Origin of the sequence: Methylobacter sp. BBA5.1 (assembly GCF_000746145.1) — a bacterium.
Lineage (GTDB): Bacteria > Pseudomonadota > Gammaproteobacteria > Methylococcales > Methylomonadaceae > Methylobacter > Methylobacter marinus.
The window spans coordinates 1-57671 of record NZ_JQKS01000030.1 but is presented as its reverse complement, the minus strand read 5'-3'; the positions used below and the strand labels follow the sequence as shown (position 1 = coordinate 57671).

Here is a 57671-nt window from a genome sequence, read left to right as displayed (position 1 = left end):
GAAATCGTCTTCGCTCAGGGCCTGATGATTGTAGGCGCGGTCGCAGTATATCAGGCCGATCGGCTTGTCGCCGGCGCAGACCGGCATCAAGAAGCACGGGTTCTTGCCGACCAGTTTGGTGTCGCCGGCGGTAAACAAGGCAGCGTCCTGTTCCGGGTTCAGCCAGCAGCCGTCGTGATTGGAAAGGGTCTGGAAAAACAGGTTGGGCGGCGTCTTGGCGAGATTGAACACCAGCTTTTGCGTATAGCTGTCCTTGCGCCATCCCAGCGACACTTTCTCGCGCAGCGCCAGTTTGTCCGTGGTCAGCAGCGCGAAGAGAGTCCGGTCCATGCCGATGCCGCGCTGGATGCCTTCCAGCACGGTTTCCAGCAACAGGTTGATGTCGATCCGGCCGCTGAGTATCGAGGTGATATCCTGCAGAATCTGGAATTGCAATTGTTTCCTGTCGGTCATGGGCGCTGCCTCGGCCGTTTCGGGTTCGGATGGCTGTCCGGCTTCCTTGCGGATCAGGTCTGAGGCTTCATGGGCGCCGAAATGGCGGGCAATGCCGGCCGCGGCTTCGATGTTTTTTTGCAGGGCTTCCCTGACGGCTTGTTTCGGCTGCTTGGTGACGGCGGCGATTTTTTCCAGGCACGCGCCGTATTGCTTCGTGTCGGGGCCTTCCCGTAACGCCTCGACCACTTCATAGCCCAGGTGGACCAGGCCCACGCGCGGATTGACCGCGCCCTGGTTTTTCCTGATCGACTCTTCGATCAGGCCTCCCAGGTTCCAGGCTTTGCTCAGCGAACCGCCCAGATCCGCCAACGTGAAACCCAACACCTGCTTCTCCGCCGCCTGTTGGCTGGAGCCGTCTTTGACCAGTGCCTGGATCAGGTCGCCTTTGGCGCCGCAAAAACACCAAAAGGATATGTTGCCGATATTGTGCAGCAAGGCGGCAACGAACACTTCTTCCGGCGACCGGTCATGCGTGGCGATCGCGAGGGCTTTGGCATGCACGGCCGCGTGGATGGCCTGGGCGATTTCCTCGTTGGCCCGGCGTTGGTTGGTCGGCGACAGAATGGCTTCAAGAAAGGAGCAAGCCAGGGTGAGTTCGCGCAGCACTTCGGTGCCGAGCAGCACGATGGCCCGCGAGACGGTAGCCATTTTCTGCCGGGAGGCATTGTAATAAATGCTGTTGCTCAACTTTAGCAATTGAGTGGTGAGGTTCGGGTCCTGCAATATCACCGACGCCAGTTCCATCACGCCTTTTTTATCGTCGCCGATAATATTGTTGACGCTCCGCACGGTATTCGAAAAGATCGGCATGTCCCGATCACGCAGCATGGCCGTCCACTCTTCAAGCGATCGGGGTTCTGGTTTGATTTCGGTGACTGGCATGTTCATACTTAATTGTGTGACCAAATTCACAGAATTATTAAGGCAAGCCTGCGCTTGGGCAAGCTTTAATTTTAGCGGGACGGTTCGGTCGGCTCCGACTTCGAACGGATACGGTTGAAGCCGATTTTTTTAATCGGAGAAAAAATAAGTCGCGACGGTTGCCGAGCGAGGATTAAGACCATTGGGACGCACCCGGAGAAGTGGCGAAGCGGCCTAGCCAAGCGCAGGGTTGCCGGTTTAATGGATTTTCTGTCCGGCCAGCGCTTCTTTCGCAACCGAATTCAATACGGGTCGTAGGCCTGCTTTAGATCCTCTATGTCGATTTTATCCATCTGCAGCATTGCCTTTATGACTCTTTTCGATTTTACAGTATCGCTGTCATGCAGCATTTCTCTTAGAATCGAGGGGATGATTTGCCACGATACGCCGTATTTGTCTATAAGCCAGCCGCATTTTTGTTTTTCTCCCCCCTCCGAGAGTTTCTCCCATAATTCATCCACTTCTTCCTGGGTCTCGCAATTTACAAAGAACGACAGGGCCGGCGGCAAGGCCAGTTGCGGATCGCTGTTCAAGGCAATAAATTCCTGGCCCTCAAGCTGGAATATCGCGGACAGTACCATGCCGTTCTGTTCACTCCCTTCTTCGACATAACGGGTAATACTGCCGACTTTTGAATGTTTGAAAATAGAGGTATAAAAATTCATTGCCTCTTCGGCTTCGCCATTGAACCACAAGAATGGAGTGATTTTTTGCATCGTGTTTTACTCCTAACATGACAGTGGTGCCGATTCTTTCCCGTCTTGTTTTTAACAAGCCGGCGCTTAAGATCAACAGCGCGCTCCGGCCGGGCTAGCGGTTCAATAAAAAATCATTAACGCCAAAGCGCTTGGCGGGCTCCGCGCGGCATGGCGCTTGCTCGGCGCCTTGAACAAGGTCGGCTGACAACGGGCGCTTTCAAACCTGGGAACTACACATATGTCAGACTATTTACAGCGGCTACATTATTCACTTTCCCGGCATGATTGCTATTCGTATCGTCACTGATATCAGGGCCGTCCAGCGGGAATACAGGGTTGTTCTACACGGGTTTATAAAAGGTAATTGCATGCAAATAACCGAGCTTCAAACACCTCGAACTATCCTCAGGCCTTTTTCGGCAGGCCATGCAATGGAGACCTTTGCCTGGTTCGGCGACCCTGAGGTAATGAAATTCACGCCTTTCGGGCCTGATGAATCAGTTACCGCCACCCTTGACAGAATACGGCGCTATCTTGAGCATCAGGCGCAATACGGCTTTGCGAAATGGATGATTCTTGAGCGCGGCACCGGCAAGCCCATCGGCGATTCAGGCCTCATGTATTGTTCCGAGTGCCGGCGCTTTGAACTGGGATACCGGCTGTTGCCGGATTACTGGAACAAGGGACTGGCCACCGAAGCGGCATCAGCCTGGCTGCAACATGGCGTTCATGAGCTTGGCTTAACAGACTTGATGGCTTTCACGCACCCCGACAATGTCGCATCAGTCCGGGTGTTGGAAAAAATCGGCTTCAGATTCTCCCACCGGGCGGTTCTCATGGGGATGCCGAGCAAAATATTTACGCTTCCGGACAGCTCATATTGAGGCTGTCAAACGGCATTTAAAGGTAGAGTTTGAGTTTATTGCCAACCGCAAAAAACTAGCGTATAAGTTGCGCCGATCGGGAATGACAGCTGGCAAAAAAATTTATAAAACGGTCAGCGCCAAGGTTCGAATCCTGCCTATTCAGCCGCGCCACTGCAAAACCTCCGCCTGGAAAAGATCCGTACCCCGGAAAATGCTGGATTTCAATGGGCTGCAGCTTCATCGGCCTTGGTTGAATTTTCCGATCGGATCATTTCACATACACACAAGGAACGCTTTATGAAAACAACATCTGTATCCTTCATTGTCGCCGGCATGCTCATGTCCGCGGCATCGGTATCGGCCCCGGTCGATACGCGCACGCCGGTCGTCGTGTTCCCGGCCTTCCACCTGACCATGCTCGACGTGAAAGTCCATAAGCAGACGGCAGTCCCCGACTGTCCCGCATCCGGCAGTTTCGAGGACTGGTTCCTCAATCCCAACCCCGGCACCGAATTCAGCCAGGTCTGCCGGGACAGACTGCTGACGCTGGTGGTCGATCCGGACAAGAGTTTGCCGATGGTGTCGCGCTTCTCCAACCAGCCGGGCGTCAAGGTCAAGATAAAACACTATGGCGATACCGAGAGCGCACCTTTCTACGAGCCCCTGTACGCGTTTCTGGAATCGCACGGCTATGCGCGCAACCACAATATCCGCGTGGCCGGCTATGATTCCAGGCTGACGCCGGATATCGGCAGTTTCCTGGAGAAAACCAAGGAACTGATCGAGGAAACCTACCATCAGAACCACAACACGCCTGTGCATCTGGTCGGGCACTCCAACGGCCCCCTGTACATACAGTACCTGCTCACGCACACGACCCAGGAATGGAAGAACCGGTTCATCCACGGCTTCACGCCGCTGGCCGGCAACTGGCCCGGACAGGGGCTCCTGTATTCCGTGTATTTTACCGGCCTGAACATCATTGACTTCACCTTCCCCACGGACCCCGCGAATGCGGCCAGCAGCGCCGCCATGTACCAGACCCATCCGTCCAGTTACATGAGTTCCGCCGATCCGGCGGTGTTCGGTGATCAGGAAACCGTGTTGCAGATCGGGGATATATCGTACACGCCGGAGGATCACCAGCAACTGTTCGAGGATGCCAATCTGCCCTTATCGCAAGAACTGGCCGCCGCCTACATCGGCTTGGTCAAGTTCAATGAGCCGCAGAACTTCCCGAACGTCGATGTCTATGCCGAAAAAGGTTCCGGACTCGATACGCTGGTGGGACTGGGGCTCCCGGACCTGTCGGTCGGGCAGGTGGTTGATTTCGATACCGCGCCCCTGTTCATTCGTGACGGGGACGGCAATCAGGAAGACCTTACCAATGATGCGATCCAAGTCTGGCAGAACATGCCCTGCTACCATTTTGAGCTGAGTGACAATGCGGGCGTGGATCATTTTGCGCTGGCCAGTGACGCGGCTGTTCTGAACCGCTTGCTGACTCATCTCCAGCAGCCGAAGTCGGTTTGTCCGGCATCTTAAACCGCCTCCGGTCTTATCAGGCTCGCGGCCTGGTCGAGAGCGGCCAGGCCGCTTAACATCATGTGTAGACGCGCGCTCAATAACCATTCTGTCAGGCGAAATCCGGATCCAGCACGATACGGTAACGCGCCTTGCCTGCCGCCAGATGCTCAAGCGCCTCGTTGACCTGGCTCATCGGAAAATGCTCGACCTGCGGAGCGATGCCATGGCGCGCGGCAAACTCCAGCATCGTCGCTATTTTCATGGGGTCGCCGTTCGGCGAGCCTGAGACGCTTTTTTGCCCGAAAATCAGATCGATGGCCGGAATCGGCATCGGTTCGAGCACGGCGCCCACGATATGCAGACGACCGTTAGGCTTCAGCGTTTTCAACAGCGCCGCCCAGTCCAGCGGCGCATTGACGGTCACGATCAGCATATCCAGCGACCCCGCGATGTTCCGCATGGCCTCGCTGTCGCGGCTCGAGACCACGTGATGAGCGCCGAAACCGCGCGCCTCCTCGGCCTTGGATGCGTGCGACGTGAATGCCGTCACTTCGCAGCCCCAGGCATTGGCAAATCCGAGGCCCATATGGCCCAGACCGCCGATGCCGATAACGCCGACGCGGTCGGTGGGCTTGACGCCGAAGGTCAACAGCGGCGAGAACACCGTGATGCCGCCGCACAGCAGCGGTCCGGCGGATGACAAATCGAGCGTATCCGGCAGCGGAATGGTCCAGGCCCAGTGCGCCCGGACCCGGTCGGCAAAACCGCCCTGGTGCCCGACGATGGTCGGCATGGCCTCGGCACACAGATTGTGGTTGCCGGTCATGCATTCATGGCAATGCATGCAGCTGCCGGCGTTCCAGCCGACCCCGACCCGCTGTCCGATATGCAGGCCCTTGGCGTGATCGCCCAGGGCCACGACTTTCCCGGCCACCTCATGCCCCGGAATGACCGGATACTGGGACATGCCCCATTCGTCATTGATGATCGACAGGTCGGAATGGCAGAGGCCGCAATATTCGACGGCGATTTCCACCTCTTCCGGACCGAGCGGCCCCGGTTCATAGCTGAATGGTTCGAGTTTCTGCCTGGGACCGTGCGTGGCCCAGCCGTGGATTTCAGTCATGAGATATTCCTCCGGGTCAGTGATAACAGCCAATACCGGTTGGTTTCGGGCCTTTTCCGGCCGGCCGGCGCGTTTTTACATGCTTCGAGGCGGATTCGGGCGCGTCCATGAGTCTTGCTCCCGAGTTCTCAGGTGTAACTATGACGGAGACAGACAGGAAATGTTTCCGAAATAAACCCGCCGCCCGAACGGCAAGTCCGCCGTTTTTCACGCCATAAGCCAATGCCAGCAAGCCCGCGGGAATGGCGAAAACCCAAACGGCATAGGCCAGGTTCAGGGTATTGCGGCCGTCAACCCAGCCGCGCAGCAGCGGCATCAGCAGCGTGACGGTCAGATACAGCAATGCCGCAATAACCATGGATGCGTACCAATCGCAGTGCCGGTCCAGGCTCAGCTGCAGGCAGATACTCAGGAAATAGCTCAGAATGCCGATAAGGCGATGGCTGTCTTCCGCCGACAGACTGAGCGCATCGGACAGCGCGTCACCGGCATAAACGCTGAACACAATCCGCAGGCTGTTGGCGCACAAGGTGGTCAGCCAGGCCGCCATAAGCGCCGAAACGATGCGGCCCAGCGGGTGGAGCCGGTCCGGCAGCAACCATAAGTAACCGAGCAGCGAGATAATGAAAAAATTGCCTCCCGCACACGCCTTGACGATGCGGATATGATGCTCCCTGTCCAGCCATTCGCCGTTAGCCAAAGGTTCAAAGGACAGCGGGCTGAGCAGTTCCAGCAACAGGACCAGGGGATATAACAGCCATTGCAGTTCATCGGCGTTGGCCACGCTGTAATAGTGTTTTATGCCGATGACCATCAGGGCGGTCAATCCTCCATTGACCGCCGCACGGTTGGATATTTTCAACTGGCCGTTAAACATGATCTTGGCCCTTGCGCAGGCGCTTGGCGGCGATTAACGCCATGAGCATGGCCATCAGCCAGTAGAATTCCGGTTCCGGCATGGGCCGCGCGGCCAGCGCGTATTCGGAAACGCCTTGCGGCAGCGGCAAAGGCTGATGCACGTCTTCGGCCTGTCTGGCCGCATTGGCGACCACTTCATCCACGGCAATGAAAGCGGTGTAGGGCGTCAGCAAAGAATAATCCAGGCCCAGCTTGATGATTTCGTCGCGATTCAAGGCCATATCGTTGCCCGCCCTATCCGCCAGGCGCATCAGCCGGTTTCTTGCCCACAGCACGGGCAGCAGCCCGGCGCGGCTGTCATGGCTTGCCTCCGCCAGCGGCATGGCGACGTGATACGTACCGTTCGCGCTTTGGCCCTGCAATTCAATGGCGGCCTGATCGCTTGTTGCGCGGTATTTGCCGAAAATCACGATGGGCCGCTCGGCCAGCATCAGCGGGATGTGCTTGGGTTCCAGGTCATAAAGCTCGACATCCTTGCCGGTCACGGCGATGTTGCTCAGCAACGGCGCTTCGATAATGCGGCGAAAGCGTGTGCTGACCGCGTCCACTTCCTGTTCGCCGGTGACGATGAACGGCTCGCCGGCGCCGGCTTTGGCCATGGATTCGATCAGATGCCGGTTCACCGAACTGCCGATGCCGAAGGCAAACAGATTGCTGTTGTTGAGATGGTCGGCGATCAGCGTGTAAGCCTCGCGCTCGGCATTCACATAGCCGTCGGTGATCACGACCAGACTGCGCGCCACATCGGCTTTACGCGGCATGGCATAAGCCTGGGTCAGGGCGTTGATCAGTTCCGTGCCGCCTCCGCCGTTATAGCCCGACATCATGGCGAGCGCCTGCCGGATATGTTCGGGGGTTGCCGTTAAAGGCTCCGGCGACAAGACGCTGGCATCGCCGGCAAAAAACAGGATATTGAAGGATTCGGTCGGCTTCAGCGCGCTCAGCAATCGGGTCATTAGCTGTTTGGCGGTATCGAGCGGAAAACCGAACATCGACCCGGACACGTCCACCACGAACAGGTATTCACGGTTCATGATCTGTTCGGATTGCACGCGGGCGGGCGGTTCGGCCATCATCAGAAAATAGTTGTCCGCGCCCTGGCTGTAGGTCATCAGGCCGGAGACGATCTGCTCGTCCTGCAGGCGAAAGCGCAGAATGAAATCCCGGTTGCCCGGCTGCGTTTCGGAACCGGCCAGACTGACCGTCGCCGACTTGTCGCTTTGCCAGCGGGTTTCGATTTTATGCTGAACCGATTGCAGGTCCTTGATGGCGATCGGGCTGTCGATGGCCAGATTGATGCGGGTTTCGGTCGCCGCCGGGTTACGGCCATTGGCATCCTTGGCGTAAGGGTTGGCGATCCAGGCGGCATCGCGCGCCGTCTGCAACGGATCGCTGCCATAGCGCGGCCCGACCACGGTCGGATACACCAGCTCGTAAACGCCTTGTTCGGGAATCAGCAGCTCGCTGTAGGTGAGCGTCAGTTCCACGTCGTCGCCCGGCATGATATTAGCGACATCCATCATGAACACGTTCGGGCGCTGCTGGGTCATTAGCGCGGCGCGCTTGCCCTCCTGCCGCGCCTGGGCGAACAACTGTTTGGCCTGCTGCTTTTCCTCGATTTTGGCCTTGACGATACGTTCGCCGATTTTCATGGTCAGGCCGTGCACGGCGGCATGCGTGGAACCCGGAAACACGTAGCGGGCATTGATCGCGCGCTGGCCGTCATTGCGGTAATGCTGGCTGACGGTCACCTCGGCAATCGGGCCATTGATGCGGATATCGGCATGGCTGGCCTTTAACGGCAGCACATCGGTAGCGGGGTCACCGTCCGGTATCCATAGTCTGGGCGCCAGGCTTTCGGCGCAGTCGTCGCAAATCGTCTCCGCCTGGCTGCCGGCGGCGATGCAGAACAGCAGGATGATAATTGATAAGTGTTTGAACATGGTCTTTCCTCGTCATCTGTGGTTTAAGATGAAACGAGTATAAAAACCGAATGCGGGGCTTTTATGCGATGAACATGTGTTTTTGATGGGGAATGTGTGTGCGGGTTAACACCGTTCCCGATGTAGGGGCGAATTCACTTGTGCCCTTTAGGGTATTCGCCCAAGGCGACTAAAGTCGCCTCTACAAATGCTGCCGGGCGCATACGATGAAATCATGGAACAGCGAATGAGTGTAGCGGCGTTCGGTGTTGCTGACCTGGGCCGCTAGAGACGATTCTACGAGCAAGGACCGGGCTGGACTATCGGTGCGGCAGAAGGCCAGGTCATATTCCTTCGATAAAGGGAGGCGCTTCTCTTTTAGCGAGTTGTCAACTACACTTGACTCATACTCAGAGTGAACCGAACGGTATCGAAGGCGGAAGCTTATCGATGGTCGAGGGCTGCTGTCCACTGAGGTCTGGCAGGCGACCGCCTGTTGAGCTACAGGCACTTGGAAGTGCGGCGGCGGAATATGGAAAAAAATCTGTCCTGCGGGAAAGGCTATTGCAATATCAGCAAATAGGGCGGCCAAGATAAGGAAAATGGGTAGCATCCCCTTTTTCATCGGTGACATTGTGTCACCCAGCGCTAATACAATTTCAGCAACGGACTACAAGCTTTTTTATCGCGAATGCAAGGAGATACACCTGACTAAAACCAGCTAATTGCAGTGGACAAGCCGACTGCGTCCAACGCAAATATTATTCTAACAATGCCAACCAAATAAGGACTTCCATGGCCAATAGTATTGTATATCAAATGATCAATGAATTTGCCGCCCGCAAGGGTGTAGGCGCATTTCCTCGTTGCGAACGAGAAAGAATCGTGGACCAATTGCGTGATCGCGTAGCCAAGCCATCAAAAATATATCAAGGAAGGAGCAGTTTATGTGGTCCGGCTTCATTTCTGTATGCCATTGCAACGGATAAGCCGCACGTTTATGTGAAATACATCATTGATTTATACGAACAAGGCGAAGCAGCCATCGGCAATTTAAGAATAAAACCAGGCGCGGCTTGCAAAAACTACGACGTTCCTAAAGCTCTCATACAAGAAATAGACTGGATAGGGCTTGCGAGCCTCAGAGACTCGACAAATTCCATTTTCGACTATCAAACAGTGGATGACCAGTTCGCCGGGATAACTTTACCAGACCATTTGCAGGAATGGTTTATAAAGAGCGGGTACACCCAGGTCTATAACAGAACCAATTTAATCTTCGACAAGAACCTGTATACACTTCATTCAAGCGCACCAGAAACGGCAAAGCGGATACGTCATTTGTCTATTGATCGGCGCCAACTTACTTTCGGGCTATCCTAAAGGCAAAGTGCCCGCCGACCATTGGGTCGTACTAAATTCTGATATTCAGATCGATGGCTGTCCCGCAATCAGTTGGTTGCCACTAGGCGCCAAAGTGGATGATGACGAGACCGTGTATGACAAAAAAATCGATTTCAAAGTGTACACTTGGGGTCAAGCCGATTATCCAGTCAATAAGAAAAGGAAAGACGTCACCGTGGGCGAGTTCCTGGACTATTTTTATGGTTACGTATCGGCAAAGCTCAGCTAAGGACGGATTTATGAAAAGACTGGTTATGCTGATTTTGCTGAATTTCATGGTTGCGTGCACGCTCAGGTCGGCATCAGATGCAAAGCCGAAATTGCTCGATGTTGTTTTTTCCAAGGCGTTTCCGAGTGCCTCGTTTAACAAGGTAGAGTTTTCAAAAGACGGAAAGTCCATACTGGCTGTACCTTATTCTGGCGCGGTTTATGTGGTTGACAGCGAAGATTTCTCAATGAAAACTCTGGAGCTAGAAGGAACCTTGGCAGAGGCAGGATTTATTCCCAATGGAAATGAAGTCTTCACAGCCGATCTTTATGGATTTGCACAAATATGGGATTCAAATTTAAAGAAACGTTTCAGTTACAAGTTTCCAGAAAGTGGGAAGCTGGCTAGCGTCAGCGAGGGTTCGAAATACATAGCGTATGGCGGTTATTTGTACGACACATCCGCCAATAAGCTCCTGGCAGAGCCGGTTGACCATGTTGATCAGAGCGCACTGCAATTTCACGGTAGCGACTATGTATTGTCCGCAGGGTATTGGGATCAATTCGTGATCATAAGAAATCTGACTGACGATACCCGTACGCTTTGGAGAACCGATGACAGGATAACCGCAGCAGTTGCCGTTGATGATTTTATCGTGGCAGGCACTGACGATGGTAACTGTTATGTTTGGACCATGCCGGGAGACAAACCTGTGCGCACAATTACAGGTTGGGGGAGAATTTACTTAATGGCTAAACACCCTAATGAGCCCATATTTGCAATCAGCCGGGAAGACAGCGCAACCGTCTACTCGCTCAGACCCTTTAAGAGATTGCTTGATATAGATGCGAGCGACTTGATACAGTCCCTCACCCTCTCAGAGAATGGCATCATTGCCCTCGGAGAAAGCAATGGAACCATTCAGATGTGGGATATCAACAAGAAAGCGCTGATTGGAACGTACAGAGTTGATAACGACCCCATTTACGGTCTAGCCATCGATCCCAAGACATCCAACTTAGCCGCTGGCACTTATTTCGGCAAATTATTATTGTTGAAAGCGAACAGGGAAAGCCATGGGGGGACTCCTTAAACTGAATATTTCATCAAGAAGACCAAAAGTAAGCGCCTCTAGGCGACACGGAGTACATGAAGTTTTTTAAATTCAGTTCTTTACACGGTGTTTCAATAAAATCATGACGTTGCAAGGAGAAAAATGGCAACCCCTGTTTTTCTTCGTGAACTCTGTGGTTTCATGAAATATCCGGGTTAACGTTATAGTTATGCGAATAATAAGTAAGAGGTAGTCATGAAGTTTATAAGTATTTTGCTGGGTATCTGGTTGTTAAGTGCATGTGCCGCTACTGATATGACAGCACGTTTAGCGCGAGGAAAGGGAGGAATTCCTACTACCCAATTTTCCGATGCAAAAACGATAGAAGAAATAAGAGCTCTTAAACCACAAGCGCGAATACCATTAAAAATTGCAGTAATGCCATCGAACAGGTGGGAGGCGCTTTCTCAAGAAGAACGGGATGTAATCGAAAAATGGAGCGATGATCTAAAGAAGCTTGGTTTTGTTAAAAGCATCGAAATCGTTCCAAAATCAATTGCGCCAACTTGCGGATATCAAGATGATAGTAACTGTTTCCTTCAGGGTTCTAGAACGGCGGGGGCTCGTTTAGGCGCCGATGCAATTTTGTTCCTAAATGACAGCACAGTAACTGATACATATATGAATCCACTAAGTATTTTAAATCTCACAATAGTTGGTATGTGGATTGTTCCAGCACATCATAGAGACTCATATTCCATCTATGAAGCGTCACTTTTTGATATAGATAATGGATATCTTTATGCTGTGGTTGAAGGAGGTGGTGAGCACAAGGTCCTTAGGCCATATATGTATGACGAGTACCGTGTTGGCGAGAAAGAAGCTCGAATAAAAGCTTTAAACGCAGTCGGTAGTAAGTTATACGCGCTGGCTAAAGAGCAAATGGCGACGCTGAATTCGCTTAACAAAAGCAATTAACTCGGACAATTTTCCGCGGTGTTCTGTTCAAGTCCTGCATATCGCTACGCTAGCAGGACCGTAGGTGCGATTACGCTGCGCTAATCGCACCTACGGTCCTAATATATATTTACTTCAGAATGAATGAGCGCGGCGGCGCTTAAACATGGATGCCTAGCGACAGTTTTCAGACCTTCATTTGCCATTGACAGGCAGTCAAGAAACCGCAGTCGCGGCTGAAGAATTTGATAAAACGATTAAATTCAATAGCCTAACGTTGAGCAAAAATCCGGGCGTTGATGCAATTTTTAAGGCTCACTGCGCTCAAAAAAGCATAACCAATTCTGCGCTTCTTACTTCAACAAGTCCGGAGAATCCACCGTGAAAACATTGACTAAATTGGTTTTGGGCATGATGGGACAATTGCGCCCCGGTCCCGTTCGGGGGAAATCGACAGAATCGATCGCGCTGCCCCCGCCTCAGAAAACGGGAGGACTTCCGCTGATGGAGACACTGCTCAATCGCTGTTCGTCGCGCGAATTTGCGCCTGATGCTTTGCCCTTGCAGCTACTTTCCGACTTGCTTTGGGCGGCTTATGGCGTTAACAGACCCGATGGCGGGCGTACCGCGCCTTCGGCCTTGAATGCGCAAGAGATAGATGTTTATGTGGCACTTCCTGAAGGCGCTTATTGGTATGACGTTCACAGGCAAGCGCTCGACCTTATGGTGAAACAGGATCTGAGGCGAATAACGGGTTATCAGGACTTTGTCGATGAAGCGCCGTTGGATTTGGTTTATGTGGCCGATCACAGGCGCATGGCGATGGTACCGGTCACTCAACGTGAATCCTACGCTTCCGCGGCGGCGGGCGCCATTGCACAGAATGTCTATTTGTTTTCCGCGAGCGCCGGTCTGTCTACGGTCATTCGCGCCTGGATCGACCGTGCCGCCATTGCCGACGCGCTGGAATTGTCTCATGATCAACAAGTGTTGTTGTCGCAGACAGTCGGTTTTCCCAAGCGTGGCGCCAGGGATTAAAGCGTAGCAAGTTATATTTGCGGTTCTGCCGCAAAATTGACAAGCTTCCAATTTTTTCATACTTTCATTCAGTCAAAAAGGCTATTTATGCTTCTGGCGGGAGCGAAGTGACTCCCTTTCAATCGTTATTCGTAGTTCCTTAGGAAAAATCTACAGGTATGTATGTGCCGCTTTATTTTTTGAGGATACTCTATGAACCAACAAACGCCTGCCCGTCGAAGATTCATCAAGCAAGTAATTTTGGGCGCCAGTGCTCTGGCGCTTCCACCACTCAATGTCCTTGCCCGGCCTGCCAGGGAGCGCCTGGGCGTCGCCCTGGTGGGACTGGGCCACTACAGCACCCACCTTCTGGCCCCGGCCCTGCAGCGCACGAAGTACTGTTATCTTGCCGGCATTGTCACCGGGACACCGGCCAAAGCCGAGCAGTGGAAACGGCGCTATGGCATTCCTGACCGGAATATTTATGACTATCAATCGATGGATAAGATCGCCGACAACCCGGATATCGATGTCGTCTATATCGTGCTGCCCAATGCCATGCATGCGGAGTACGTCATCCGCGCCGCCAACGCCGGAAAGCATGTCTGGTGTGAAAAGCCCATGGCCATGACAGTCAAGGAGTGCGAAGCGATGCTCAAGGCCTGCCGGGATAACAAGGTCAAGCTGGCGATCGGCTATCGCATGCAGCATGAGCCCAATACCCAGGCCGTGATCCGCTTCGGCAAAGAGCGAGCCTATGGACCGGTAAAATCGATATCGGCCGCCGCCGGATTCTACTACAATCGAACCGACCACTGGCGGCAGAAAAAGAGCATGGGTGGCGGCGCTATGTATGACATGGGCGTTTATTCGCTGCAGGCCGCGCGCTATTGCAGCGGTAAAGAGCCGATCGCGGTGACCGCCCGACAGTCGACGAACCGCCCGGAAGTTTTCAAGGATGTGGACGAAACGATGACCTTCGATCTCGAGTTTCCAAGCGGCATCAAGGCGCATTGCAAGACCAGCTTCGCTACGAGTATGAATTCCCTGCACGTGGACTGCGAAAAAGGCTGGTATCAGCTGGAGCCCTTCCAGAAGTACAGCGGTATCCGTGGATCAACCAGCGATGGCAAAACATTGGACGCCTTCCTGGACAGCCAGCAAGCCAGGCAAATGGATGACGATGCTTTCGCTATTTTACACAATCAATCTTTGCTGGTGTCCGGCGAGGAAGGACTGCGCGATATTCGGGTTGTGGAGGCGATATTCTCATCGGCGAAAACCGGTCGGAGAATAGTGATCTAAAAAGCGATGGAATATCAGAAACCTATCGACACGCCAGCCACAGTAGACAAGCTGACTTGACGAACATGCGGAGAAAACTGTTTTGAAGCGGGACGGGGATTGTGGTCCCCGTCCCTAATGTTTCTGCAATGTTTGAGCTCAGAAGCTATGCTTAACCAACGCCAAACTTTATGGACGGGGCAATATGCCCCGTCCAGCCGCAGGTAGATCATTAATATAGCGGGACCTTACGGTTTCAAGGCTCTGGCAAGGGCGGCGGTCAAGCCCTGATCCATTTTTGTAGGGGCGAACCTATGTGTTCGCCCTTGCCCGACGGTTCCCCCTCGGCCAATGGTTTCCCGGTAACCTGTCGTGCACCGGGCACAGGGCGGACACGCAGGTCCGCCCCTACGGTTCATCCCGGAATTGGAAATGGACCTTGCGGTTGTTTCGGCAATCCCGTAAGGGCGAGCGGCCCCACAATGATATTAACGGCAGAGGCTTATCCTCTGTGCGGAAACCTGAGCCGCGCCTCCGTGCCGTTGTCATGCGAGACCATCTCCACTCGGCCTTGATGCAGTTCCATCACTTCCTTCACAAAGTTCAGGCCCAGCCCCGAACTGCGCCCGCGATTGCCGGGGCGCGGCAGGGAATAAAAACGCTCGAAAATACGTTCCCTGGCATAGTCCGGTATGCCCGTGCCATGGTCGCGAATGGACACCACCAGCCAGTCCTCGTCGGCGTAGCCGCTGATACGGATGTGCCCGGCATCGGGCGAGAAATCGATGGCGTTGTCGATAATATTGAACAAGGCCTGACGGATCAAAAAGCGCTCGCCCGGCACGCTGAACGCTATAGGATGCTCGATGTTCAGACCGATCGCGCGCCGCTCCAGCGTACCCTGCAGGGAAGCGCCGATTTCAGCTAGCAGTTCGGTAAGCGGAACCGTTTGCGTCTCGATCGAGCCTTGCCGGTTTTCCAGCGCCGCCAGTTCCAGCAGGCGCTGAATGAGGTTGAGCGCCCGGTCGTTTTCGGACTGGATGTTTTGAATGAACCGCTGGCGCTGGGCGGCCGGCATCTCCTCCAGCAGCAACTCCGCCGACGCCTTGATGGAAGTCAGCGGGCTTTTCAGTTCATGCGCCAGGGTCTGCGTGTACTTTTCGATGTAGTGCTTGCCGTCGAGAGCCTTGCGCATGGCGTCGATGGCGTTGACGACCGTACCGATTTCATTGCGGCCCAAGTCGGGCGCGCCGACCGGTTCGCCCGCGGCGATGCGTTCGGCGAACCGGGCCGCCTGGTAAAGCGGCCGGCTGACCCAGAGATAAAGCATGGTGGCGATGACGATTACCAGCACGGTGACGCCGAGGACCGTCCATAGCAGATCCTGACGGGCGGCCATAATGAAATGCGAGACGGTGACCTTGGGCTTGCCGACGCTGAGCACGCCGACGAGGTCATTGCCGCGGTAAATCGGTGCGGCGATATAAGCGATGGAATTGCTCTCGCGCTGTTCGATTCCGCGCATGCGCCGGTCGTTCGGCGACGAGCGGGCGCCGTATTGGCCTTGCAAGGTTCTGGACACATCGCGCCAGGCGGCGAAATCCTTGCCGACGTCGAGCTGGTAGGAATCGAACAGCACCTTGCCGGCCCGGTCGGTAATGTAGACGCGGATATCGACGGCGTTTTTTATCAGGCCGTAAATGTCGGCGTTGACCTGCCGCGCATAAACACGGGTCAGGGCTTCTTGCAGCCTGTCAAAGCGCGGCGGGGCCTGATCGAATTCCTGGCTGGCGATTTCGGCCAGAATGTTGGCCATATCCACCAGCGGCTCTTCGAACGATTGATAATAGCGCGGCCGCAGTTCCAGGCTGAGCCAGCGCTCCAGCACGAAAAAACCGCTGCCCAGCGTGACCAGGAATATCAGCAGGATGCGGGTCCTGACCGTCATGCCGGCGGATTCAGGGCGTAACCGATGCCGCGCAAGGTGCGGATGGCGTCTTCCTGGGGACGGACGGCGTGCAGTTTGGCGCGCAGGGTCTTGATATGCGTATCGATGGCGCGGTCCAGGCGGTGCTCCGGCGCGTCCCAGCACTGCGCGAGCAACTCTTCCCGGGTAAAGACCCGCTGTGGCTGGCTGACGAACGTATGCAGCAGCCGGTATTCCTGCAGCGTCAGATCAAGGGGCAGGCCGTAATAACGGATTTCATATTGTTCGGGAAAAATCCGGAAACGCTCGGGGGCGGCAAGCGATGGCGGCGCCTCCGGTTTCGGCTGGCTGCGGCGCAATACGGCCCTGACCCGGGCATTGAGTTCGCGCGGGCTGAACGGCTTGCCGATATAGTCGTCGGCGCCCAGTTCCAGGCCGACGACGCGGTCGATTTCCTCGGTGCGCGCGGTCAGGAAAATCACCGGCGGCGGTGCGGCCAGCCGGGCTTGCAACGATCTCAGGACATCGAAGCCGTTCATGTCCGGCAGGCCGATGTCCAGGATGATTAATTGCGGCCGCAATGCTAAGGCCTGCTCCAGGCCGTCGGCGCCGGTGGCGCTCCAATGCGTTTTAAAGCCATCGGTATTCAACGCATAACAAATCGTTTCCGCGATGGCGGGTTCGTTTTCAATGATCAGTACCGCGGACATAGTATCGGGCCAGTAGGGGCGAAAGCTGGAGAAGGTCGATTATAACCAAATTTAATGATGAATTTCCCATTCGCTACGGCGCCGGCTTGGCATGGTCTTAGAAAAAGGGAGTGAGCTTGCAAAACCATATAAAGCGCGTAACCCGGATGAAACCTGCGAAGCCCTGGATTCCGCAGGTTTCATCCGGGCGATTTCTCTGAGCCTCCCTGTCCCTTGATTCAATAAGACGCCAGTTCCTGCTCCAGATCCTTGACCAGCGTGGCGACCAGGGACCTTAAGGAGCCGGTCTCCAGAAAAAGCCGTCGCTGACGAAGATAGCTGGGGTGTCTGACGAGATGACTGTCCAGCTGCTGTAAATACTCCGCGGTTCCCAGTTCACGCGCGGTTGGGGCCAATTTCTGCAGCGTTTCCTGAATCACGGCCTTGATAGGGCGATTGCGGCCCTGGTCATCGAAGATATAGTCGGCCTCCAGCCCCTGGTAGGAGGCGTTGAAACTGTTCATTTTTTCCATCCACCAGGGGCGGGGTTGCAGATGATCGCCTGCTTTCTGCTCGTGACAGCGGAGGAGATAGACGATCAGGGTGTAGGTCAGCGCCGCCATCAGGATATTCTCGCGGACGGTGGGCAATGCATCCATCACCCGGACTTCAAGGGTGCCGAAACCGGGGGAAGGGCGTAAATCCCAGTGCAGATCGCGGCATATGGCGCTCAGCCCGGCCGTGCGTGTGTTTTTGAAGAATTCGGCAAAATCGTGCCAGGCACTGAAACTGGGCGGCACGCCGTAATCTCTGAAAATCGCCAAGAACCGCTGACGAAAGGAGGCAAAGTTGGTGTCCTCCCCCTCCCAAAAAGGCGAACTGGCCGATAATGCCAGCAGGATGGGCAAATAGGGCTTGAGCAACGTCATAACGGCCAGCGCCGCATCCCCGGAAGGCATGCCGACATGGACATGCAGGGCGAAGGTTTTCAGCCGGCGCGCCAGATAGGCCATTTTTTGCTCGATGGCGAGGTAGCGCGGCAGCGGGGTGATGCCGGCCGGATGCCGGCAGAAAGGATGGGCGCCGGCGGTACAAAGGATAATACCTGAAGATTCGCAACGGCCCTTCAGCGTCTTGACCAGCGAGATCACATCCGCTTCCAGTTCACGGATGTTTGCGCAGACCTTCGAGTTGATCTCAACGGAACATTGGGTCAATTCCGGCTTGATTTCCGGCGTTTCGGGATAATTGTCCAGCAGGGGCGATATGCCATCGGTCAAATCCAGGGTAACGGGATCCAGTAGCTGAAACTCGATTTCGATGCCCAGCGTGGTTTCCGGGCATGCCTTGAATTCGATATAGGGATGAGCCTCGGGCTCAGGCTTCCTGGGCAGCATAGGTGTTGATCGCTTCTCTTGCGACCTCGTTGAAGAAGGCCGCTCCGACTTTCAAGGCCTCTTCAGCAAAATCGAAGGCCGGGCTGTGCAGGGGAATGTTCTCCCAGCCTTCGCGCCGGGCGCCGAACCGGACATAACAGCCCGGGATCCGTTCGAGATAATAGGCGAAATCCTCGGCGCCCATGCTGGGATAATCGAGGGGGACCAGTCCCTGCTGGCCGACCACTTTTAGCGCCGCGGCTCTGGCGATCTCCGCCTCCTGTTTGGTATTGACCACGGGCGGATAGCCTTCCGTGACTTCCACATCGACGACGGCGTTATGCAAGACCCCGGTCGCTTTCGCCATGCGTTTGAGACCTTCGATGATGTGTTTTCTCACCGGGCGTTCGGTGGTGCGAATGGTGCCCTGCAGCACGGCATGCTCGGCAATGACGTTAGGCGCCGTGCCGGCCTGTACCTGGCCGATGGTCACCACCGACGGATGAAACGGGTTGATTTCCCGCGATACCAGGGTCTGTACCGCCATGATCAGCAGGCCGGCGACGACCACGGCATCGACAGCCTCATGGGGCCGTGCGCCGTGCCCTCCGCGCCCCCGTACCCGGATGACAAACTTATCGGACTGGGCGGTGATGACGCCTGGGGCGACCATGATTTCCCCCACTCGGAACTGACGCATCACATGGCCGCCGAAGATCGCCTTGACGCGGTTCAGGGCTCCGGACTGGATGATCACTCGGGCGCCGGCCCCGCGCTCTTCGGCCGGCTGGAAAATCAGCACCACATTGCCGGGCGGCGGATTTTCCTTGAGCATGGCGGCCGCTCCCAGAAGCATGGCCATGTGGCCATCGTGGCCGCAGGCGTGCATTTTGCCCGGATTGACAGAGGCGAAAGACAGTCCGGTCGTCTCGTCGCCGGGAAGGCCGTCCATATCGGCCCGCAACGCGATCGTCGGGCCATCGTCCCGACCGCTGATCCTGCCGACAACGCCGCCGCCTACGCCGCCGTATTCGAAAGGAATATCCAATCGTTGCAATTCCTCCATGATGACCAACGCGGTCTGCTCTTCCTCAAACGCCAGTTCCGGATAGCGGTGGAAGGTTCTGCGCAGTTCCACCATCCGGGGAAATATCCATTCAGTCAATGCTTGCACGCTCATAACCTCTCCCACTGCTTTTCTGCTCGAAAACGAAGTTGTTATGACATCTGATTCGATTTGCCGCGTAAGATTCCGCTAATGTTTATGAGGTTGGTCAATTGTGGAGATAAGGTTGCGGCCGGGGTGAATGCCCTGTCGGTCAATGTGCAGACCGCTCACTGACCGACAGGGCGCCAGAGGTGACCATAAACCCGGTAGGGTACGCAGTGCGTACCTTTGGGGATGGCATTCACCGGGACCGCTGGAAAAGGTACGCACTGCGTACCCTACTGTATCTTTCAGGCAGGCTTGTCAATAACAAAACTCAATTTTCACAACAGCCGTTGCTTTCATGTAACGGCTGATTGCTCTAATTCAAGGAGGCTGTATGATTCGCGGAATAGGCTTTCACTCTGACCCCAATTATTCACGCCCAAAACCCGGTATTGGTTTCCATGGAGGACCATTGGAAACAGGAACGCTCGCTATTTCGTCGGTTACGCGGTTTAGTGCGAATGAATTCGCACCTACACCGGAAATTCATCCGCGCACTTGAGGAAGTTATTTTATGCGCATTCCTAAGTACTAGCCCCTCGTTCAGCATCCGTCGAATCTCTTCCAATAATTCTCCTTCGATATGCCGCTTGAATAACTCCCGATATCTGGCTTGCCCCTGACCCGCAAAGAAAGCCATCTGGCTATCAAAAAGAGTAGCAAGTACCGAGTCTCAGTTATAGGTGTTTGACACGAGTTTTTTTGCTGGGCTTTTCCTATACCCTTTGCTGAGCGCAGCTTCAGAATTAACGGCTTCGTCAATCAGTAACAGACGCTTGCCCGGCCGCCCATGCGAAAGCCAGTCCTGCCACGAGGTTCGAAATGAAGCGGTTAACGCGGAACAGGATTCAGGACAACGCATTGGTCCTTATATCAGATACAAACACTTCCCTGGAGGTCGCATCATGTCTGATCACAAAAATGAGAAAACCCGAAACGGGATAACCCGTCGCGACTTTTTGGCCACGAGCGCCGCCGCGGCAACCCTGGGAGCCTTGGGCTTATCGGACCCGGCCAGCGGCGGACCGGAACTTCAAGCCGCGTCGGGGAGAAAGTCAAAAGGCCCCCGCTGGCTGAAGGGCCGCCGGCCGAATTTCCTGATTCTCATGTGCGACGAGATGCGCTATCCGCCGCCTTATGAAACCGAATTTGCCAAGGAATTTCGGCAAACCTACCTGAAAACACAGAATGCGCTGAGGATGCAGGGCATGGAATTCCATCGGCATTATGCCGCCTCGGTCGCCTGTGTCCCCAGCCGGGCTTCCCTGTATACCGGCCATTATCCATCCCTGCATGGCGTCACCCAGACCACCGGGGCGGCCAAGGAAGCGTCCGATCCGGATGTATTCTGGCTGGATCCCAATAGCGTTCCCACGATTGGCGATTACTTCCGGGCCGGCGGCTACCAGACTTACTGGAAAGGCAAGTGGCATGCCTCCGATGCCGATTTAATTCTCCCCGGTACTAACGATCCGATCGCCAGTTATGATTCAAGCGGCCAGCCCGTGCCGGCCCAGGAGGCGCTTTACCTTGAAGCGGACCGGCTTGAGCCGTTCGGTTTTTCGGGCTGGATCGGCCCCGAGCCTCATGGAAGAGCACCGCTCAACAGTGCATCCTCGGCTAAAGACGCCCAGGGCCGGGATATCGGATTTGCCAATCAGGCGGAACAACTCATTCAGCAGCTTCATCACAGCCACAGCCAACAACCGTGGCTCATCGTCAGTTCTTTTCTCAATCCCCACGATATTACGCTTTGGGGATTGGCGGCAGAGCTTTCCGGAAGCTTCGATTTCACGATTGAAGATATCGTACCGGAGTTTCTGCTGCAGCCCGCTCCCTCGGGGCCGACCCAAGCGGAGAATCTGGCCGGGAACAACAAGCCCGGTTGTCAATCCAGTTACAAAGACGCCTATCACAGTGTTTTTCAGCCTATCCTTTTCGAAGAGGAATATGTCCGGTTCTATTACCAGCTGCATAAAAACGTCGACGAACAAATGATGAGGGTCTACCAATCCCTGCTCAACTCCCGCTTTAGCCGCGACACCATCGTCATCTTCACCTCCGATCACGGCGATCTCCTCGGTTCGCACGGCGGCTTGCACCAGAAATGGTATACCGCCTATGAAGAAGTCGTCCATGTCCCGCTGATCATTTCCAATCCCTACTTGTTTCCGCGGCCGCAATCGGTGGATACCCTGACCAGTCATGTCGATTTGTTGCCTACGCTGCTGGGGCTGGCCGGTCTCGACCAGGAGACGCTTCGCGAGCAACTCGCCCGGAACCATACCGACGCCCAACCCTTGGTGGGCCGCGACCTGTCGCCGCTGGTGCTCAGTGAGGTGAGTTCTGATGCCATGGAAGAGGCGCCGGTTTATTTCATGACCGATGACGATCCCAGCCGGGGCCTCGATCAGGACAACTGGACCGGAATTCCCTATAACTCAGTCATCCAGCCCAACCATATCGAGACCGTGATCGCGCGGCTTTCGGACGGGAAACTCTGGAAATACTCGCGTTATTTCGATAATCCCCAATTCTGGAGCGATCCGGAGACACCCCCCAGTGATACGGTCGTGATTCCGCCCAAAGAGCCGTTGCCTGCCGCCGAAGGCACTTACACATTCGAATATACCGTGACCGTAAAGGAGGCTCCGGCGCCTGATGAGTTCGAGATGTACAATTTGACGGATGATCCCCTGGAGCAGAGCAATCTCTATGGGAACTTCAGCTATCAAGCCCAACAGCAAGAGCTGGCGGCATTACTGGTTCAGCAGTGCGAGCAAAAACGGTTGATACCCAATACCAGCAATGGCACCGTACCGAGTCAACCGGCGTGCTGACCAGAATATATTTCACCACGAAGGCCAAAGGCGCCACTAGAGCAATCAGCCGTTACTTGAAAGCAACGGCTGTTGTGAAAATTGAGTTTTGTTATTGACAGGCCTGCCTGAAAAATACAGTAGGGTACGAGGCTGTGAAAGAATTAGTGAAAAACGTCATAAAAAGCCTTATTCACCACGAAGATCACGAAGGACACGAAGAAAAAATTAAGTTAATCAAAAGCTTAAAACTTCGTGCTCTTCGTGTCCTTCGTGGTTAAATCCCTTAAATTGAATACTTTCACTGTCTCTCCTGCGTGGGAACCCATACCGGTGCTCATTCCAGCTGCTGTCTGCATTCCCATTTATGCCCTTCAGGGTACGCAGGAGCGTGGGAATGAGGAAATGCCCTGTCGGTCAGTGAATGGCTTGTTTTCATGGCGACCCATGCCTGAAGGTGGTGTTTCCGGCTAATAAATAAACGCTATGGAATTCTATTCTAATAAAACGGGTTAAGTTGCTTGGTGTTAATCATACAAGTCGTTCATGCCCTTCGAGGCTGTATGAACTTTCCGGGTTAAGGCTATTTTCGCCCATTCCCCCACGCTTCCTCCCAGGACTCCGGCTTCCCGGGCTCAAAACAACAGAGCGTCCAGGCATAGGCAATGCCCTCGGCAAGCACCTCTTTAACACCGGCGCTACTTCTCCACCAATGCGAAAAATCATAGGTCGATGGCGGCGCCGCAATTGTGCCGACTTCCACATGCTTCCCGAACGCCAATTGATAGAGATTGCGTGAGCGCCGGGTATGGGGGCCGCTGCTGAACAGGTCGAAAGCGGTAACTTTGCGTCCCTGAGACTCAAGCAGCTGCCTGACAGAAACGCTGCTTCGATAAGTCCGGTCCTGAGCCGATGCCGGCGCGGGAGCGACAATAATCTGCGCGTCGGCAATGCCTAATTGCTTCAATTCATAAGCGGCGCGTTCAGCGTAAGTGCTAAATCCGGACCGGCAGAAGTTGCCCTCAATCGGCCCGCCGCTGACGACAATGGCTTCATAGCCGCCCTGTTGAAAAGTGTCCGCCGCCATGCGTAAAGACGGCAGTGAAACCCAGCCCTCGACAACCAGTAAACCATGCCGGACAGGACTATTGACAGCTAAAAAATTGGGCAGTGCGTAAACAACGGCCGACAGGCTTCCGCAGCCGATTAAAGTAAAAAACAGTATCCCGGCAACAGTGGGAACCGGGATCATTCTGAGATGAAATAAATGGAAGGAAATTAAGGGCATGGGTTTATCAGGACTGTAGCGATCCGTTCAAACGTGCTGTTGCTCTGTCCTTTGCCGGCGACCTTTGGGCGCGGTTTTGGCGCATCAGGCGGAAGTCTCCAAATCCACGTAGGATTCCGGCCTGAATCGCGGCGTGCAGATCGCAAGAAAGACGAGACTGGTAGTGCCGGTGTTTTTGATCCGTTGAGAACGGCCTGCGGGAATAGACACGACATCAGCGGGGCCAACCGGCACGTACGGGGCGCCATCTATTTCCACTTCTCCCTCGCCTTCAAGGATGACATAGCGTTCGACCGTACCGCGGACGGCATGCAGGCAGGTCGTAATGCCGGGCTCGACGCGAGCCCGGGCAATTGAGCAGGCTTCATCATCGGGCGTATTGAGCATCTCGACAATGAAACATTTCTCGTCGGTATAGAACTCGGTTTCGGGCTTGAAGCGCCATACCGTTTCCATGGTCAACTCCTTGCATTCAATAAAAAAACAGGCCTTGCCTTTGATATTCAGGCATTGCCGTGGCGTTTGAAACCCGATTCAACCGATAGGATAAACAAGGCCCCTGTCGGGCTATTCGCGATTATTCTGCATAACGTTGTCATGATGATTGGGGTCATGCCGATTTTGTCCTTTGGTATTTTCACAGCCCCAAAGTATTACCAGTATAAAAAGCATCAGTGTTGATCGTTTCATCACCCGCTCCTTAATCAAATGGTGGCTCGGGCGAATAACATAGCAGAATCCGATGCAGCTAACTACCTCCATTTTGCTAACTGATGTTACGCGGATAATTGACTCAGGCGCCACTGTGGGAGCGATGCCTTTATGCCCTTTGGGTATACATCGCGACTGCCGGGCGTAAGATCAGGTGCTAATATTAAGAACCGTGCCCGCGCTCAGCCTCAGTATGGGTTCCCACGGAGGACCGTGGGAACCAGGGCAAAGGGAGTCTGTATCGTGCGGATGCATTGTAGGGGCGGACCTACGTGTCCGCCCTGTTTCGGGTGCACAACAGGCTATCGGGGAACCACAGACCAAAGGCGAACCATTGGGCAAGGGCGAACACACAGGTTCGCCCCTACATGTCTGTTCATTTTACGGTATCAGGGTATCAATCCGTAGTAATTGCCAGATTAGGCTGAGCTATTTGCTTAGGTTAGCGCGTTCCTGTTCGATCAGCTGGTTCATGATTTCGATCATCTTTTCATGAGAGCCGGCTAAAGGGCCGTTGGTTTTGTATTTGCCGTTGATGATGACGGCTGGCACACCGGTGACGCCGTATCGGGCCGCTATCGCGCCGGCCTGGCGCATTTTCGTGTCGACCAGGAAGGAATTGTAGGCGGCGCGGAACTGTTCTTCGTCGACGCCGTGCTCGGCAAAGAATTTGGCCAGTTGGTCTTCGTCTTCAAGTTTCTGTTTTTTGACCTGAATGGCGTCAAAAAAATCGGCATGCACCTTGTCGACCACGCCCAGCGCCTCGGCCGTGAAATAGGCCTTGGCGTGTTTGCCCCAGAGGCTGCTGAACACGGCCGGCTGGCGGATGAATTCAACATAGTCGGGCAGGTTTTGTTCCCATTTTCTCAGCAGCGGCTCAAAGTCATAGCAATGCGGACAGCCGTACCAGAAGAACTCGATAACTTCGACTTTGGCGGGATTGTTGGTCGGTTGGGCCTGCGACAGGGTTTCATAACCGACTGGCTCGGCTTTCAGCAGCATGGACCATGAAAACAACAGGATCAAAAGACCGGTTGGGATGATTTTTTTTAACATGATTTAGAGTTCTCCATAAGAATGTAATCCGGACAAAAACATATTGACGCCAAGGAACGCGAACAACGTGACGAAAAAGCCGATGATAGCCCACCAGGCCATCGGTTTGCCATTCCAGCCTTTGGTCAGGCGCATGTGCAGCCAGGCCGCGTAGTTCAGCCAGACGATCAGGGCCCAGGTTTCCTTGGGGTCCCATGACCAGTAGCCGCCCCAGGCCTCCGCCGCCCATAGGGCTCCGAGTATAGTGGCCAGCGTGAAAAAAGCAAAGCCGAGGGCGATGGCTTTGTACATGACGTCTTCCAGCAACGGCAGCGCCGGCAGGCGCGTGGCCGCCAGGCCGTTCGGGTTTCGGGCTTCGGCCCCGGCTTTCAGGATGAACACGACGCCGATCATGGCGGCCAGCGAGAACGAGCCGTAGCCGATGAAATTGGCGGGCACGTGGATTTTCATCCAGTAGCTGTTCAGCGCCGGCACCAGCGGCTGGATTTCATGGGCCTGCTTGTCGAAGGTGTACCACAGCAGAAAGCCTACCGCGGCGCTGATGACCAGCAGCACGAAGCCGCCCAGGGAGCGCGTTTTGTAGCGCTGCTCGTAATACAGGTACAGCAGCGCCGTGATCAGCGAGAACAGGATGAACACTTCATACAGGTTGCTGACCGGGATATGGCCGATATCGGCGCCCATCAGGTACGATTCGCGCCAGCGCACCATCAGGCCGGCCATGCCCATCGCCGTGGCCGACCAGGTCAGGCAGCCCGCCACCTTGCCGGAGAATGCGTTGCCGGAAAACAAATGGCCGAAATAGGTGACGGTTGCCATCACGTACAGCGCGCTCATCCACATGATGGCCGACTGGCTGGCCAGCAGGTATTTGAGGAAGAAATTGCTGTCGGCCGCCGACAGGTCCGCTCCGTAAAGCGCAATGGCGAACAGGCTGAGGCCGGCGATGGCCAAAGTAAAGGTTCGCAATGACGGCCAGAACCAGCCCAGCCAGACCGTCAACAGGCCGCTGCCGAGCAGGATGGCGATTTCGAATCCATCCATCAGGTGCCGGTACTGGCTGAAGGCGAACACGGTGCCGGCCATGATCAGCAGCGCCCAGGCCCAGTCAAAGCGCGAGCGCTGTGTTAAAAAGCCGTCTGATTTGAAGTCTTGATCTAAAAGATTTTCCATAGCGGTATGCAGAGATTGGTTACAGATGAGATCCGGCGGGATCAGGTTAGCTTTTGGGTCAGGTCTTGCCTGATCAGTTCAAATTCCCTGTCGAAGTCATAACGGTTGCGCAGGGCGCTGCCGGCCAGGGTCAGCGACGATTTTTCGCCGTCCGGCCTGATGATCACCCAGAGCCGGCGCTGCGGCAGGTAGAACATGAAAAATACGCCGACGGAGAGCAGCAGACAGCCCGGAAATACCAGCCACTGGCCCGGCGAGCGCGTGACTTGCAGGCCGGTCGCCTCGATGTGCTTGAAGCTGTTCAGCGACACCAGAAACGGCGAGCCGTACTGATGGCTGACATTGAGGGCATTGACGGCATTCTCAAAGAAGCGCATGTCGAAATCGCTGACCGGCTGGTCGATATCGACGCCCTCCTGTTCCAGTATCGTCAGATACATATTTCTCAGGAACTGGTGCAGGACCGTGGCATACAGTTCGGCGACCTGTCGGCGCTGCTCTTCCGGCACCGATTTTTCAATCTGGGCCGAGATGCGCTCGTTGCCCCCGTCGATGAACTGCCGGCTGAGCGTGATCATGAAGTCGGCGACTTTTTGCTGTTCGGCGGCCGGCAGGCTTTGGCTGTTTTCGGTGGCCCGGGCCGTGGCCAGGGCCACCTGGTTGAGCCGGTCCGGATTGTGCAGCGCCGCCAGAAAATTCAGGAACCGGTCCGGGCGCTGTTCCGTGTCGGCCGGAATGAACCAGTATTGAAACGGTTCTGCCGGCGAGCGGCGCATGCCGCTGAGGTAGAAGGATTCGCCGTCCTGTTGCACGGGCTGCATGTAGTTGATGTATTCCTGCGCCGTGCCGTCGGCCTTGCGCAGCTTGAACTGGAAGCTGGGCCCGATATTGTGGAATTTCTTGACGCCGGTCGGGTCCGGATTGACGTTGAACGGGCGGAAGTCGACGATTTCCAGCGACAGCTCGCCGGACGCGGTTTTGATCGGATGCGCTTGCTTGACCGTCGCTTCGATTTCCCGCGCCTGGCCGCCCGTGCCGGTCAGCGGGTGCAGGGCCAGCTTCAGCTGCGAGCCGCCGTCGCCGAAGCTGTTCTGGTAAATCGTGTAGCCCTTGTAGCTGAATGGATGATTGACCGAAATGGTTTGTCTGACCGGCGCGCCTGAGTCCTCGTCGATAATGACCAGATCGCTCTCGAACGACTTGGGCTGGCCGCTTTCGTAATGCTCAATGCGGAAATCGTCGACGCGGATGGTAAACGGCAGTTTTTGCACCAGGTAGCCGTCCTTGAAGTCGATGAAGGCGATATTGGCGGCCTTGCCCTCGGTAATGTCGATATTGGCGCGGAAGGACAGGTTGTCGGCCGGCAGCGTGCTTTGCTCAGGCACTTCGCTGGCCGGAATCCGGCGCGTCTCGACAGCGATATCGCCGCGCATCTGGGCGATTTTCAACGGCACGTTGCCGTCCAGGAGCCCGCCGATGCAGATGATGACGATCGCGACATGCGTGAAAATATAGCCGAGACGGCTGCCGGCGCCTTTTTTGGCCGCGATCAGCTGGCCGTCCTGGGTGTCGAGCCGCTTGATCTTATAGTGTTTGTGTTTGAGCAGGGCGCCGACATAATCGCTGCTGGACCGGAGCGGTTGGGCGCTTTGCCATTGGGCATGATGGGCCAGGCGCTGCAGGGCGGTCCGGTGCGCATGCTCATGGAAATTGCGCATGTCCCTGAGCATGTGCGGGGTGTTGCGGTACACGCAGACGCTGGTCGACACCACCAGAAACGTCAGAATCGTTAAAAACCAGCTGGACGAGTAGACATCATACAGGTCCAGGGCCTTGAAGATCTCGAACCAGAACGGGCCAAATTTCAGCACATAATCGACGTAGGGCTGGTTCTGCTTCAGGACCGTGCCGATCACGGCGGCGATGGCCACGGCAACCAGCAGCGTGATGGCCAGGTTCATGGAGCCGAGAAAGCGGAAAAGAGTACGGGGCAGGGACGCGTTAACGGAAGACATTGATTTATAGGTTAACTATGACTATCCCGTTCTGAGGGATGTCGGGTAAATACTGAAAGATTCAAGCATTACAGGGTATTCATTGCTGGCCTGCTGCTTCGATAAAGCCCGGCGGCCGTTTCGGGTCGAATACCCTAAAGGGCACAAGTACCCATAGGGCATAAATGAATTCGACCCGGCTGCGATGATTTGATGAATATGAGAGTTGACTGCGTAATATCGGCTATTTCATCATCGAAATGCGATAGGAAACGGCTTTGATTTCATCATCGGTCATTTTCTTGGCGATCATGTGCATCATGTTTTCCGGATTATTGCTGCGGGCGCCGGCTTTAAAATCTTTCAGCGCCTTGATCAGGTAATCGGCATGCTGGGCCTTCAAGGCCGGAAATGCCGCCGGCTTGTTGCCTTCGCCGAAAGGGCCGTGGCAGGCGATACAGGCCGATACTTTCCGTTTCAGGTCGCCGTTGCGGTAAAGATCGCTGCCCTGGGCGATCAGAGTTTGCACGGGGTCTTCCTTGTTTTCGGTTTCCGAGACCGGTTGCTCCTCTTCATCGTCATCGTCCAGAACCGGCAGTTGGTTGGCCGAAACGCGTTTGGAGGCATAGTAGGCGGCAATGTCGGCGATGTCTTCATCGCTCAGGGGCATCGCCATCGGCGACATGACCGGGTCATTGCGCGTGCCGTCCCTGAAGTCCTTCAGCTGTCTTTCCAGATAAGAGGCATGTTGCTGTGCAAGCTTGGGGAATGTTGATACCATGCTGTTGCCGTCCTCTCCATGGCAGCCGGCACAGGCAGCCGCTTTTTCCTGTCCTGCCTTGATAGAGCCTTGGGCATGTGCGATATGTGTGGCGCCACCCGTAAACGCCAGAGCCATTGAAAGTGCCAGCAATTTTTTCTTCATCAGGTTCCCCTTCGAAATAAAGTCATCATTTATGGTAGCCTTTATAGTTATTGGTCGGCTACTTAACAGTCGAATTCTACTCTAATTAACAAGCTTAAGCGAGGCAACGATGAATCCCATCTATCACCAGGCAAAATTTATCAACAGTTCGCCGCACATGCGCAATGCGCCGGCCGACCAGGGCCTGGAAGTCGCCTTTGCGGGGCGCTCCAACGCGGGGAAATCGAGTGCGATCAATACCCTGACGCGGCAAAACGCGCTGGCGAGGATCAGTAAAACGCCGGGCAGGACGCAGATGCTCAATTTTTTTGAAATCAACGCCGGGCTGCGTTTCGTCGATTTGCCCGGTTACGGGTATGCCAAAGTGCCGGTGGACGTGAAGAAAAAGTGGCATGAGCTGATGGAGCATTATCTGATGCACCGCAAGTCGCTGTGCGGCATCATTCTGGTCATGGACGTGCGCCATCCCTTGACCGAGTTCGACCGGCAGATGATCGCCTGGTGCGAGCATGCCGGCCTGCCGTTGCATATCCTGCTGACCAAAGCCGACAAGCTGACTTACGGGGCCGCCAAAAATACGCTGTTGCAGGTCAAGAGAGAACTGAACGATGCCGGCTGTCCGCTGACGATCCAGCTTTTTTCGTCATTGAAGAAAACCGGTATCGATGAAGTGCATGAGGCATTGGATAATTTGTTCAGCCGCGCCGAACCCGATCAAAGCGGGATTTCGATCCCTTCCTGAGCCAACAGCAACTCGAAGCCGAGTGCCGGATATTTTTTCAGCAGGGCTTCATAAATAGCATCGAGCTCGGCATCGCTGCGGGTCGGTTCATGATGCGTAAGAAACAGTTTTTTCACCTGGGCATCGGCGGCCAGTTTGATGGCCGAATCATAAGTGCCATGCCCCCAGCCTTGCTTGGTCGCGTATTCTTCGCCGGTGTACGACGAGTCGACGATCAGCGCGTCCACATCCCGCATGGCGAGCGTGACTTCCTCGCGCTTGGCTTCAATAAACGACTGGAATTCCGGATATTCTTCATCGCATGCGCTGTAAATATTGACTTGCGGCTCGTAATCGCCGGTGAAAAACAGCGATTGCCCGTCGCAGTCAACCCGATAGCCGAAATTCAATACGGGATGGTTGAGCACAATCGGGGTGATCTTGGCGCGGCCGATGCAAGTCGGCTCGCCGGGCTTGATCGTGAAGTATTCAATGCCGGCATTCAGCTGGGCTTCGCGAATCGGAAAGAAACTGTATTGCAACTGCACGGAAAGGGCGCGGTGAATGCTCTCATTGGTGACCGGGTCCAGTCCGCCGTAGATGTTGATCTGGTTGTTCTTGATGAACATGGGCGTGAAGAACGGCAGGCCCTGGATGTGGTCCCAATGCGTATGGGTGATAAAGATATGCGCGGTAATGGGCATTTCCCGGTGCAGCGCCTGGGCCAGCGCGTGGATGCCGGTGCCGGCGTCGAGGATGATCAAATCATTGTCATCGGTTCTGATCTCTATGCAGGTCGTGTTGCCGCCGTATTTGACCGTATCGGGCCCCGGTGTCGGTATGGATCCTCTGACGCCCCAGAATTTAAATTTCATGGCTGTTTTTTAAAGGGCGATCAAGGAGCGGGCTTCTGTTCTTATCAGTTCCAGATCCCCTAAGGCATCAATCAGCGCAGTGAACGGCATCCCGAAACGCGTGTCGATGAAGTCGGGGAAAGGTTCGATTACGGCATTGCCGCCATCGCCCGACTGCATGTGTTTGCTGATTTGATTGGCGGCGAAAAGGCAGTCCCGCATCGGATTGTCGCTGTCGCCTGTGTCATGGTGATTGGCGATGGCATCGACCAGCAGTGCGGAAAGCTCCCATTTTTCCGCCAGTATTTTGCCTGCCTGGGCATGATCGAAACCGATGAATTCCAGTTCGGCCAGGTTCAGCGGCATATTCCGCTGCTTGCTTTTTTCCAGGACGGCTTTGAATTCGGCCGGCATAAATTCGGCCAATACGACTTTGCCGAAATCATGCAGCAGCCCGGCCACGAAACAGTCGCTGCATTCGGACAGCGGCAGACCCAGGCGCGCCGCCAGCATGCGGCTGACGGCCGCGGTCGTCAGCGAGTGCAGCAGGAAGTCATCGGTATTGAAGCCAGCCCGGTTCTTGTTATTGAGCATGCCCATCGCGGCGACGCCCAGCGCCAGGTTCTTTATCGTATTCAGGCCGAGATGCACGACCGCGCGTTGTATCGAACTGATTTTTTTCGGCAGACCGTAGAAGGACGAATTGATGGCCTTCAGGATTTTAATCGTCATAATCGGGTCGCATTCGATGACGCGCACGATTTCCTTGGCCGGTGCATTGAGATCGAAAGTGAGTTGAAGCACTCTCTGTACGCTTTTAGGAAAAGCGGGCATTTTTTCAACGAAAGCAATGAGTTTATCGTTTTCCGGTTGTGCCATTAAAAGATACGCTAAACAATATTTAATATTGAAATAGCATAACAGAGAAAATCGATTGTGGAATAGCGGTAAAAAGAAAGCCCCGAATACATGTGAATATATCGGGGCTTGAAAAGAAAATCAGCCAATAAATTAAGGGGGGAATTGACTGACTTGACGCCGTTTTAAGGCGTACGTCCATATGACGCAGATCAATTTAAAAAGTTCCGGCCAAATTTTAATTAATTAATGATATTGCGCGCGGGCGGTTTTTTACCATGTTTACCGTCAGCCGCGGCATTTGAATTCCTGGTCTGACGCGAGGCAATGGCCGATGCGGATAGTGCGAATACCCTCAAGGGGCACAAGTGAATTCGCACCTACAATTTAGCCGGCAAAGCATCTTTAATGCGCCTCATCCCAGTCCGGTAGGGTACGCATCGCGTACCTTTTGAGATGGCATTCACCGGAATCGCTGGCAAAGGTACGCGATGCGTACCCTACTGTATTTTTCAGGCAGGCTTGTCAATAACAAAACTCAATTTTCACAACAGTCGTTGCTTTCAAGTAATGGCTGACTGCCCCAGCCATCAAGGCATCTTTAATGCGCCTCATCCCAGTTGTTGCCGGTCCCGATATCGACGACCAGCGGCACGTTCAGATCAGCGGCCGAGCACATCTGTTTTCTGATCTCGGCCGTGCAGCTGTCCAGCTGGTCTTCGGCGATTTCAAATACCAGTTCGTCGTGCACCTGCATGACCATTTTGGCGTCGGGCTGTTTTTGTTGCAGCCAGCGATCGGTGAAGATCATCGCGCGTTTGATGATATCGGCGGCCGTGCCCTGCATCGGCGCGTTGATGGCCGTGCGTTCGGCATACTGGCGGCGCGCGGCGTTGCGCGATTTGATCTCGGGCAGATACAGGCGCCGGCCGAACAGGGTTTCCACGTAGCCCTGCTCACGCGCCAGGGCGCGGGTGTTGTCCATGTAATCCTTGACGCCCGGATAGCGGGCAAAATACAGGTCGATATAGGACTGCGCCTGGTTGCGCGACAAGCCGAGCTGCTGCGCCAGGCCGAACGAGGACATGCCGTAAATGAGTCCGAAATTGATCGCTTTGGCCGAGCGGCGCAGGTCGGGGGTGACCTGGTCGGGCGCCACGCCGAACACTTCGGCGGCCGTCGCGCGGTGCACGTCCTCGCCGGCGCTGAAGGCTTTCAGCAGGCCGGCGTCATTGGACAGGTGCGCCATGATACGCAGTTCGATCTGCGAGTAATCGGCCGCGACGATTTTATAGCCTGCGGGCGCGATAAACGCCTGGCGGATCTTGCGGCCTTCCTCGCTGCGGATCGGGATGTTCTGCAGGTTAGGATCCGTCGACGACAGGCGGCCAGTCGCGGTCACGGCCTGATGATAGGACGTATGGACGCGGCCGGTCTGGTCGTCGACCTGTTGCGGCAGTTTGTCGGTATAGGTCGACTTGAGTTTGCTCAGGCTGCGATATTCGAGAATTAGCTGGGGCAGCGGATAGGTCAGGGCCAGTTCCTGCAGCACCGATTCTTCGGTGGACGGCTGGCCTTTCGGCGTTTTCTTCAGTACGGGCAGCTTCTGCTGGTCATAGAGGATGTTCTGGATCTGCTGCGGCGAGCCGAGATTGAACGCACGTCCTGCCAGGTCATGGGCGCGCTGCTCCAGCGCGGCCATGTGACCGGCCAGTTCCAGGCTGTGCTGCGCCAGCATGGCGGTGTCGATCAGCACGCCGTTGCGTTCGATGCGCGCCAGCACGCTGATCAGCGGGATTTCGATTTCCGAGTACAGCTTCATCAGGGCTTGGTGCGGGGCCAGCTTCGCCATGAGCACCTGATGCAGTTTCAGCGTGATGTCGGCATCCTCGGCCGCATAAGGCGCGGCCTGTTCCAGCGGCACTTCCTGAAACGGGATCTGTTTCGCGCCCTTGCCGGCCACATCCTCGTAATGAATCGTGTCAATGCCCAGATATTCCTTGGCCAGGTCGTCCATGTTGTGTTTCGTGGCCGTGCTGTTCAGCACATATGACTCCAGCATCGTGTCGTGGGCGATGCCGCGCAGCGTGATGCCGTGGTTGGCCAGCACGTGTGCGTCATACTTCAGGTTCTGGCCCAGTTTGGCTTTATCCGGGTTCTCCAGCAGCGGGCGCAGGCGTTCCAGGACGGCGGCCCTGTCCAGCTGATCGGGGGCGCCGGGATAGTCGTGCGCCAGCGGCACGTAAGCGGCCTGACCCGGCGTGACGGCAAAGGAGACGCCGACGATCCGGGCCTTGCTGTAGTTCAGGTCGGTGGTTTCCGTGTCGAAGGCGAACAGCGGCGCCTGCTCGATCTGTTCCAGCCAGTGCTTGAACCGGTCCTCGGTAAGAACGGTTTCATAAACCGCGTCCGGGGCGGCCGGTTTCTGCTCCGGAACGGCGGGCATCTCGCTCTGGCTGTCGAGCAGTTTCAGCCACGATAAAAAGCCCAGCTCGGTCAGCAGCGTTTTCAGCTCGGCTTCGTCCACGGGCCGGCGTTTCAGGTCTTCCAGGCCGTAAGGCAGGTCCAGGTCGCATTTGATGGTCGTCAGCTGCTTCGATAGCGGCAGCTGGGCCAGGCTGGCGCGCAGGTTGTCGCCGATTTTGCCTTTGATCTGGTCGGCGCAGGCGATCAGGTTTTCCAGCGTTTCATATTGCTCCAGCCATTTGGCCGCCGTTTTGGGGCCGACCTTGGGCACGCCGGGAATGTTGTCGACGGTGTCTCCGATCAGGGCCAGGTAATCGACGATCTGTTCGGGCCTTACGCCGAATTTGTCGATGACGCCCTGAATGTCAAGCTTTACATTGGACATGGTGTTGTCCAGTGTGATGTGTTCGGTGACCAGCTGGGCCATATCCTTGTCGCCGGTCGAAATCACCACGTGAAATCCCTGTCCCTCGGCCAGTTGCGCAAGGCAGCCCATGATGTCGTCGGCTTCCACGCCGTTTTCGATGATCAATGGCAGGCCCATCGCCCGGATCAGATGATGCAGCGGTTCGATCTGCACGCGCAGGTCATCGGGCATGGCCGGCCTGTGCGCCTTGTATTGGTCATAGAGGTCATTGCGGAAGGTCTTGCCGGGCGCATCGAAAATGACGGTGATGTAATCGCTTTGATAATCGGCGATCAGCTTGCGCAGCATGTTCGAAACGCCGAGGATGGCATTGGTCGGCTCGCCTTTCGGATTGGTCAGCGGCGGGATGGCGTGGTAGGCGCGGAACAGGAACGAGGAGCCGTCGACGAGGATCAGGCGTTTTTGTGTGTCTTGGGGCATAGGTGCAGGTATTAAGTTTAAGAATACAATGCCGCGTGGGGCGCGGTTATTCGCCCCATGCGGCTACATTAGGTTTTACGCTTCACATCGACTATGTTAGGCAATTGATTGATTTTAGTCAGCACCTGGCTTAATTGATCGGTGTTTTCAATTTGAATGGTCAGGTTGAGATCCGCCGAGAAATCCGGGTGGGTGTTCAATAGCGCATTGGAAATATGAATTTTGGCCTGGGCCAGCACCTGCGACACGTCGTTTAACAGATTCTGCGCGCTAAAGGCATGGATAACAATCGGCACGGCGTGACTGGATTTTTGCGAGCTCCAGCTCACTTCGATCAGCTGGGACCGTTTTTCTGGACTTAAATGCTCGATATTCTCGCAATTTTTGCGATGCACGGTGATGCCTTTATTGTGCGAGATATAACCGATAATATCGTCGCCGTGAACCGGCTGGCAGCATTGCGCGAGCGTGGTCTGCACGTTATCGATACCGGCCACGGAAACGGCGGATTTGGCCGGCGATTTCTGTTGCCTGGCCTTGGCGGGCGGCGCTTCCAGTTCCGGGATCTTGAAAAATGCCGCCAGTTGGCGCGGGTTGATATCGCTGCGGCCGATCGCCTCGAGCAGCTTGTCGGTGTCGGGCTGCTTGAAATGCCTGGCCAGTTCTTCCAGATTGGCCATTTTCAGCCCCAGCTGCTGGTATTTTTTGTCCAGAATGGCTTTGCCGGTGGCGATGTTCTGCGCCTGCTGCTGGCTTTTAAACCAGCTTTTGACCCGGCTGATGGCACGCGATGATTTTAAATAGCCCAGGTTATGGTCTATCCAGTTGGGATTGGGGCCGCCTTCCTTGGCGGTCAGGATTTCCACCTGTTCGCCCGATCTCAGCGTATAGGTCAGCGGCACGATGCGGCCGTTGACTTTCGCGCCGCGGCAGCGATGACCTATTTCGCTGTGGATCGCATAGGCAAAATCCAGCGGCGTGGCGCCTTTGACCAGATCGATCAATTTGCCGGCCGGCGTCAGCACGTAGACGCGATCGCCGAACAGATCGTTGCGGAAGTTTTCGACCAGCGCCTCGTCGTTGTCTTTTTCTTCCAGCAGCTTACGCAGGGAGGCGATGCTTTTTTCAATGGCGGCATCGTGCCCGCCGCCTTCTTTGTAGGACCAGTGCGCGGCGACCCCGAGTTCGGCAAAGTTATGCATTTCACGCGTGCGGATCTGGACTTCGATGCGATTGCCGTTCGTATCGAGAATGACCGTGTGCAGGGATTGGTAGCCGTTTTCCTTGGGGTTGGTGATGTAATCGTCGAACTCCTTCGGGATCGTCTGCCAATGGCTGTGCACAAGGCCCAGAACGGTATAGCAATTGGACAGATTGTCGACGATCACGCGCACCGCCAGCAGGTCGTAAAGTTCCTCTATGTCCAGTTGCTTGCGCTGCATCTTTTTCCAGATGCTGTAAATATGCTTGGGGCGGCCGTAGATGTCAGCGTAAATACCGGCATCGGCCAGTGATTTTTGCAGCTGGGCGATAAAGCTGTTGATGCAGGTTTCCCGATGCACGCGCTTGCTGGCCAGGGAGGTGGCGATGCGGCGATAGATCTGCGGCTCCAGATAGCGGAACGCCATGTCTTCGAGTTCCCACTTTAACTGGTGGATGCCGAGGCGGTTGGCTAGCGGCGCATAAATATCCAGCGTCTCCCGGGAAATAAAATGCCGGACTTCATAGGATTCCCGAGACAGGTTGCGCAAGCGCTGGACGCGGTAAGCCAGTTTGATCAGCACGGCGCGCACGTCCTGGGTCATGGACAAGAGCATGCGGCGCAGGGTTTCGGCTTGGTTCGGCTGGCGGGCCATTTCCGGCGTGTAAACGGTCAGGGTATTGAGCCAGTTGACATCCTTGACCAGTGCCCCCACTGTGTCGCCGAACTGTTCGGAAATGTTGGGCCGGGGATTTAGATTCGCCAGGCGGGGATCGCTGAGTATCGCCGCCAGGATAGTTTTCAGGTCGATATTAAACGACATCAAAATACCGGCGACATCGACGCCCTTGGGGCGGTAATAGTGAGGATCATCAGGAATTTGCGCGACGATGGCCAGCGCCTGGTCAATCCGCGCCCTGTCCGGAGCGGAAAAACCGGTAAACAGCGGTTTGTTGGAATCGTTGTGTTTTTGCATCTAATGATTGTAAACGATTAGCAGAACTTGGCAATTATGATAGGTCAAGACGGGCAATGTAAGTTCTTTGGGACTGAATTGAAAATTTGTGACGTTATGAATAACGATTAAACCATAAAATCATTAAACTATCGTGTTCATATCGGTAATAGTACTCATTGATTTTGAGTCTGCAGTCGGGAAATAATTCCTTGACTCTAAGTCGGCAGGTAAATCAGTTTTTAATAAGCAAGGACAAAAAAACCATGAAAATTACTATATTCGGCAGCGGTTATGTGGGATTGGTGACAGGAACGTGTCTGGCGGAAGTCGGTAATGACGTTCTCTGTATGGATGTAGATGTAACAAAAATAGATAAACTCAAACAGGGCATCATTCCGATCTATGAACCGGGACTGGAAGCGATGGTTAGGGAGAATCAGGCCGAGGGACGGCTGAGATTTACCGCTGATGTCAAGGAAGCCGTGGATCACGGCCTGTTCCAATTCATCGCCGTCGGAACGCCGCCCGATGAAGACGGATCGGCCGATCTGCAATACGTGCTGGCGGTAGCGCGCAGCATTGCCGAGCACATGGACGGCTACCGGGTCATCGTCGACAAATCGACCGTGCCGGTCGGCACGGCGGATAAGGTCCGGTCCACGATAGAGAAAATATTGGACAACCGTGGCGTGGATCTGGAATTCGATGTGGTTTCAAATCCGGAATTTCTGAAAGAAGGCGCGGCGCTGGCTGATTTCATGAAACCCGACCGTATCGTCATCGGAACCGATAATCCCAGGACCGCGGAACTGCTTAAGGCGTTGTATGCGCCATTCAACCGCAGTTATGAACGCGTCATCAACATGGATATCCGCTCGGCGGAATTAACCAAATATGCCGCCAATGCCATGCTGGCGACAAAAATCAGTTTCATGAATGAACTGGCCAATCTGGCGGAACAGTTGGGCGCCGATATCGAACAGGTGAGGCAGGGAATAGGCTCCGACACCCGCATAGGCTACAGCTTTATTTATCCCGGCTGCGGCTACGGCGGCTCCTGTTTCCCGAAAGACGTCAAGGCGTTGGAAAGAACGGCGAAAGAGTGCGGCTATCACGCGGAACTGCTCAATGCCGTGGAGAATGTCAATAACCGTCAGAAGCACCGGTTGTTCGACAAGATCAGCCAGCACTATCAGGGCGCTTTAAGCGGCAAGACATTCGCCCTGTGGGGCCTGTCGTTCAAGCCCAACACCGATGACATGCGCGACGCGCCAAGCCGGGTCGTACTGGAATCCCTGCTTGAGGCCGGCGCGTCCGTCCAGGCTTATGACCCCGAGGCGATGGACGAAGCACGGCGGATCTATGGCGACAGGCAGGGGCTGAGCTATTGCGATTCGCCCAAGGATGTCCTGAGTCAGGCCGATGCCTTGGTTATTGTCACCGAATGGAAGCAATTCCGTAGCCCGGATTTTGAAGAATTGAGCCAGCAACTGCAGGATAAAGTTATTTTTGACGGACGTAATATGTATGAGCCGCAGCTGGTCAAGCGCAGCGGATTGCAATATTACGCAATCGGTCGATAAAGTCATGGGTGTCCTTGAAGACTGGTATTTTTGAAACTAACGTCTAAACTCATTCTAGAATAGTTGAGATTATTCTGGTTGGCGATAAGTTAGGACTATTCAAATTTCTTCAATTATTTAAGGACAGAACATGAAAAAATTATTGATAGCTTTATTTGCCACCCTTTGCGCAACCAATGTCAGTGCCGTTCCGGTCAATATCAACAGCGCCGATGCCACCACCATTTCGGAATCCCTTTCAGGCATCGGCCAGAAAAAAGCCGAAGCGATCGTCAAATACAGGACTGAGACAGGTCCGTTCAAAACGGTGGAAGACTTGGCCAATGTTGCCGGTATCGGTGAGAAAACTGTTCAAAGAATCAAAAGCGACATTCAGTTAAGCGATTCTGAAGCGGCAGCGCCAAAGAAGACGGCAAAAGCTGATAAGAAGCAGTAAATTTGGGGCTGTTAATAATATGTAAGGATTAAGACGGCATTGTCTTATGCATTATTGAATTAACGGCCACTTCCAGCAAACATTCTTAACCTTAGGGAAACTTTAGCTGCGGCAACCCGAAGTTAAAGTTTCCTTCCTCTAAAGCAACACTCATTCCTGCTGTTTTTTTTGCGCGCAACCTAAGGAATGGGCATAAAATAACTTCCTCAAGGAGTCGGAGGATTTTCCGGTGTAAGCGCGGATTTATCCGCGCAGTGCGAATAAATTCGCACCTACAATTTTCTGATTTATTCCATGCTCATTACTAATCAATGTCTGATGTTTACGCAGAGACAGATGGTTATGCCGTCTGCTGTGCCGGGCATGGGCGTTGTTCACCCTGGCCGGGTTTTAAATGCGGAAAGCGGTGGTGGGAGCGATGCCTACATCGCGATTTAAAATCGCCCGGCAAGTCGCGATGAGGGCATCACTCCCACGGAAACGGCCTTACCGGTGCCTGAGTCAATCGTCTGCGAAACATCAGTATTAATGGCTCGATATGATAGATGCTTGACAAGCATAAAGCAGCGGTGCAGAGTTTCAAGCTTTTCAGGCATTAGAAGCCCAAATGCTTTTACCTCATGCCACGGGCGTTGCGATAATGAAGGCGAGCCGAAATTTCAAACCATTGGCTAGTAGTCAGTCAATTTAATCATGGCGGGTAAATTGTAGGTGCGAATTCATTCGCACTATTCGCTCGACAGAACAAAGCTGACTGAGTACTAAGAGTACTCAGTCAGCTTTATTTTGACGAGAAACTATAGTGTGGCGCGACTTTACGTATGTCCTCGAAGGATTCGAATAGTGCGAATGCCCTGAAGGGCACAAGTACCCATAGGGCATAAATGAATTCGCACCTGCAGTGTATCTGCCATAATCAGAATGACAGACTCAGCAGCGCCTTTATTAAAATTTCGGCAACATACGCACAGAAACCACCTTAATCAATATGAACAATATCGTCTGGCATCACCATAAAATCACCAAAAAAAATCGCATCGAACAACTCCAGCAATCGCCCTGTGTTTTATGGTTTACAGGCCTCAGCGGTTCAGGCAAATCCACTTTGGCGGGCGCCTTGGAAGAAAAGCTGTTTTCGATGGGCTACCACGTTTATCTGCTCGATGGGGATAATGTCAGGCACGGTCTTTGTAAGGATTTAGGCTTCAGCGATCAAGACCGGGTTGAAAACATCCGCCGCATCGGAGAGGTTTCAAAACTGATGGTCGATGCCGGGATGATTGTCTTGGCCGCCTTTATTTCGCCTTTCAGGCAAGACCGGCAGATAGTGCGGCAATTGGTCGATGATAAGGAGTTTATTGAAATTCATGTCAATACGCCGCTGGAAGTCTGTGAGCAGCGCGATCCGAAAGGACTGTATAAAAAAGCCCGGCGAGGCGAGATTAAAAACTTTACCGGTATTGATTCAGTCTATGAACAACCGGAGAATCCCGAATTGGTCATAGAAACACATCGGCAGCCGTTCGAAAAAAGTGTGGCGCAAATAGTGACTTACCTGATGGAGCGAGGAGTGTTAAACAAATGAATTATGACGTGTTCAATGGCGATGCAGACGGCATATGCGCATTGTTGCAACTCCGACTGGCCGAGCCTAAGTCTTCTGTATTGGTGACGGGTATCAAGCGCGATATCGAGTTGTTGGACCGGGTCAATGCGAAACCGGGCGATGACGTGACCGTGCTGGACATTTCCCTGCACAAGAACCGCCCTCATGTGCAGCGGCTGCTGGAGCAGGGCGCCCGCGTTTTTTATGTCGATCACCATCTGGCCGGCGAGATACCCGAACATGCCGCGCTTACAACGCTCATTGATACCGATGCGAATATGTGCACCAGCCTCCTGGTTGACCGTTACCTGCAAGGGCAATACCGTGACTGGGCCGTGGTTGCCGCCTTCGGCGACAACCTGAATCAAAGCGCGGAGCAGGCGGCCAGCGGGCTGAATTTGTCGGCTGCTCAAATGGATCAGCTAAAAGAACTGGGCGTTTGCATCAACTACAACAGTTATGGCAGCTGCGTGGAGGATCTGCATTATCCGCCGGATCAGCTGTATAAGTGTCTGTTGGCCTATAAATCGCCTTTTGATTTCATCAGCGACGAACATTCGGTCTACAAAAAACTTCAGGCCGGTTATTATGAGGATCTAATGCGGGCAAACCAAATCGAGCCTGAATATGATAATGGTCATGTCGTGGTGATTGTATTGCCGGATACAATCTGGGCCAGGCGCATCAATGGCGTCTACGGTAATGAGTTGGCTAACAAGGCTCCAACCAAGGCGCACGCCATCGTGACGCATAATAATCAGGGCGGTTACCAGGTCAGTGTTCGTGCGCCATTGGTCAATAAAACCGGGGCGGATGAGCTATGCAGCGAATTTCCCACTGGCGGCGGCCGCAAAGGCGCGGCCGGGATTAATCATTTACCGGTAGAGCAATTGCCTGATTTCATAAAAAGACTGAGTCAGAAATATGGCCCGGTTTGAGATACTTGCCGTTTGCTCAGGATTCGGTTAAAAATAGCGCTCCGATTTACCAAATGAAATCTTGCCGATGGAAGTGCTATGCCACTACAAGGCGTATCAGGGAAAAATTTGTAAAGCTTGGAACGGTGCAATGCAGCGTTGATGACGTTAAAATGAGCCTTGAACGATCAACAGGCCGCCTGTCTGCAGCGAACTTCTACCTTAAAAACTAAAAAATGAAACTGATCCCGACAAAAATTCCTGATTTATTGATCCTTGAGCCCAAAGTATTCGGAGACCAACGCGGCTTTTTTCTCGAAAGCTACAATCAGCGAACCTTTCAGGATGTTACCGGCATAAACGCGGCCTTTGTGCAGGATAACCATTCCCGCTCGGGCAAAAACGTCTTGAGAGGGCTGCATTATCAGGTCAAGCAGCCGCAGGATAAACTGGTGCGGGTAGTGCGGGGCCGCGTATTCGACGTGGCAGTTGATCTGAGAAAATCATCGCCGACATTCGGCCAATGGGCAGGCGTCGAATTAAGCGAGGAAAATCATCGGCAATTCTGGGTGCCGGCGGGCTTTGCCCATGGCTTCCTGGTGCTTTCAGAGCAGGCGGATTTCCTGTATAAAACCACCGATTACTATGCGCCGGAACATGAGCGCTGCATACGCTGGGATGATCCCGACATCGGCATTATCTGGCCGGAAAACTGTACCCCTTGCCTTTCCGCCAAGGATCAGCAAGGCGTCTCGTTCCGTGAGGCCGAGGTGTTCGCATGAAAATCCTGCTGACAGGCTGTAACGGTCAGGTCGGCTGGGAACTGGCCAGAACCTTGTTGCCTCTAGGGGACGTCATTGCTGTCAACCGTTCCGAGATCGATTTGTCCGATCTTGACGGATTGCGCCACACCGTTCAGAAGCTTAATCCGGACGTTATTGTCAATCCGGCCGCTTACACGGCGGTGGATAAAGCGGAAACGGACCGGGACCTGGCTTTCCTGATCAATGCCGAAGCTCCACGCGTATTAGCCGAAGAGGCCGCGAAAAAATCAGCGCTGCTGATTCACTATTCCACCGATTATGTTTTCGACGGCTCAAATAATGCGCCTTATACGGAAGACGATGTCACGCATCCCGTCAACGTCTATGGCCAGAGTAAACTGGCCGGTGAACAGGCGATCCAGGCAACCGGCGCTGATCATCTGATACTCCGCACCTCCTGGGTCTATGCGGCCAGAGGGCAAAATTTCCTTAAAACCATTTTGCGTCTTGCGGCGGAACGCGAAGAACTGAATATCGTTGCCGATCAGATCGGCTCGCCCACCTGGGCGCGCCTGATCGCCGAGACCACGGCGCATATTCTCAGACAGATACTGCTGGAAAGACAGCAAGGCGTTTTTAATTCAGACATTTACAACTTGACGTCGGCCGGCGAAACTTCATGGCACGGTTTTGCCCAGGCCATTGTTGAGATTGCCCGCCAGCAGGGGATGCAGCCATTAAAAAACCGTGTTATCAATCCGATACCGACGACAGCTTATCCAGTGCCCGCTAAACGCCCCCTCAACTCGCGCTTGTCAACCGAGCGCCTGGAACAGCACTTCGGCTTGAAAATGCCTTCCTGGGATAGCGCACTGAGGCTTTGTATGGAAGAGATGGTTTGAAAGCAGATTGTCAGTAGTCGGGTCGAATTCATTCGGCCCGGGAAGAGGCTATTTTTACAGCGATAGTTTAATACTCAGTCAATTTAATCATGACGGGTAAATTGTAGGTGCGAATTCATTCGCACTACAAATTTTACTCGTCAGAACAAGACTGGCTGAGTACTAGCGCGGCAAAGCGAGAAAAACAGGCCTCGTGCGTAACATCAGTTAAGTAGAAAAATTAAGATCCCGGTAAGTTCAGCGTGAGAGATTTACCGAGAGTTGACCTTGAAACACAGCAATGAAGCATAACATATGAAAATATTAATCACCGGGGGCGCCGGGTTTATAGGCTCGGCTCTGGTCCGTTACCTGATCAACGAGACCGAACACAGCGTTATCAATGTCGACAAACTGACCTATGCCGGCAATCTCGAATCGCTCAAATCGATAGAAGCCAATCCGCGCTACAGCTTCGAGCAGGTCGATATTTGCGATGCCGCTAAAATCGAGCAGCTATTCCAACACTATCAGCCCGATGCAATCATGCACCTGGCGGCCGAATCTCATGTGGACCGTTCCATCGATGGCCCCGCCGCTTTCATACAGGCCAACATTATCGGCACTTATACGCTGCTGGAAGCCGCGCGCAAACATTGGCAGGCGTTGACGGATACTGAAAAACAGGCTTTTCGCTTTCATCATATCTCGACCGATGAAGTCTACGGCGCCCTGGGCGAGACGGGGCTTTTCACGGAACAGACGGCTTATGATCCAAGTTCGCCCTATTCAGCCAGCAAAGCGTCATCGGACCATTTAGTCAGAGCCTGGCATCGGACCTACGGCTTGCCGGTGATCGTCACGAACTGCTCTAACAATTACGGGCCTTTCCATTTTCCCGAAAAATTAATACCGCTGGTGATTCTGAACGCGATTGAAGGCAAGCCGCTGCCTGTCTACGGCAAAGGCGATCAGATACGCGATTGGCTGTATGTCGAGGATCATGCGCGGGCGCTTTATAAAGTGGTGACCGAAGGAAGCGTAGGGCAGACCTACAACATCGGCGGCCACAACGAAAAAACCAATCTTGAGGTGGTCAAGACCATTTGCCGCATTCTGGATGAGTTGAAGCCCAATCATCCTGGAAACATAACACGCTATGAAGAATTGATTACTCACGTAACGGATCGCCCGGGGCATGATAAGCGCTATGCCATCGATGCGGGTAAAATCAACAAAGAGCTTGATTGGACACCGCAAGAAACCTTTGAGACCGGGATCAGGAAAACCGTGCAATGGTATATCGATAATCAAGCCTGGTGGCAGAATGTGCTGGATGGCAGTTATCGGCGCGAACGGTTAGGCTTGGGTACAAAGTAATATCCCGCGCCTATATAAAACTCTGAATCATTATCGACAGGAATATAGAAAATGAAAGGCATAATACTGGCCGGTGGCTCGGGAACACGCTTACATCCCGTTACCTTGGGGATTTCAAAGCAGCTTTTACCTGTTTACGACAAGCCCATGATTTACTACCCGCTGAGTATTCTCATGCTGGCGGGCATAAAGGAAGTGCTGATCATTTCGACACCCCAGGATATCGGCCGGTTCGAACAGCTATTAGGCGACGGCAACCAATGGGGCATGCAGCTTGAATATGCCGTTCAGCCCTCGCCGGACGGGTTGGCCCAGGCTTTTATCATTGGTGAGGAGTTTATTGCGAATGATCCGTGCGCGTTAATACTCGGAGACAACCTGTTCTACGGGCATGATCTGGAGAAACTGCTGAAGCGCTCGGTGCAAAAAACAGAGGGCGCCACCGTTTTTGCCTATCCCGTGCATGATCCCGAGCGTTATGGCGTGGTTGAATTTGATAGTGAAGGAACCGCCAACTCGCTGGAAGAAAAACCGAGCAAGCCCAAATCCCGCCATGCCGTCACGGGCCTGTATTTTTATGACAATCAGGTCGTGGAGATTGCCAAATCGATAAAGCCTTCGGCACGCGGAGAATTGGAAATCACCGATGTCAACAGATGCTATCTTGAGCAAAACACGCTGTCGGTTGAATTGATGGGGCGCGGCATGGCCTGGCTGGATACCGGAACGCATGAGTCCTTGCTGGATGCCTCGCAGTTTATACAGACCATCGAAAAAAGGCAGGGGCTGAAAATAGCGTGTCTTGAAGAAATTGCCTGGCGCAACGGCTGGATTACCGATGATAAGCTGAGGCAGTTAACGAAGCCTTTGCTGAAAAGCGAATATGGCAGTTATCTGATGCGATTGCTGGAGCAGTGAGTTTGTTGATTTGTATTTAAAAGCGTGATTGGCATTGTGCTTAGTGTACAAATCTTCTTCAAATTACAACTAATGGTACAAAAATCCTTACAGAGAAAGACCCACAGACTTTAGTCTTTTAAATACAAAATATTATTTTCTTTAGTGAGCTATATTTTTTAAATATTTTGAGAGCTCGTCCGCAACATCAAGAGTGTTACTCACTTTCTTCGGCTAAAGGTATAATGGACAGCTTCATTTGCCGGGGCTTCCTAGTACATTATTTTTAGTGGAGTTCTACTGTTCAATTTATTGTCTAGTGACAAATATATGTTTTATTTACCGATTATAATCAGGCTGGAATGATCAGATTAAGTATTAAATAAAGTGCCATTTTCTAAGTGCCACAGGATACAAGACATTGCAGAGCCATCTAAAAAACTTTTGGAAGTTATGGGTTTAAAAATAATACCAACAATACTATGCGGCGGCGCAGGTTCGCGCCTTTGGCCGGTTTCCCGTGAATCACATCCAAAGCCCTTCATCCATCTGGCCGATGGACAAAGTCTACTGCAAAAAGCCTGGCTGCGCGGAGCTGCATTGCCTGGGGTGGCTGAAATTCTTACGGTCACCAATCGCGATCTTTTTTTCAAAACCGAGGATGAGTATCGTCAGGTGGCGGGTAGCGATTATAAAAACCTTGGCAATAGCTTCATTCTCGAGCCTTTTGGCCGCAATACGGCCCCTGCGATCGCCGCAGCCGCGCTGCAAGTGGCGGCAACTCATGGCCAGGATGCGCTTTTGCTAGTATTGGCTGCCGATCACCTCATTGTCGATCAGCCGGCCTTTGTCCAAGCCGTGGCGCAGGCCCAGCAACTTGCCCGGCAGGGCAAGCTTGTTACTTTCGGTATTCAGCCCGAAGCGCCGGAAACCGGTTACGGCTATATCGAGGCCGAAGGCAATGCCGTTCTGCGATTTGTGGAAAAACCCAGTCTAGAAAAGGCGAAAGACTATGTCGCATCTGGTCGTTATTTCTGGAACTCAGGCATGTTTTGCTTTGCCGCCGGTGCTCTGATACGCGAAATGGAACAACATTGCCCGGCAATACTGTCTGCTGTCCGCGCTTGTATGGAGCAATCCCGTAGGGCCGAAGGCAAGGGCTTTATTCAGGTCGAACTTAATCCGGAAGCTTTTGACCCAGTGCCCGACGACTCCATTGATTATGCCGTGATGGAAAAGTCCAGCAATGTCGCCGTTGTGCCTTGCAGCATCGGCTGGAGCGATATCGGATCCTGGAGCGCGCTGGGCGATCTATCCGAGCCCGATGCACAAGGCAATCGCATAGAAGGCGAGGCCCTGCTACATGATGTCAGTAACTGCTATATCCAGAGCAATGAGCGCATTGTCGGCGCTGTTGGAGTCAACAATCTGATCGTTATCGATACGCCGGATGCGCTGCTGGTTGCTGACCGCGATCGTGCCCAGGACGTCAAGCATTTATACGCCAGCCTTAAATCTCAGGGGCACGAAGCTCATAAACTTCACAGAACAGTACATCGTCCTTGGGGTACTTACACCGTCCTGGAAGAGGGACCTCGCTTTAAAATCAAGCGCATCGAAGTCAAGCCGGGCGCCAGTCTCAGTTTGCAAATGCATCACCACCGCAGCGAACACTGGATCGTGGTAAGCGGCATGGCGAAAGTGGTGAATAGTGAGTATGAAATATTCGTAAATACCAACGAATCAACTTGCATTCCGGCTGGCCACAAACACCGGCTGGAAAATCCGGGTGTGGTTGATTTGGTTATGATTGAAGTGCAGAGCGGTGAGTATCTGGGCGAGGACGATATCGTCCGCTTCGATGACAAATACGGTCGGGTTGCATCATGAAATTATCCTGTTTCAAAGCCTATGACATCCGCGGGCGTTTGGGTGAAGAGCTCAATGAAGAGATTGCCTACCGCATTGGCCGCGCCTATGCGCAGCACCTGAGTGCCAAGCGTGTTGCAGTAGGAGGCGATATCCGCCTCACCAGTGAGCCGCTCAAGCAGGCTCTGGCCAATGGCCTGATGGACGGCGGCGCCGATGTGATCGATATTGGCATGACCGGCACTGAAGAAGTGTACTTTGCCGCATTCCACTTGGATGTAGATGGCGGCATTGAAGTCACCGCCAGCCATAATCCCATGGATTATAATGGCATGAAGCTGGTGCGCCGCGATGCCCAGCCTATCAGCGGCGATACGGGGCTAAAAACTATTCAGGCTTTAGCCGAAGCTAATCAGTTCGAGCCGGCAGCCGCGCGCGGTACGCTGACACGGCAATCCATTCTCGGTTCCTATGTAGAACATCTGCTGACCTATATCGATACGGCAACGCTCAAGCCGCTTAAGCTGGTCGTCAACGCAGGCAATGGCGCCGCCGGCCATGTCATTGACGCAATAGAGTCAGTATTTAAGCAGCAAGGCGTACCGGTCACTTTTATCAAAGTCAATCATGAGCCCGACGGCACTTTTCCGAACGGCATTCCCAATCCCTTGTTGCTCGAAAACCGTACCGCGACGGCGCAGGCCGTCAAAATACATCAAGCCGACATGGGCATAGCCTGGGACGGCGACTTCGACCGCTGCTTTTTGTTTGATGAAAATGGCGATTTTATCGAGGGTTATTACATCGTCGGCCTGTTGGCAGCCGCTTTTCTGGCTAAACACCCCGGCGAAAAAATCATCCATGACCCGCGACTGACCTGGAACACGATTGATGTTGTGAAGCGTGAAGGGGGCATTCCTATCCAGTCCAAAACCGGGCATGCCTTTATCAAAGAGCGCATGCGCGCTGAAAATGCCATCTATGGCGGTGAAATGAGTGCACACCACTATTTTCGCGATTTTGCCTACTGCGATAGCGGCATGATTCCCTGGCTATTGGTAGTCGAATTGGTTTGTCATAGCGGCAAAGCATTATCACAATTGGTGAATGAACGTATTCAGGCCTACCCGTGCAGTGGCGAAATCAACTATACAGTGATGGATGCCAATGCGGCTTTGCAGACAGTGCGCGATTACTATGCGGGTTCGCAAGCACTCGTGGACATGACAGACGGTCTCAGTCTGGAATTTGCGGATTGGCGACTCAACTTGCGCAGTTCAAATACCGAACCGCTGCTGCGCTTGAATATTGAAACCCGCTCCAATCTATCGGCCGTGCAAGAGCGGCTGGCTGAAGTTGAATCACTTATCCGGGAAAACGCTTGATGTTCGAAATGCTGCTTGCCGCGTGGCGTTATCAATTTTTTATATTTTCATCCATTAAAACCGAGTTACGGACTAAGTTTGTACGTAGTAAGTTGAGTGGTCTTTGAATGATTCTGCACCCGCTGTCACAAGTGCTCATTTTTGCCTTTGTGTTGTCAACTTCCAACGATTGGATAGGTAAGCAATGATTCAATCCAAGTGAGCGGCAAATTGTCGGCATTATAATTAACTATGATTGCCGAAATAGTCTCGGCCATTCTCTTTATTTAATCCAAGGTAATGGAAGCAAGTGCTTATCCAGCACTTGCCAGATTTCGTAAAGAGAAGCTACTCGTTTGTTTTGAATAATTCGCCGCTTTCGCCACATTTTTGGAAGGCCTTTCAAGGCATCGACTTTAGCGCTCAGGATTACCCGATTCTGTCCAGCTAGTGAAAAATACAGAATCGTTGCAATATTCACTAACACATGCAAAGGCAGCAACAGCCAAAACAAAATGCCCGGCATATTTTTAACATAAGCCCAGACCACATTACGATGACCATGATACACACTAAAATCGCTATGTTGCCCACCCGTCGCAGCCGAACCCACATGGGAAACGATAGCATCATGAACCAACAATGATTGATGTCCCGCCAAACGCAATCGAAAACCTAAATCGACATCTTCGACATAACAAAAAAAATCCTCATCGAATCCGCCTACCTCGGACAGCGCCTGGCGACGATAAAGTGCGGCGGCAGCACAGGGGCTAAAAATTACCTTATTAATCAAATTAATAGACGCAAGTCGGGCTCCATATTGATCTCGCCATACCTGGCCGCTAATATGATAACTGTCACCTGCCCCATCCACAAACTCGGGACTGTCATCGCACAATTGCAACGAGGCAAATGCAGCGACATCCGGATAAGAATCTGCGGCGGCTAACAAACGCTCCACCCAATCGGGATTGGGGAATGCATCCGGATTGAGCAAAGCTATATAATCCGTATCACACAATGCCAGCGCCCTGTTATTTGCTCCCGCAAACCCCAAATTGGTGCCGAGCAATTGAATATCTATTTGATCTTTTTGAGGGATGCCTTGTAGAGAATCATCACTACTGCCGTTATCCATGATCAGAATTCTAGCGGGCGGCACGGTTTGATTCAATAAATGATCCAAACACTTGGAAAGAACAGCGCCGCAATTCCAATTGACGATAATCACGGTAACGGATACGGTTTTGTTTGAATAATTAGAATATTGTTTTGGCACAATTTTTTATTTTGGATTGTAACGATTCACTGTACTCTTTAGAAAAAAGAATATTGGAGTCAATACTATTGACCACAAACCATTCCTGCCTAGACAAACTGCACATTAGAAACTCTGTGTTTTCTGCGGAAAAAATCGGCAAGTATTTAACCAGCCGAATTCATAACTAACTCCGAAAATCTGACTGATGCTCTAAAAACCAAGTATAAGTATGGCGTAAACCATCCTCTAGTGAGAGATCAGCCTCCCAACCCAAATTTTTCAGCCTCGATACATCTAACAGTTTTCGCGGTGTTCCATCTGGTTTAGTAGCATCAAATACTAACCGACCCTTAAAACCAGTTACTTTAGCCACCGTTTCAGCTAATTCACGAATGGTGCAGTCCACCCCAGTGCCGACATTAATATGTGAAAGCATCGGCTGTGTATGCATTTGATAGATGTTTGCATCCATCTCCATAACATATATGCTAGCACCAGCCATATCATCTACATGCAAAAACTCTCGCATCGGCATACCGCTACCCCAAACCACTACCTTATCATCACCACGTTGAACAGCATCATGAAAGCGACGTATCAGAGCTGGTACCACATGGCTGTTCTCAGCATGAAAATTATCCCCCGGACCATAAAGATTTGTCGGCATCACACTACGATAATCCCGACCATACTGGCGATTATAGCTTTCGCACAGCTTAATACCGGCTATCTTAGCAATAGCATAAGGTTCGTTAGTAGGTTCAAGCATACCAGTTAATAAAGCATCCTCGCGCATTGGCTGTTCAGCCAGTTTGGGGTAAATACAGGACGACCCTAGAAACAACAGTTTATTGACTCCTGTTTGATGCGCAGCATGGATAATATTGCACTCAATTATTAAATTTTCATAGATAAACTCAGCTGGATAAGTATTATTGGCATAAATGCCACCAACCTTAGCCGCAGCCAGATAAACTTGCTCAATTTTTTGTTCAGCAAAAAAAGACAACACGGCTGACTGACAAGTTAAATCTAGCTGATTCCTCCCAGCCGTGATCAACTGAGAATACCCTGCTTGTTGTAAACTGCGCATCAAAGCACTTCCTACCATGCCACGATGACCAGCTACAAAAATACGCGCATGTTTATTAATAGACATGCTCAATTCTCCACAGAAAGTGAAATGTCGTGCCCATTAGCGCGCAAAAATGCATTACGTTGGGCGACTTTTAAATCTTCAGCAACCATTTCTGCACACATCTCTTGCACAGTAATCTGTGGCACCCAGCCAAGCATCTCTTTAGCTTTACGCGGATCACCCAGCAGAGTGTCCACCTCAGTGGGACGGAAATAACGTGGGTCGATCTGCACCAGAACATCACCGACCTTCACCGCTGGCGCTTTATCACCTTCAATCTCTGCCACAACGCCCTTTTCATTGACACCTTCACCTTCAAAACGAAGAGTAATCCCTAATTCCCGTGCAGACCAGCTAATAAACTGACGTACCGAATACTGCACACCAGTTGCAATAACAAAATCCTCAGGTTGTTTTTGTTGCAACATCATCCATTGCATACGGACATAATCCTTAGCATGACCCCAATCACGCAAAGCATCCATATTACCCATATACAGGCATGTCTCTAGGCCATGTGCGATATTCGCCAGACCACGAGTGATTTTCCGGGTTACAAAGGTTTCGCCACGGCGGGGCGACTCATGATTAAACAAAATACCGTTGCAAGCGTATATACCATAAGCTTCGCGGTAATTTACCACAATCCAATAGGCGTAAAGCTTAGCCACGGCATAAGGCGAGCGTGGATAAAACGGCGTGGTTTCCTTTTGGGGAATTTCCTGTACCTTGCCGTACAATTCGGACGTGGAGGCCTGATAAAAGCGAGTCTTTTTCTCCAGTCCGCAAATGCGAATCGCCTCAAGCAAGCGCAAAGTACCCATTGCATCTATATCTGCTGTGTATTCAGGTGACTCAAAACTGACCGCAACATGGGACTGAGCGCCCAAGTTATACACTTCATCCGGCTGTAACTCCTGCATGATGCGAATCAGGTTGGTGGAATCCGACAAATCACCATAATGCAAAATGAAATGCTGGTTATTGACATGTGGATCTTCATAAATATGATCCACTCGTTGGGTATTGAATGAAGAAGCTCGGCGTTTGATGCCATGTACTTGATATCCTTTTTCTAAAAGAAGTTCGGCAAGATAGGAACCATCCTGGCCAGTGATACCGGTAATGAGCGCTATTTTAGCCGCCATAAGCAAATCCTTAATAATTAAAATTTAATGGAATTTAGAACTAAAAATAGCTCTGACTTGAGAATATTACTAGTTCTGATTTTTTAAGTGGTGATATTAAGCGCAAGTTTAATAACCTGTGGTGCTAGTTTATAAGTTGAATTCAGCAATGGAGAAAGGAACAAAGCCATCATCCTCAGGCAACAGGCCGAACCATTCAATTAACGCGTTAAACGAAGCTACCATAAGGGCAAGATGGACTAGAAAATACTCCGCAACCCCATGCCGCATTTTCTTGGTGTGGCAGACCACCGTCAACATCGAATAGACGGTTCCCATCAGCATTCTACCGTCCCACTCGCCACGCCGACAGAGTTTTAGATTGGCGGGATTACTGGCTTTCGCATGAAGTCTAGTGTCAGCCAGTATGACGCTGTGGTCTTTAAAGAACTCGGTCAGGGGATGAAGCCACGAGTCGTGAGCATTGGCTGGCGCCCATGCCCAGCCAATAATCTGCCCCAAGTGATTGATGGCTAGGCACAGTTTGCTGCCAACAATCCAGCGGTGGTTAGATACACCGGACTCAATCCAGGCTTTAGGATTACGTACCTTACGAATAGGTTGAATTAATTCCATGCCACAACTGTTAATAATACCCAGTAGACTGGGCTTTGCCAAAAACATCTGTGCCCATTCCCAATGCGTTTTCAGGCGACGGAATAAACGAGTACGGGCAAAGCGGAAACCAATCGGCATAATCGCGAATTAACCAACAGTAAAAGGCGCGTTGACCAACGCCTTTGATAGCAATTAGCATCTCCTGAGTGACCATTTCGCTATGGGCTAGAGCCGCTTGGTTGTGATTTGGAACATTTTGCATATGGTCGTCTATCCGGCAAAACAAATCAATGATAAAGTCTTCTGTAGTCATGGACATTGACTCCTAATTGATAAGCATTTTAGTCGGAATACTTGCTATATCCTCTGCTCATGATCTCCGAAAATCAACTAGCACCAATGGTTAATAGAAAATATAATCTATTAATTTATCTTCTATTATGTTATGGAAATTCAATTTAAAACTATATAAACTTAACATCGTATAAACGCCATGATCGTTTCTCTAACGATGACAACTGAAGATGTAATAAATGTCTTGATACATCCAGTTCGAATATGTCGTAATAAAACCCAGATCCATTAGACTTAAGTTGACTATCGTTTAGATAGGCTATGGGTGCATTATTGAGGTCACAAATAATCACTAACTTAGTCGGTTTTTCTTCATCATACCAAGGCAAATAAATATCGACATATGGGCTAACTAGATTGCTGTTATTATAAAAACCGTAATTGAATTCATGCATATTTGACAAGTTCAAACTCATATTCTTACGGCTACGATAAAAATTCAGCAACCTAAGCATCAATCGATCAAAACTTTTACCATGGTTTAATAATAAATCTTGATAGTAAAACCCAAGCAATGATCTTGCTGCTGAAAATGGTGTGGTATTTTTGAATAAATGGCAGCCTATTTCAAAAAAACGCCGCCAAGAACGGCTGGATGTTTTAGTACCGTCATACATTCTCACCACAGACAGCGGTTTATTAAGATAATAAAATTTTGCGCCTGATCGATAAAGTCTAATCCATAAATCCCAGTCCATCGTGTAATGCAGCTCTGCATTCAATTTCCCCCCAATTTTTTCAAACGCGGCTCGCCGGACAAAGCACGAAGGTTGAGAAATACAACACTCACCTGTAATTGAGCTTATATTATTTTTAATTGCCGGGAAGTACCCCAAAAAGCTGCCTGTTTCATCGACAAAAACAGAATCGCCATAAACAACTTCTACCTCAGGCTGCTCAATAAAAACCTGCCTGACTGCCTCCAAGGTATCAGGAAAATAATAATCGTCAGCGCATAACCAAGCAATTATTTCGCCTTTTGTATTATCCCATCCCTCTTGTATAGCAGAGGTCTGGCCAGAGTCCGGCCCGAATCTATGATACGAGAGTAAACCCGCATATCTTTCCAGAACTTTTTGCACACTATCGTCGGGCGTGGCATCCATTACAGCCAACTCTACCTCAGCAGATTGAGCCCGAATACTCTCTAATGCCGATGGCAAAAACTCCGCCTGTCGGTAAACCGGTATTGCTACACTGAATTTCATTTATTAAAAATCTTCAAAATTGAGATGATTTAGTTGTTTTATAATCGCATAGAAATTCAACAACCGCATAATTGATATAGCCGAAAAAGTTTCGCACTATTTATACCAAACCAATCCACGCACTTGCTTGGATGCCCAATTCCAGTTATAGGAAGTAATCGTTTGCTTGCCGAATATCTTGCATAACAACCAAAGTGTACCACCGAATCCAATACGCTTAATTAATGGTAGCTTATGAAAAGGTTGATCATAATAGCCATTCAAATCAAACACCTTAAACAAAAAACGATAAATATCAGCTATTCGTCCTCGGAACGGACCATAAGTTTTTGTTATCCTGTACATTTCGTTTATTACACGTAAACCAGCTTTTGAGGTCAAATTGTCATCGCTAAAATAATAAACCGATAATATATCTGGAATAGCCATAAATCGCGCCCCGGAAGCATAGAGGCGGTTCCACCATTCCCAATCAAAAGCAAGTTGGTAACTCACATCTAATTCTCCAAGACGCCGATGAATGCCGGCACGCCAAAAAGTACTAGGCTGTTCTATACCGTTTCGCATCGACAAGCTTTCAAGATAATTTTCGGGCGGCTGTGTAATACATTCCGATCCATCGGCAAATACACGCCGACAACCGCCAGTGAGCACATCAATACCAGGGTTATCTAGGAATACTTGGGCAATGCACGCCAATGCTCCCGAAGTTAGCGCATCATCGGCATTCAGGTAACAATAAATATTGCCCTCTGCAAGCTTAAACGCTTTGTTCAAGGCATCGGCAACATTTTTGTCTTTTTCACAAATCAGATGGTTAACGACATGTCGATAGCGTTCAATGATCTCAACTGTGCTATCAGTACTAAGACCATCCACGCAAATCACTTGCAAGTTGGGATAGTGCTGCTCTTCGATTGATTTAAGGGTCCGTTCGATCGTCTTTTCAGCATTCAGTGACGGAGTAACTAAGGTAATTCTGGGGAAGGATTTATACATAAATCTTATTTTTGCTGCTGGCGTAAATACTCTGACCGGACTCCAAGATGATAGGCCACTATGCCAATTCCAAAAGCTAAGGACTGATTTATTCCTCCTTTAAACGCCTTCAACAAAAGCCACAAAAATCTCACTATTACTCGATATTCCTTTGGAGTTTTTTTTGGACCTGCCAATAAACGTGCCAATACGGTATGACTTTCACCATATCCGAACATTAATCGGATTAGGTAATTGAATTTGAATCGCTTATTATCGAGGTGATGGTAAAGCCATAGTGAGGGAACATATGCACAAGCCAAATCCAGTCGATAGGCTCCTCTCATCATTATTGAATCATCACAAGATGCCAACCCTTTACTACCGGCCCGACCCAACTGAAAAAAAGCAGGATTTTCCTCTGCACGCAATAGATAAGCATCAATAACTCTTCGATGAACCCAAGCACCTGCTCCGGGAGGCTCAGCCAGCGTCCAAGCGTCAGTTTTCTCGATTAATATGGTGTTTCCATTATTCTTTATCCCTAGGTATGGCAAAAATGGAACTACCCATTTACTTGATTTTATCGTTTTCGGAAGTAATAATTTCCCTCCAAAGCAGCCAACCTCGGAATGTGTTTTAATAAAATCAAGGCCATTTTTTATGAAATCTGGGGATAACTCATTATCATCATCGACCCATAAAACCCAATCAAAGCGCGTATGACGGACAGCCGCTATCCGGGCATACTGCAAGCCAAGAGACGGTTCATGAATCATTTGGGCAGATATGCCGCATTTTTTAAGCTGATCAAGTAATGATGCATCCAACGGCGGATCAGATGCATTGTCCACAAGAAGAAAATGAAACGACTCTGCCCCCGCAGATTGATTTTGAATTGACTCCAAAACTTTTTTAAGTATGTCCAATCGAGGGTTATGAGTACAAAGACAAATACTAATCATAAAAAATCATCTATAACATCGGACATTATAACAACTCATCTCGGCAATTACTGTCTAATACCGTAAGATTATGTGTATTTGAATGAAACTTATCGGGCTCTTTTTTCTGCCATCCCTGTCAGTATTTAGTCCTTTCTTTAACTGGTTAGGATTATCAACAAAAATATCTAGCATTTTACCGTACTCCAGGGCAGCCGCATTAAGCAACAGATTGATATTCAGTAAATTCTGTCTATAGGCATCGTCACTGACGGCCAGCAGGCACCGAATCTTGATGCGGCCTTCACGGACTTATCTTGGCGAAACAGATTGAGCGCGATGCGCCGCAAGATCGAGAAGTTTTCCGCGGAGTTTCCTACGCCTGGTCTTCGCCGAAGGCGACGTCGAGCGACCAGTGGAGGTCATTCTCGATTTCCCAATGCCATCGCACGACGGTTCCCATGTGGTCCGCGTTGGCCAGCCGCGAACTGACGTAATAGCGCCGCTCGGTGCTCACTACACCGTTGATGTCGCGGCCTAGTACTACAGTTGTAGATTATTTTTCTTCCTGCGTCGTCGGTAATGGCAGGCACGGGCAACGGCTTGATGGCGTCTTCGCCATAGCGACCAGTTGACGATATGCATGATTCTCGGCGGATGCCGCCACAGCCATTGCCACAACAGCTTGCGCACTTCCGGTACCGTCAACGGGATCAGAGCTGCCGCTGCTTCCAGGCTTACTTGCTCAGCCGTTTCCGGTTTTTTTTGCCGATGACGCGTCTTTTTCATGGCGGCACAACACCGCCAAATACGCCAACGCGGCCATTGCCAGGGTCATGTGTCGGTACCAGCCGTGCCAACTGCGCACTT

At 52.4% G+C, this 57671-nt stretch carries 49 protein-coding genes (1 of these 49 running past the window's edge); 20 read left to right on the top strand and 29 right to left on the bottom strand.

Annotation, left to right across the window (positions count from 1 at the left end; all coding sequences use genetic code 11):
- Together EK22_RS17410 and EK22_RS17405 are read right to left on the bottom strand one after the other, a co-directional pair.
- On the bottom strand, window positions 1-1377 hold the 5' portion of the coding sequence (locus EK22_RS17410; RefSeq protein WP_235209440.1) for an HDOD domain-containing protein. Its footprint begins 75 nt before the window's first position; the window shows 1377 of its 1452 coding nt (coding positions 1-1377); it begins with the start codon at window positions 1375-1377; its stop codon lies beyond the left edge, outside the window.
- Between the two features lie 281 nt (window positions 1378-1658).
- Window positions 1659-2132 (bottom strand): VOC family protein, encoded by a 474-nt coding sequence (locus EK22_RS17405; RefSeq protein ID WP_020158888.1) that lies wholly within the window; start codon window positions 2130-2132, stop codon window positions 1659-1661.
- Between the two features lie 263 nt (window positions 2133-2395).
- Between EK22_RS17405 and EK22_RS17400 the strand changes: the two genes are divergently transcribed.
- Both EK22_RS17400 and EK22_RS17390 read left to right on the top strand, forming a co-directional pair.
- On the top strand, window positions 2396-2998 hold the full coding sequence (locus tag EK22_RS17400; RefSeq protein WP_081917948.1) for a GNAT family N-acetyltransferase: 603 nt from the start codon (window positions 2396-2398) through the stop codon (window positions 2996-2998).
- Between the two features lie 279 nt (window positions 2999-3277).
- Entirely contained in the window at window positions 3278-4525 is a 1248-nt protein-coding gene (locus tag EK22_RS17390; RefSeq protein WP_036253023.1) for a lipase/acyltransferase domain-containing protein, read from the top strand.
- A 91-nt stretch (window positions 4526-4616) separates the two neighbouring features.
- Here EK22_RS17390 and EK22_RS17385 read toward each other — a convergent pair whose 3' ends face one another.
- From EK22_RS17385 to EK22_RS17370, 4 genes are all read right to left on the bottom strand, one after another.
- The gene (locus tag EK22_RS17385) at window positions 4617-5633 is read right to left on the bottom strand and encodes an NADPH-dependent aldehyde reductase Ahr (protein ID WP_020158892.1); all 1017 of its coding nucleotides are present in this window, start codon (window positions 5631-5633) and stop codon (window positions 4617-4619) included.
- Window positions 5634-5649: 16 nt separating this feature from the next.
- A complete protein-coding gene (gene xrtK / locus EK22_RS17380) occupies window positions 5650-6510 on the bottom strand; it encodes an exosortase K (RefSeq protein ID WP_036253021.1) in 861 nt (286 codons plus the stop codon).
- Window positions 6503-8494 (bottom strand): VIT domain-containing protein, encoded by a 1992-nt coding sequence (locus EK22_RS17375; RefSeq protein WP_036253019.1) that lies wholly within the window; start codon window positions 8492-8494, stop codon window positions 6503-6505. Before EK22_RS17375 ends, xrtK begins: the two co-directional genes overlap by 8 nt.
- Window positions 8495-8675: 181 nt before the next feature.
- Complete coding sequence (locus EK22_RS17370; protein WP_036253017.1) at window positions 8676-9107, bottom strand: hypothetical protein; 432 nt, start codon at window positions 9105-9107, stop codon at window positions 8676-8678.
- Between the two features lie 161 nt (window positions 9108-9268).
- On the opposite strand from EK22_RS17370, the gene EK22_RS17365 reads away from it, so the two are divergent.
- The 6 genes from EK22_RS17365 to EK22_RS17340 all read left to right on the top strand — a co-directional run bounded on the left by EK22_RS17365 (window position 9269) and on the right by EK22_RS17340 (window position 14418).
- On the top strand, window positions 9269-9856 hold the full coding sequence (locus EK22_RS17365) for a hypothetical protein (protein WP_036253015.1): 588 nt from the start codon (window positions 9269-9271) through the stop codon (window positions 9854-9856).
- Between the two features lie 7 nt (window positions 9857-9863).
- On the top strand, window positions 9864-10106 hold the full coding sequence (locus EK22_RS25335) for a hypothetical protein (RefSeq protein ID WP_235209439.1): 243 nt from the start codon (window positions 9864-9866) through the stop codon (window positions 10104-10106).
- 10 nt (window positions 10107-10116) lie between these two features.
- The gene (locus tag EK22_RS17355) at window positions 10117-11178 is read left to right on the top strand and encodes a WD40 repeat domain-containing protein (protein ID WP_036253011.1); all 1062 of its coding nucleotides are present in this window, start codon (window positions 10117-10119) and stop codon (window positions 11176-11178) included.
- 216 nt (window positions 11179-11394) lie between these two features.
- Window positions 11395-12117, top strand: coding sequence for a hypothetical protein (locus EK22_RS17350; RefSeq protein WP_036253009.1), 723 nt, complete (start codon window positions 11395-11397; stop codon window positions 12115-12117).
- A gap of 360 nt (window positions 12118-12477) precedes the next feature.
- Window positions 12478-13134 (top strand): nitroreductase family protein, encoded by a 657-nt coding sequence (locus tag EK22_RS17345; protein WP_036253007.1) that lies wholly within the window; start codon window positions 12478-12480, stop codon window positions 13132-13134.
- Window positions 13135-13326: 192 nt separating this feature from the next.
- Window positions 13327-14418 carry a Gfo/Idh/MocA family protein gene (locus EK22_RS17340; RefSeq protein WP_036253005.1) on the top strand — a complete coding sequence of 364 codons (1092 nt, stop codon included), beginning with the start codon at window positions 13327-13329 and terminating at the stop codon, window positions 14416-14418.
- A gap of 481 nt (window positions 14419-14899) precedes the next feature.
- Here the strand turns inward: EK22_RS17340 and creC are convergent, their stop codons facing one another.
- The 4 genes from creC to EK22_RS17320 form a co-directional block, all read right to left on the bottom strand.
- Window positions 14900-16345 (bottom strand): two-component system sensor histidine kinase CreC, encoded by a 1446-nt coding sequence (gene creC / locus EK22_RS17335; RefSeq protein WP_036253002.1) that lies wholly within the window; start codon window positions 16343-16345, stop codon window positions 14900-14902.
- Window positions 16342-17034 (bottom strand): two-component system response regulator CreB, encoded by a 693-nt coding sequence (gene creB, locus EK22_RS17330; RefSeq protein ID WP_036253000.1) that lies wholly within the window; start codon window positions 17032-17034, stop codon window positions 16342-16344. Before creB ends, creC begins: the two co-directional genes overlap by 4 nt.
- A 218-nt stretch (window positions 17035-17252) precedes the next feature.
- Window positions 17253-18410, bottom strand: a complete 1158-nt coding sequence (locus tag EK22_RS17325; protein WP_051954362.1) for a carboxylate-amine ligase — start codon at window positions 18408-18410, stop codon at window positions 17253-17255.
- Window positions 18391-19569, bottom strand: a complete 1179-nt coding sequence (locus EK22_RS17320) for a M20 metallopeptidase family protein (protein WP_036252999.1) — start codon at window positions 19567-19569, stop codon at window positions 18391-18393. The genes EK22_RS17325 and EK22_RS17320 overlap by 20 nt, the downstream gene beginning before the upstream one ends.
- 938 nt (window positions 19570-20507) lie before the next feature.
- Between EK22_RS17320 and EK22_RS17315 the strand changes: the two genes are divergently transcribed.
- On the top strand, window positions 20508-22442 hold the full coding sequence (locus EK22_RS17315) for a sulfatase-like hydrolase/transferase (protein WP_235209438.1): 1935 nt from the start codon (window positions 20508-20510) through the stop codon (window positions 22440-22442).
- Window positions 22443-23004: 562 nt separating this feature from the next.
- On the opposite strand, the gene EK22_RS17310 is transcribed toward EK22_RS17315, so the two are convergent.
- The 6 genes from EK22_RS17310 to EK22_RS17285 all read right to left on the bottom strand — a co-directional run bounded on the left by EK22_RS17310 (window position 23005) and on the right by EK22_RS17285 (window position 29568).
- A complete protein-coding gene (locus EK22_RS17310) occupies window positions 23005-23709 on the bottom strand; it encodes a YdcF family protein (RefSeq protein ID WP_051961954.1) in 705 nt (234 codons plus the stop codon).
- Between the two features lie 84 nt (window positions 23710-23793).
- The gene (locus EK22_RS17305; RefSeq protein WP_036252997.1) at window positions 23794-24165 is read right to left on the bottom strand and encodes a cupin domain-containing protein; all 372 of its coding nucleotides are present in this window, start codon (window positions 24163-24165) and stop codon (window positions 23794-23796) included.
- Window positions 24166-24849: 684 nt separating this feature from the next.
- The gene (locus EK22_RS17300) at window positions 24850-25476 is read right to left on the bottom strand and encodes a thiol:disulfide interchange protein DsbA/DsbL (RefSeq protein ID WP_036252995.1); all 627 of its coding nucleotides are present in this window, start codon (window positions 25474-25476) and stop codon (window positions 24850-24852) included.
- Window positions 25477-25479: 3 nt separating this feature from the next.
- A complete protein-coding gene (gene ccsB, locus EK22_RS17295; RefSeq protein WP_036252993.1) occupies window positions 25480-26649 on the bottom strand; it encodes a c-type cytochrome biogenesis protein CcsB in 1170 nt (389 codons plus the stop codon).
- 41 nt (window positions 26650-26690) lie between these two features.
- Window positions 26691-28664 carry a cytochrome c biogenesis protein ResB gene (locus tag EK22_RS17290; protein ID WP_036252991.1) on the bottom strand — a complete coding sequence of 658 codons (1974 nt, stop codon included), beginning with the start codon at window positions 28662-28664 and terminating at the stop codon, window positions 26691-26693.
- Window positions 28665-28887: 223 nt separating this feature from the next.
- Window positions 28888-29568, bottom strand: coding sequence for a c-type cytochrome (locus tag EK22_RS17285; RefSeq protein ID WP_036252989.1), 681 nt, complete (start codon window positions 29566-29568; stop codon window positions 28888-28890).
- A 109-nt stretch (window positions 29569-29677) separates the two neighbouring features.
- Here EK22_RS17285 and yihA point away from each other — a divergent pair, with 109 nt between their 5' ends.
- Window positions 29678-30310 (top strand): ribosome biogenesis GTP-binding protein YihA/YsxC, encoded by a 633-nt coding sequence (yihA, locus tag EK22_RS17280; RefSeq protein ID WP_036252986.1) that lies wholly within the window; start codon window positions 29678-29680, stop codon window positions 30308-30310.
- Here the strand turns inward: yihA and EK22_RS17275 are convergent.
- The 4 genes from EK22_RS17275 to EK22_RS17260 all read right to left on the bottom strand — a co-directional run bounded on the left by EK22_RS17275 (window position 30283) and on the right by EK22_RS17260 (window position 37491).
- Window positions 30283-31164 carry an MBL fold metallo-hydrolase gene (locus EK22_RS17275; protein ID WP_036252984.1) on the bottom strand — a complete coding sequence of 294 codons (882 nt, stop codon included), beginning with the start codon at window positions 31162-31164 and terminating at the stop codon, window positions 30283-30285. The two genes, yihA and EK22_RS17275, sit on opposite strands and share 28 nt — an antisense overlap.
- 9 nt (window positions 31165-31173) lie before the next feature.
- Window positions 31174-32022: an HDOD domain-containing protein gene (locus EK22_RS17270; protein ID WP_036252982.1), complete on the bottom strand. Its 849-nt coding sequence runs from the start codon at window positions 32020-32022 to the stop codon at window positions 31174-31176.
- A gap of 580 nt (window positions 32023-32602) precedes the next feature.
- Window positions 32603-35314 carry a DNA polymerase I gene (polA, locus tag EK22_RS17265; RefSeq protein WP_036252981.1) on the bottom strand — a complete coding sequence of 904 codons (2712 nt, stop codon included), beginning with the start codon at window positions 35312-35314 and terminating at the stop codon, window positions 32603-32605.
- Between the two features lie 68 nt (window positions 35315-35382).
- Window positions 35383-37491: a RelA/SpoT family protein gene (locus tag EK22_RS17260; protein ID WP_036252979.1), complete on the bottom strand. Its 2109-nt coding sequence runs from the start codon at window positions 37489-37491 to the stop codon at window positions 35383-35385.
- A gap of 245 nt (window positions 37492-37736) precedes the next feature.
- Between EK22_RS17260 and EK22_RS17255 the strand changes: the two genes are divergently transcribed.
- The 10 genes from EK22_RS17255 (at window position 37737) to EK22_RS17210 (ending at window position 49191) form a co-directional block, all read left to right on the top strand.
- Window positions 37737-39056 carry a UDP-glucose dehydrogenase family protein gene (locus EK22_RS17255; protein WP_036252977.1) on the top strand — a complete coding sequence of 440 codons (1320 nt, stop codon included), beginning with the start codon at window positions 37737-37739 and terminating at the stop codon, window positions 39054-39056.
- 130 nt (window positions 39057-39186) lie between these two features.
- Window positions 39187-39492, top strand: a complete 306-nt coding sequence (locus tag EK22_RS17250; protein WP_036252975.1) for a ComEA family DNA-binding protein — start codon at window positions 39187-39189, stop codon at window positions 39490-39492.
- Window positions 39493-40480: 988 nt separating this feature from the next.
- Window positions 40481-41077 carry an adenylyl-sulfate kinase gene (cysC, locus tag EK22_RS17245; RefSeq protein ID WP_051961953.1) on the top strand — a complete coding sequence of 199 codons (597 nt, stop codon included), beginning with the start codon at window positions 40481-40483 and terminating at the stop codon, window positions 41075-41077.
- A complete protein-coding gene (locus tag EK22_RS17240; protein ID WP_036252971.1) occupies window positions 41074-42036 on the top strand; it encodes a DHH family phosphoesterase in 963 nt (320 codons plus the stop codon). Before cysC ends, EK22_RS17240 begins: the two co-directional genes overlap by 4 nt.
- A gap of 215 nt (window positions 42037-42251) precedes the next feature.
- The gene (rfbC, locus tag EK22_RS17235) at window positions 42252-42797 is read left to right on the top strand and encodes a dTDP-4-dehydrorhamnose 3,5-epimerase (RefSeq protein WP_036252969.1); all 546 of its coding nucleotides are present in this window, start codon (window positions 42252-42254) and stop codon (window positions 42795-42797) included.
- Window positions 42794-43681, top strand: a complete 888-nt coding sequence (gene rfbD / locus EK22_RS17230; protein WP_036252967.1) for a dTDP-4-dehydrorhamnose reductase — start codon at window positions 42794-42796, stop codon at window positions 43679-43681. The genes rfbC and rfbD overlap by 4 nt, the downstream gene beginning before the upstream one ends.
- A 294-nt stretch (window positions 43682-43975) precedes the next feature.
- Entirely contained in the window at window positions 43976-45040 is a 1065-nt protein-coding gene (gene rfbB, locus EK22_RS17225) for a dTDP-glucose 4,6-dehydratase (protein WP_036252965.1), read from the top strand.
- Between the two features lie 51 nt (window positions 45041-45091).
- Entirely contained in the window at window positions 45092-45958 is an 867-nt protein-coding gene (gene rfbA / locus EK22_RS17220) for a glucose-1-phosphate thymidylyltransferase RfbA (RefSeq protein WP_036252963.1), read from the top strand.
- Window positions 45959-46324: 366 nt separating this feature from the next.
- A complete protein-coding gene (locus EK22_RS17215) occupies window positions 46325-47827 on the top strand; it encodes a mannose-1-phosphate guanylyltransferase/mannose-6-phosphate isomerase (protein ID WP_235209437.1) in 1503 nt (500 codons plus the stop codon).
- The gene (locus tag EK22_RS17210) at window positions 47824-49191 is read left to right on the top strand and encodes a phosphohexomutase domain-containing protein (protein ID WP_036252957.1); all 1368 of its coding nucleotides are present in this window, start codon (window positions 47824-47826) and stop codon (window positions 49189-49191) included. The genes EK22_RS17215 and EK22_RS17210 overlap by 4 nt, the downstream gene beginning before the upstream one ends.
- A gap of 262 nt (window positions 49192-49453) precedes the next feature.
- Here the strand turns inward: EK22_RS17210 and EK22_RS17205 are convergent, their stop codons facing one another.
- The 9 genes from EK22_RS17205 to EK22_RS24970 form a co-directional block, all read right to left on the bottom strand.
- The gene (locus EK22_RS17205) at window positions 49454-50404 is read right to left on the bottom strand and encodes a glycosyltransferase family 2 protein (protein WP_036252955.1); all 951 of its coding nucleotides are present in this window, start codon (window positions 50402-50404) and stop codon (window positions 49454-49456) included.
- 214 nt (window positions 50405-50618) lie between these two features.
- The gene (locus EK22_RS17200) at window positions 50619-51593 is read right to left on the bottom strand and encodes a GDP-L-fucose synthase (RefSeq protein ID WP_036252953.1); all 975 of its coding nucleotides are present in this window, start codon (window positions 51591-51593) and stop codon (window positions 50619-50621) included.
- A gap of 2 nt (window positions 51594-51595) precedes the next feature.
- Window positions 51596-52720, bottom strand: a complete 1125-nt coding sequence (gene gmd / locus EK22_RS17195; RefSeq protein ID WP_036252951.1) for a GDP-mannose 4,6-dehydratase — start codon at window positions 52718-52720, stop codon at window positions 51596-51598.
- Between the two features lie 129 nt (window positions 52721-52849).
- Window positions 52850-53335 carry a hypothetical protein gene (locus EK22_RS17190; protein ID WP_036252949.1) on the bottom strand — a complete coding sequence of 162 codons (486 nt, stop codon included), beginning with the start codon at window positions 53333-53335 and terminating at the stop codon, window positions 52850-52852.
- A gap of 10 nt (window positions 53336-53345) precedes the next feature.
- Window positions 53346-53630: a hypothetical protein gene (locus EK22_RS17185; RefSeq protein WP_152565135.1), complete on the bottom strand. Its 285-nt coding sequence runs from the start codon at window positions 53628-53630 to the stop codon at window positions 53346-53348.
- Between the two features lie 151 nt (window positions 53631-53781).
- On the bottom strand, window positions 53782-54879 hold the full coding sequence (locus EK22_RS23290; protein ID WP_051961951.1) for a glycosyltransferase: 1098 nt from the start codon (window positions 54877-54879) through the stop codon (window positions 53782-53784).
- A gap of 96 nt (window positions 54880-54975) precedes the next feature.
- Complete coding sequence (locus EK22_RS23285) at window positions 54976-55878, bottom strand: glycosyltransferase family 2 protein (RefSeq protein ID WP_051961950.1); 903 nt, start codon at window positions 55876-55878, stop codon at window positions 54976-54978.
- A gap of 5 nt (window positions 55879-55883) precedes the next feature.
- A complete protein-coding gene (locus tag EK22_RS17170; RefSeq protein WP_081917946.1) occupies window positions 55884-56822 on the bottom strand; it encodes a glycosyltransferase in 939 nt (312 codons plus the stop codon).
- Window positions 56823-57344: 522 nt separating this feature from the next.
- A complete protein-coding gene (locus EK22_RS24970) occupies window positions 57345-57590 on the bottom strand; it encodes a hypothetical protein (RefSeq protein WP_081917945.1) in 246 nt (81 codons plus the stop codon).
- Between the last annotated feature and the right edge of the window lie 81 nt (window positions 57591-57671).

Coding starts and splice junctions, on each gene's coding strand:
- EK22_RS17405 (WP_020158888.1), bottom strand. CDS start 2,132: ATGCAAAAAATCACTCCATTCTTGTGGTTCAATGGCGAAGCCGAAGAG.
- EK22_RS17400 (WP_081917948.1), top strand. CDS start 2,396: ATGATTGCTATTCGTATCGTCACTGATATCAGGGCCGTCCAGCGGGAA.
- EK22_RS17390 (WP_036253023.1), top strand. CDS start 3,278: ATGAAAACAACATCTGTATCCTTCATTGTCGCCGGCATGCTCATGTCC.
- EK22_RS17385 (WP_020158892.1), bottom strand. CDS start 5,633: ATGACTGAAATCCACGGCTGGGCCACGCACGGTCCCAGGCAGAAACTC.
- xrtK (WP_036253021.1), bottom strand. CDS start 6,510: ATGTTTAACGGCCAGTTGAAAATATCCAACCGTGCGGCGGTCAATGGA.
- EK22_RS17375 (WP_036253019.1), bottom strand. CDS start 8,494: ATGTTCAAACACTTATCAATTATCATCCTGCTGTTCTGCATCGCCGCC.
- EK22_RS17370 (WP_036253017.1), bottom strand. CDS start 9,107: ATGTCACCGATGAAAAAGGGGATGCTACCCATTTTCCTTATCTTGGCC.
- EK22_RS17365 (WP_036253015.1), top strand. CDS start 9,269: ATGGCCAATAGTATTGTATATCAAATGATCAATGAATTTGCCGCCCGC.
- EK22_RS17355 (WP_036253011.1), top strand. CDS start 10,117: ATGAAAAGACTGGTTATGCTGATTTTGCTGAATTTCATGGTTGCGTGC.
- EK22_RS17350 (WP_036253009.1), top strand. CDS start 11,395: ATGAAGTTTATAAGTATTTTGCTGGGTATCTGGTTGTTAAGTGCATGT.
- EK22_RS17340 (WP_036253005.1), top strand. CDS start 13,327: ATGAACCAACAAACGCCTGCCCGTCGAAGATTCATCAAGCAAGTAATT.
- creC (WP_036253002.1), bottom strand. CDS start 16,345: ATGACGGTCAGGACCCGCATCCTGCTGATATTCCTGGTCACGCTGGGC.
- creB (WP_036253000.1), bottom strand. CDS start 17,034: ATGTCCGCGGTACTGATCATTGAAAACGAACCCGCCATCGCGGAAACG.
- EK22_RS17325 (WP_051954362.1), bottom strand. CDS start 18,410: ATGCTGCCCAGGAAGCCTGAGCCCGAGGCTCATCCCTATATCGAATTC.
- EK22_RS17320 (WP_036252999.1), bottom strand. CDS start 19,569: ATGAGCGTGCAAGCATTGACTGAATGGATATTTCCCCGGATGGTGGAA.
- EK22_RS17315 (WP_235209438.1), top strand. CDS start 20,508: ATGTCTGATCACAAAAATGAGAAAACCCGAAACGGGATAACCCGTCGC.
- EK22_RS17310 (WP_051961954.1), bottom strand. CDS start 23,709: ATGCCCTTAATTTCCTTCCATTTATTTCATCTCAGAATGATCCCGGTT.
- EK22_RS17305 (WP_036252997.1), bottom strand. CDS start 24,165: ATGGAAACGGTATGGCGCTTCAAGCCCGAAACCGAGTTCTATACCGAC.
- EK22_RS17300 (WP_036252995.1), bottom strand. CDS start 25,476: ATGTTAAAAAAAATCATCCCAACCGGTCTTTTGATCCTGTTGTTTTCA.
- ccsB (WP_036252993.1), bottom strand. CDS start 26,649: ATGGAAAATCTTTTAGATCAAGACTTCAAATCAGACGGCTTTTTAACA.
- EK22_RS17290 (WP_036252991.1), bottom strand. CDS start 28,664: ATGTCTTCCGTTAACGCGTCCCTGCCCCGTACTCTTTTCCGCTTTCTC.
- EK22_RS17285 (WP_036252989.1), bottom strand. CDS start 29,568: ATGAAGAAAAAATTGCTGGCACTTTCAATGGCTCTGGCGTTTACGGGT.
- yihA (WP_036252986.1), top strand. CDS start 29,678: ATGAATCCCATCTATCACCAGGCAAAATTTATCAACAGTTCGCCGCAC.
- EK22_RS17275 (WP_036252984.1), bottom strand. CDS start 31,164: ATGAAATTTAAATTCTGGGGCGTCAGAGGATCCATACCGACACCGGGG.
- EK22_RS17270 (WP_036252982.1), bottom strand. CDS start 32,022: ATGGCACAACCGGAAAACGATAAACTCATTGCTTTCGTTGAAAAAATG.
- polA (WP_036252981.1), bottom strand. CDS start 35,314: ATGCCCCAAGACACACAAAAACGCCTGATCCTCGTCGACGGCTCCTCG.
- EK22_RS17260 (WP_036252979.1), bottom strand. CDS start 37,491: ATGCAAAAACACAACGATTCCAACAAACCGCTGTTTACCGGTTTTTCC.
- EK22_RS17255 (WP_036252977.1), top strand. CDS start 37,737: ATGAAAATTACTATATTCGGCAGCGGTTATGTGGGATTGGTGACAGGA.
- EK22_RS17250 (WP_036252975.1), top strand. CDS start 39,187: ATGAAAAAATTATTGATAGCTTTATTTGCCACCCTTTGCGCAACCAAT.
- cysC (WP_051961953.1), top strand. CDS start 40,481: ATGAACAATATCGTCTGGCATCACCATAAAATCACCAAAAAAAATCGC.
- EK22_RS17240 (WP_036252971.1), top strand. CDS start 41,074: ATGAATTATGACGTGTTCAATGGCGATGCAGACGGCATATGCGCATTG.
- rfbC (WP_036252969.1), top strand. CDS start 42,252: ATGAAACTGATCCCGACAAAAATTCCTGATTTATTGATCCTTGAGCCC.
- rfbD (WP_036252967.1), top strand. CDS start 42,794: ATGAAAATCCTGCTGACAGGCTGTAACGGTCAGGTCGGCTGGGAACTG.
- rfbB (WP_036252965.1), top strand. CDS start 43,976: ATGAAAATATTAATCACCGGGGGCGCCGGGTTTATAGGCTCGGCTCTG.
- rfbA (WP_036252963.1), top strand. CDS start 45,092: ATGAAAGGCATAATACTGGCCGGTGGCTCGGGAACACGCTTACATCCC.
- EK22_RS17210 (WP_036252957.1), top strand. CDS start 47,824: ATGAAATTATCCTGTTTCAAAGCCTATGACATCCGCGGGCGTTTGGGT.
- EK22_RS17200 (WP_036252953.1), bottom strand. CDS start 51,593: ATGTCTATTAATAAACATGCGCGTATTTTTGTAGCTGGTCATCGTGGC.
- gmd (WP_036252951.1), bottom strand. CDS start 52,720: ATGGCGGCTAAAATAGCGCTCATTACCGGTATCACTGGCCAGGATGGT.
- EK22_RS17190 (WP_036252949.1), bottom strand. CDS start 53,335: ATGGAATTAATTCAACCTATTCGTAAGGTACGTAATCCTAAAGCCTGG.
- EK22_RS17185 (WP_152565135.1), bottom strand. CDS start 53,630: ATGACTACAGAAGACTTTATCATTGATTTGTTTTGCCGGATAGACGAC.
- EK22_RS23290 (WP_051961951.1), bottom strand. CDS start 54,879: ATGAAATTCAGTGTAGCAATACCGGTTTACCGACAGGCGGAGTTTTTG.
- EK22_RS23285 (WP_051961950.1), bottom strand. CDS start 55,878: ATGTATAAATCCTTCCCCAGAATTACCTTAGTTACTCCGTCACTGAAT.
- EK22_RS17170 (WP_081917946.1), bottom strand. CDS start 56,822: ATGATTAGTATTTGTCTTTGTACTCATAACCCTCGATTGGACATACTT.
- EK22_RS24970 (WP_081917945.1), bottom strand. CDS start 57,590: ATGAAAAAGACGCGTCATCGGCAAAAAAAACCGGAAACGGCTGAGCAA.